This is a genomic window from Vibrio qingdaonensis (assembly GCF_026191675.1).
Taxonomy (GTDB): domain Bacteria; phylum Pseudomonadota; class Gammaproteobacteria; order Enterobacterales; family Vibrionaceae; genus Vibrio; species Vibrio qingdaonensis.
The window spans coordinates 173,015-230,685 of record NZ_JAKRRY010000003.1; the positions used below are offsets into that span (position 1 = coordinate 173,015).

The 57,671-nt window shown below is 45.2% G+C and carries 47 protein-coding genes and 2 tRNA genes (2 of these 49 running past the window's edge); 35 read left to right on the forward strand and 14 right to left on the reverse strand.

Going from position 1 to position 57,671, the window contains the following annotated elements:
- From ftsH to MD535_RS04435, 16 genes are all read left to right on the forward strand, one after another.
- Window positions 1-1,834: the 3' portion of an ATP-dependent zinc metalloprotease FtsH gene (gene ftsH / locus MD535_RS04360; RefSeq protein WP_265673711.1), read on the forward strand. It extends 167 nt beyond the left edge of the window; the window shows 1,834 of its 2,001 coding nt (coding positions 168-2,001); its start codon lies beyond the left edge, outside the window; the stop codon is at window positions 1,832-1,834.
- Between the two features lie 67 nt (window positions 1,835-1,901).
- A complete protein-coding gene (gene folP / locus MD535_RS04365; RefSeq protein WP_265673712.1) occupies window positions 1,902-2,732 on the forward strand; it encodes a dihydropteroate synthase in 831 nt (276 codons plus the stop codon).
- 20 nt (window positions 2,733-2,752) lie between these two features.
- Complete coding sequence (gene glmM, locus MD535_RS04370) at window positions 2,753-4,090, forward strand: phosphoglucosamine mutase (protein WP_265673713.1); 1,338 nt, start codon at window positions 2,753-2,755, stop codon at window positions 4,088-4,090.
- A 290-nt stretch (window positions 4,091-4,380) separates the two neighbouring features.
- Complete coding sequence (gene secG, locus MD535_RS04375) at window positions 4,381-4,719, forward strand: preprotein translocase subunit SecG (protein WP_250615707.1); 339 nt, start codon at window positions 4,381-4,383, stop codon at window positions 4,717-4,719.
- Window positions 4,720-4,732: 13 nt separating this feature from the next.
- A tRNA-Leu gene (locus tag MD535_RS04380) sits at window positions 4,733-4,817 on the forward strand.
- A gap of 55 nt (window positions 4,818-4,872) precedes the next feature.
- Window positions 4,873-4,949, forward strand: a tRNA-Met gene (locus MD535_RS04385).
- A gap of 245 nt (window positions 4,950-5,194) precedes the next feature.
- Complete coding sequence (gene rimP / locus MD535_RS04390) at window positions 5,195-5,650, forward strand: ribosome maturation factor RimP (protein ID WP_250615706.1); 456 nt, start codon at window positions 5,195-5,197, stop codon at window positions 5,648-5,650.
- A gap of 33 nt (window positions 5,651-5,683) precedes the next feature.
- Window positions 5,684-7,171, forward strand: a complete 1,488-nt coding sequence (gene nusA, locus MD535_RS04395) for a transcription termination factor NusA (RefSeq protein ID WP_265673714.1) — start codon at window positions 5,684-5,686, stop codon at window positions 7,169-7,171.
- A gap of 22 nt (window positions 7,172-7,193) precedes the next feature.
- Window positions 7,194-9,911, forward strand: a complete 2,718-nt coding sequence (gene infB, locus MD535_RS04400) for a translation initiation factor IF-2 (protein WP_265673715.1) — start codon at window positions 7,194-7,196, stop codon at window positions 9,909-9,911.
- Between the two features lie 99 nt (window positions 9,912-10,010).
- A complete protein-coding gene (gene rbfA, locus MD535_RS04405; RefSeq protein ID WP_265673716.1) occupies window positions 10,011-10,406 on the forward strand; it encodes a 30S ribosome-binding factor RbfA in 396 nt (131 codons plus the stop codon).
- Entirely contained in the window at window positions 10,406-11,353 is a 948-nt protein-coding gene (gene truB, locus MD535_RS04410; RefSeq protein WP_265673717.1) for a tRNA pseudouridine(55) synthase TruB, read from the forward strand. Before rbfA ends, truB begins: the two co-directional genes overlap by 1 nt.
- A 271-nt stretch (window positions 11,354-11,624) precedes the next feature.
- Complete coding sequence (gene rpsO / locus MD535_RS04415) at window positions 11,625-11,894, forward strand: 30S ribosomal protein S15 (protein WP_005598021.1); 270 nt, start codon at window positions 11,625-11,627, stop codon at window positions 11,892-11,894.
- 328 nt (window positions 11,895-12,222) lie between these two features.
- Window positions 12,223-14,355 carry a polyribonucleotide nucleotidyltransferase gene (pnp, locus tag MD535_RS04420; protein ID WP_265673718.1) on the forward strand — a complete coding sequence of 711 codons (2,133 nt, stop codon included), beginning with the start codon at window positions 12,223-12,225 and terminating at the stop codon, window positions 14,353-14,355.
- A gap of 154 nt (window positions 14,356-14,509) precedes the next feature.
- Entirely contained in the window at window positions 14,510-15,448 is a 939-nt protein-coding gene (nlpI, locus tag MD535_RS04425) for a lipoprotein NlpI (RefSeq protein ID WP_265673719.1), read from the forward strand.
- 109 nt (window positions 15,449-15,557) lie between these two features.
- Window positions 15,558-15,968: a MarR family winged helix-turn-helix transcriptional regulator gene (locus MD535_RS04430; RefSeq protein WP_265673720.1), complete on the forward strand. Its 411-nt coding sequence runs from the start codon at window positions 15,558-15,560 to the stop codon at window positions 15,966-15,968.
- Between the two features lie 47 nt (window positions 15,969-16,015).
- Window positions 16,016-17,353 (forward strand): MATE family efflux transporter, encoded by a 1,338-nt coding sequence (locus MD535_RS04435; protein ID WP_265673721.1) that lies wholly within the window; start codon window positions 16,016-16,018, stop codon window positions 17,351-17,353.
- 83 nt (window positions 17,354-17,436) lie between these two features.
- On the opposite strand, the gene MD535_RS04440 is transcribed toward MD535_RS04435, so the two are convergent.
- From MD535_RS04440 to MD535_RS04450, 3 genes are all read right to left on the reverse strand, one after another.
- A complete protein-coding gene (locus MD535_RS04440; RefSeq protein ID WP_265673722.1) occupies window positions 17,437-18,309 on the reverse strand; it encodes a U32 family peptidase in 873 nt (290 codons plus the stop codon).
- Window positions 18,310-18,323: 14 nt separating this feature from the next.
- A complete protein-coding gene (gene ubiU, locus MD535_RS04445) occupies window positions 18,324-19,337 on the reverse strand; it encodes a ubiquinone anaerobic biosynthesis protein UbiU (protein WP_265673723.1) in 1,014 nt (337 codons plus the stop codon).
- Window positions 19,338-19,601: 264 nt separating this feature from the next.
- On the reverse strand, window positions 19,602-21,641 hold the full coding sequence (locus tag MD535_RS04450) for a sensor domain-containing protein (protein WP_265673724.1): 2,040 nt from the start codon (window positions 21,639-21,641) through the stop codon (window positions 19,602-19,604).
- A gap of 179 nt (window positions 21,642-21,820) precedes the next feature.
- Between MD535_RS04450 and ubiT the strand changes: the two genes are divergently transcribed.
- The 7 genes from ubiT to MD535_RS04485 all read left to right on the forward strand — a co-directional run bounded on the left by ubiT (window position 21,821) and on the right by MD535_RS04485 (window position 26,415).
- The gene (gene ubiT, locus MD535_RS04455; protein WP_265673725.1) at window positions 21,821-22,348 is read left to right on the forward strand and encodes a ubiquinone anaerobic biosynthesis accessory factor UbiT; all 528 of its coding nucleotides are present in this window, start codon (window positions 21,821-21,823) and stop codon (window positions 22,346-22,348) included.
- On the forward strand, window positions 22,332-22,847 hold the full coding sequence (locus MD535_RS04460) for a GNAT family N-acetyltransferase (RefSeq protein WP_265673726.1): 516 nt from the start codon (window positions 22,332-22,334) through the stop codon (window positions 22,845-22,847). Before ubiT ends, MD535_RS04460 begins: the two co-directional genes overlap by 17 nt.
- 223 nt (window positions 22,848-23,070) lie before the next feature.
- Window positions 23,071-23,499, forward strand: a complete 429-nt coding sequence (locus MD535_RS04465; RefSeq protein ID WP_265673727.1) for a DNA polymerase III subunit psi — start codon at window positions 23,071-23,073, stop codon at window positions 23,497-23,499.
- Window positions 23,492-23,950, forward strand: coding sequence for a ribosomal protein S18-alanine N-acetyltransferase (gene rimI / locus MD535_RS04470; protein ID WP_265673728.1), 459 nt, complete (start codon window positions 23,492-23,494; stop codon window positions 23,948-23,950). The genes MD535_RS04465 and rimI overlap by 8 nt, the downstream gene beginning before the upstream one ends.
- 210 nt (window positions 23,951-24,160) lie before the next feature.
- Window positions 24,161-24,961: a hypothetical protein gene (locus MD535_RS04475; RefSeq protein ID WP_265673729.1), complete on the forward strand. Its 801-nt coding sequence runs from the start codon at window positions 24,161-24,163 to the stop codon at window positions 24,959-24,961.
- Between the two features lie 233 nt (window positions 24,962-25,194).
- The gene (locus MD535_RS04480) at window positions 25,195-25,962 is read left to right on the forward strand and encodes an SDR family NAD(P)-dependent oxidoreductase (RefSeq protein WP_265673730.1); all 768 of its coding nucleotides are present in this window, start codon (window positions 25,195-25,197) and stop codon (window positions 25,960-25,962) included.
- Between the two features lie 15 nt (window positions 25,963-25,977).
- Window positions 25,978-26,415: a hypothetical protein gene (locus MD535_RS04485; protein WP_265673731.1), complete on the forward strand. Its 438-nt coding sequence runs from the start codon at window positions 25,978-25,980 to the stop codon at window positions 26,413-26,415.
- A gap of 139 nt (window positions 26,416-26,554) precedes the next feature.
- Here MD535_RS04485 and MD535_RS04490 read toward each other — a convergent pair whose 3' ends face one another.
- The gene (locus tag MD535_RS04490; RefSeq protein ID WP_265673732.1) at window positions 26,555-28,168 is read right to left on the reverse strand and encodes a transmembrane adenylate cyclase; all 1,614 of its coding nucleotides are present in this window, start codon (window positions 28,166-28,168) and stop codon (window positions 26,555-26,557) included.
- A gap of 494 nt (window positions 28,169-28,662) precedes the next feature.
- On the opposite strand from MD535_RS04490, the gene MD535_RS04495 reads away from it, so the two are divergent.
- Window positions 28,663-29,787: a BamA/TamA family outer membrane protein gene (locus tag MD535_RS04495; protein WP_265673733.1), complete on the forward strand. Its 1,125-nt coding sequence runs from the start codon at window positions 28,663-28,665 to the stop codon at window positions 29,785-29,787.
- Between the two features lie 263 nt (window positions 29,788-30,050).
- A complete protein-coding gene (prfC, locus tag MD535_RS04500; RefSeq protein ID WP_265673734.1) occupies window positions 30,051-31,637 on the forward strand; it encodes a peptide chain release factor 3 in 1,587 nt (528 codons plus the stop codon).
- Between the two features lie 98 nt (window positions 31,638-31,735).
- On the opposite strand, the gene MD535_RS04505 is transcribed toward prfC, so the two are convergent.
- The 4 genes from MD535_RS04505 to MD535_RS04520 form a co-directional block, all read right to left on the reverse strand.
- Window positions 31,736-32,701, reverse strand: coding sequence for an ABC transporter permease (locus tag MD535_RS04505; protein ID WP_265673735.1), 966 nt, complete (start codon window positions 32,699-32,701; stop codon window positions 31,736-31,738).
- A 2-nt stretch (window positions 32,702-32,703) separates the two neighbouring features.
- Window positions 32,704-33,828 carry an ABC transporter permease gene (locus tag MD535_RS04510; protein WP_250615683.1) on the reverse strand — a complete coding sequence of 375 codons (1,125 nt, stop codon included), beginning with the start codon at window positions 33,826-33,828 and terminating at the stop codon, window positions 32,704-32,706.
- On the reverse strand, window positions 33,825-35,411 hold the full coding sequence (locus tag MD535_RS04515; protein WP_265673736.1) for an ABC transporter ATP-binding protein: 1,587 nt from the start codon (window positions 35,409-35,411) through the stop codon (window positions 33,825-33,827). Before MD535_RS04515 ends, MD535_RS04510 begins: the two co-directional genes overlap by 4 nt.
- Before the next feature lie 267 nt (window positions 35,412-35,678).
- Window positions 35,679-36,674, reverse strand: a complete 996-nt coding sequence (locus tag MD535_RS04520) for a BMP family lipoprotein (protein WP_265673737.1) — start codon at window positions 36,672-36,674, stop codon at window positions 35,679-35,681.
- Between the two features lie 389 nt (window positions 36,675-37,063).
- On the opposite strand from MD535_RS04520, the gene MD535_RS04525 reads away from it, so the two are divergent.
- The 6 genes from MD535_RS04525 to deoD all read left to right on the forward strand — a co-directional run bounded on the left by MD535_RS04525 (window position 37,064) and on the right by deoD (window position 44,187).
- Window positions 37,064-37,939, forward strand: a complete 876-nt coding sequence (locus MD535_RS04525; RefSeq protein ID WP_390902885.1) for a TatD family hydrolase — start codon at window positions 37,064-37,066, stop codon at window positions 37,937-37,939.
- 205 nt (window positions 37,940-38,144) lie between these two features.
- On the forward strand, window positions 38,145-39,410 hold the full coding sequence (locus MD535_RS04530) for a NupC/NupG family nucleoside CNT transporter (RefSeq protein ID WP_265673739.1): 1,266 nt from the start codon (window positions 38,145-38,147) through the stop codon (window positions 39,408-39,410).
- 430 nt (window positions 39,411-39,840) lie between these two features.
- Window positions 39,841-40,617, forward strand: coding sequence for a deoxyribose-phosphate aldolase (gene deoC / locus MD535_RS04535; protein ID WP_265673740.1), 777 nt, complete (start codon window positions 39,841-39,843; stop codon window positions 40,615-40,617).
- 85 nt (window positions 40,618-40,702) lie between these two features.
- Window positions 40,703-42,037: a thymidine phosphorylase gene (gene deoA, locus MD535_RS04540; protein WP_265673741.1), complete on the forward strand. Its 1,335-nt coding sequence runs from the start codon at window positions 40,703-40,705 to the stop codon at window positions 42,035-42,037.
- Between the two features lie 15 nt (window positions 42,038-42,052).
- Complete coding sequence (locus MD535_RS04545) at window positions 42,053-43,273, forward strand: phosphopentomutase (protein WP_265673742.1); 1,221 nt, start codon at window positions 42,053-42,055, stop codon at window positions 43,271-43,273.
- A 194-nt stretch (window positions 43,274-43,467) separates the two neighbouring features.
- Window positions 43,468-44,187, forward strand: coding sequence for a purine-nucleoside phosphorylase (gene deoD / locus MD535_RS04550; protein WP_265673743.1), 720 nt, complete (start codon window positions 43,468-43,470; stop codon window positions 44,185-44,187).
- A gap of 55 nt (window positions 44,188-44,242) precedes the next feature.
- On the opposite strand, the gene MD535_RS04555 is transcribed toward deoD, so the two are convergent.
- The gene (locus tag MD535_RS04555) at window positions 44,243-44,845 is read right to left on the reverse strand and encodes a YtjB family periplasmic protein (RefSeq protein WP_265673744.1); all 603 of its coding nucleotides are present in this window, start codon (window positions 44,843-44,845) and stop codon (window positions 44,243-44,245) included.
- 106 nt (window positions 44,846-44,951) lie between these two features.
- On the opposite strand from MD535_RS04555, the gene serB reads away from it, so the two are divergent.
- Window positions 44,952-45,920, forward strand: coding sequence for a phosphoserine phosphatase (serB, locus tag MD535_RS04560; protein ID WP_265673745.1), 969 nt, complete (start codon window positions 44,952-44,954; stop codon window positions 45,918-45,920).
- Between the two features lie 140 nt (window positions 45,921-46,060).
- On the opposite strand, the gene MD535_RS04565 is transcribed toward serB, so the two are convergent.
- Window positions 46,061-48,406, reverse strand: coding sequence for a PilZ domain-containing protein (locus tag MD535_RS04565; RefSeq protein WP_265673746.1), 2,346 nt, complete (start codon window positions 48,404-48,406; stop codon window positions 46,061-46,063).
- A gap of 283 nt (window positions 48,407-48,689) precedes the next feature.
- Between MD535_RS04565 and radA the strand changes: the two genes are divergently transcribed.
- Together radA and fusA are read left to right on the forward strand one after the other, a co-directional pair.
- Entirely contained in the window at window positions 48,690-50,069 is a 1,380-nt protein-coding gene (gene radA / locus MD535_RS04570) for a DNA repair protein RadA (protein WP_265673747.1), read from the forward strand.
- Between the two features lie 338 nt (window positions 50,070-50,407).
- The gene (gene fusA / locus MD535_RS04575) at window positions 50,408-52,495 is read left to right on the forward strand and encodes an elongation factor G (RefSeq protein ID WP_265673748.1); all 2,088 of its coding nucleotides are present in this window, start codon (window positions 50,408-50,410) and stop codon (window positions 52,493-52,495) included.
- Window positions 52,496-52,566: 71 nt separating this feature from the next.
- Here fusA and MD535_RS04580 read toward each other — a convergent pair whose 3' ends face one another.
- A complete protein-coding gene (locus tag MD535_RS04580; RefSeq protein WP_265673749.1) occupies window positions 52,567-53,517 on the reverse strand; it encodes a LysR substrate-binding domain-containing protein in 951 nt (316 codons plus the stop codon).
- A 91-nt stretch (window positions 53,518-53,608) separates the two neighbouring features.
- On the opposite strand from MD535_RS04580, the gene MD535_RS04585 reads away from it, so the two are divergent.
- The gene (locus MD535_RS04585) at window positions 53,609-53,827 is read left to right on the forward strand and encodes a DUF1127 domain-containing protein (protein ID WP_265673750.1); all 219 of its coding nucleotides are present in this window, start codon (window positions 53,609-53,611) and stop codon (window positions 53,825-53,827) included.
- Between the two features lie 69 nt (window positions 53,828-53,896).
- Here the strand turns inward: MD535_RS04585 and MD535_RS04590 are convergent, their stop codons facing one another.
- From MD535_RS04590 to chrA, 3 genes are all read right to left on the reverse strand, one after another.
- Window positions 53,897-55,582, reverse strand: a complete 1,686-nt coding sequence (locus MD535_RS04590; RefSeq protein ID WP_265673751.1) for an AMP-binding protein — start codon at window positions 55,580-55,582, stop codon at window positions 53,897-53,899.
- Window positions 55,583-55,781: 199 nt separating this feature from the next.
- Window positions 55,782-56,915: an HD-GYP domain-containing protein gene (locus MD535_RS04595; protein WP_265673752.1), complete on the reverse strand. Its 1,134-nt coding sequence runs from the start codon at window positions 56,913-56,915 to the stop codon at window positions 55,782-55,784.
- Window positions 56,916-57,165: 250 nt separating this feature from the next.
- Window positions 57,166-57,671 carry the 3' end of a chromate efflux transporter gene (gene chrA / locus MD535_RS04600; protein WP_265673753.1) on the reverse strand. It continues 742 nt past the right edge of the window, so the window shows 506 of its 1,248 coding nt (coding positions 743-1,248); the start codon falls outside the window, past its right edge; its stop codon occupies window positions 57,166-57,168.

Genomic DNA, 57,671 nt, shown 5'->3' on the forward strand with positions numbered 1-57,671 from the left:
AACCTTTACTCGCCGTGGCGGTAGTCGCTTTGTGACTTACATGCCGGTTTATGATCAAAAACTTCTTGATGACCTTATCAACCAAAACGTAAAAGTTTCAGGTACACCGCCAGAAGAGCAGAGCCTATTAGGCACTATCTTTATTTCGTGGTTCCCAATGATTCTTCTTATTGGTGTTTGGATTTTCTTCATGCGTCAAATGCAAGGCGGCGGTGGCAAAGGCGCCATGTCGTTTGGTAAGAGCAAAGCTCGAATGATGAGTGAAGAGCAAATCAAAACGATGTTTTCTGACGTTGCAGGCTGTGACGAAGCAAAAGAAGACGTGAAAGAGCTGGTGGATTACTTACGTGACCCAAGCCGATTCCAAAAACTCGGTGGTAAAATCCCAACGGGTATTCTTTTAGTCGGTCCTCCTGGTACGGGTAAAACCTTGCTTGCAAAAGCCATTGCGGGTGAGGCGAAAGTGCCGTTTTTCACAATTTCAGGTTCTGACTTTGTAGAAATGTTTGTGGGTGTTGGTGCATCTCGTGTGCGTGACATGTTCGAACAAGCGAAGAAAGCGGCACCATGTATCATCTTTATCGATGAAATCGATGCCGTTGGCCGTCAGCGTGGCGCCGGTGTAGGTGGTGGTCACGATGAGCGTGAGCAGACCCTTAACCAAATGCTAGTTGAAATGGATGGCTTTGAAGGTAACGAAGGTATTATCGTTATCGCAGCAACTAACCGTCCTGACGTACTTGATCCTGCACTACTTCGTCCTGGTCGTTTCGACCGTCAAGTTGTGGTTGGTCTACCTGATGTTCGTGGTCGTGAACAGATTTTGAAAGTTCACATGCGTAAAGTCCCTCTAGCATCAGACGTTGAGCCATCATTGATTGCACGTGGTACACCAGGTTTCTCTGGTGCCGACCTTGCTAACTTGGTTAACGAAGCTGCACTATTTGCTGCGCGTGGTAACAAGCGCAATGTATCTATGGTGGAGTTTGAACTTGCTAAAGATAAGATCATGATGGGTGCGGAGCGCCGCTCTATGGTGATGTCTGAAGAGACGAAGGCTTCAACTGCGTATCACGAAGCGGGTCACGCAATTGTAGGTCGTTTAGTACCAGAGCATGATCCAGTATACAAAGTGTCAATCATTCCACGGGGTCGAGCGCTCGGTGTAACTATGTACTTGCCAGAACAAGATCGCGTCAGTATGTCTCGTCAGCATCTAGAGTCTATGATTTCTAGTTTGTATGGTGGTCGACTAGCAGAAGAGCTTATTTACGGTAAAGACAATGTTTCCACTGGTGCATCAAACGATATCGAACGAGCAACAGATATCGCTCGTAAGATGGTGACGCAGTGGGGCTTCTCTGAAAAACTTGGTCCACTTCTTTATGCTGAAGAAGAAGGTGAAGTTTTCCTAGGTCGCGGCATGAGTCAAGCGAAGCATGTTTCTGACGAAACGACTCGATTAATCGATGAAGAAATTCGCGTATTAATTGACCGTAACTACGATCGAGCTAAGCAGATCCTTGAAGACAACATGGATTTGATGCATGCAATGAAAGATGCGCTCATGAAATATGAAACCATCGATGCGGGTCAAATTGATGACTTGATGGAACGCAAAGAGACCATTCGTGAACCAGCTGGTTGGGGTGACCAAGCCAACACTCAAGACGCTTCAAAATCAGAAGCTAAGAGTGAGCCTGCGAAAGCAGAGGCAACACCAGAGCCTGAAACTGCCGAAACTAAAGCAGCAGAGACTAACGCAGCAGAGACTAACGCTGAAGAGGTTGACGATAACAGTTCAACAGCATCCTCAAAAAAAGATTCTGAGTAGTCTTTAATTATTAAGCCCCGAGGATTTCTCGGGGCTTTTTTCGTTTATACAGCCACGATTTATTGCCATGTTATTAAATGCTAATAATAAAACCCTTCATTTAGATCGTCCGCAAATTATGGGCATCCTCAACGTGACGCCTGACTCTTTCTCCGATGGCGGTAAGTTCAACTCGATTGATAATGCGCTTGAGCAAGCAGCAGCAATGATCCAAGCTGGTGTGACTATTATTGATGTCGGTGGTGAATCCACACGGCCGGGCGCGCCTGACGTTACGCTAAGTGAAGAGTTGTCACGTGTTATTCCGGTTATCCAGGCTATTCGTCAACATCATGATGTTTGGATTTCAATTGATACCAGTAAAGCTGAAGTCATGAAGCAAGCTATTGAAGCTGGTGCTGATATCATCAATGACGTGCGGGCACTACAAGAGCCCGGAGCACTAGAGGTAGCAGCAGCGGCTAATGTGCCTATTTGTCTTATGCATATGCAAGGTCAACCGAGAACCATGCAACACGCACCGACGTATCATGATCTGCTTAAGGATATACAGGACTTTTTGGACGAAAGGATTAAAGCTTGTGAAAGTGTCGGCATTTCAAGAGAACAGCTGATTCTTGACCCTGGGTTCGGTTTTGGTAAAACTCTTGAGCACAATTACCACTTATTGGCCCATCTCGATAAATTCCATCAGTTTGGTTTACCTGTGCTGGCGGGGATGTCGCGAAAATCGATGATATTTAAATTACTCGATAAAAAACCGGCTGATTGCATGGTCGGAAGTGTCACCTGCGCAATACTTGCTGCACAAAAAGGGGCGCAAATTATTCGGGTGCACGATACAAAAGAAACCATCGAAGCAATGGCTATTGTTGAGATGATGCAGAACAATATATAAAAATAGAAAAAGGAAATTACATGTCACAACGACGTTATTTTGGTACTGATGGTGTACGCGGTAAGGTAGGACAATATCCAATCACCCCTGATTTTGTACTAAAGCTTGGCTGGGCTGCCGGTCGTGTTCTTGCAAAGCAAGGCACAAAAAAAGTCATTATTGGCAAAGACACCCGTATTTCTGGTTATATGCTGGAATCAGCATTAGAGGCTGGTTTATCGGCGGCGGGGCTAAAAGCAATTTTTACTGGCCCATTGCCGACTCCTGCCGTGGCGTATTTGACGCAAACGTTCCGTGCCGAGGCGGGGATTGTTATCTCTGCCTCTCACAACCCGTACTATGATAATGGCATTAAATTCTTTTCTTCCGAAGGGACAAAGCTTCCTGATGCGATTGAGCTTGCTATTGAAGCTGAACTCGACAAAGACATTGAATGTGTCGAATCTGCGCAATTAGGTAAAGCAAGTCGTTTGAATGACGCGGCAGGGCGTTATATTGAGTTTTGTAAAAGTACTTTTCCGCACGACTTAGATTTATCAGGCGTTAAAATTGTTATCGACTGTGCACACGGTGCCACATACAAAATTGCGCCAGCGGTCTTTAGTGAACTAGGTGCAGACTTGATTGTGATGGGCGCTGAACCGGATGGTACTAACATTAACGATAAAGTTGGTGCAACCGATGTCGCGGCATTGCAAGCTCGTGTATTAGAAGAGCAGGCGGTACTTGGTCTTGCGTTTGATGGTGATGGTGACCGTATTATCATGGTTGATCACTTAGGCAATAAAGTCGATGGCGACCAAATTGCGTATATCATCGCTCGAGATGCATTACGTCGCGGCGAGCTTAAAGGTGGTGTTGTTGGAACATTAATGACTAACCTTGGTATGGAAAACGGATTGAAGCAGCTAGGTATCCCATTTGTGCGTGCAGCTGTCGGTGATCGCTATGTTATGGAGCAATTGCTAGAAAAGGGCTGGAGAATTGGTGCAGAAAACTCAGGTCATGTCATTTTGCTTGATAAAGTGACCACAGGTGATGCGATTGTTGCTGGTTTACAAGTGTTAGCCTCGGTTGTTGGTTCGAAAATGACACTCAATGAACTAGCAAGTGGCATGACACTTTATCCTCAAGTACTTATCAACGTAAGATTTAGTGGTGATGCTAATCCACTCGAAGCTAATGCCGTTAAGCAAGCTGTGTTAAAAGTAGAAAGTGAATTAGGTGATAAAGGTCGAGTGCTTTTACGTAAATCAGGTACGGAGCCTTTGCTTCGTGTCATGGTGGAAGGCGAAGACGATGCTTTAGTGAATCAATCGGCGCAGTATATTGCCGATGCTGTTAAAGCGAGTTGCTAATCACAACCGATGGGTACGAGCACTAGGAATAATGGGATTGATTTCTGTTTATTATAGTCAATCGGTATCGTGAGTTTTTATTGAAATGAGCCTATTTGCCCCTTTTTTGAGCATTTAGGCTCTAAAGCTACGGTTTTTCTTATTTTTATCTTGTCAGTCAGTGCGGCATTCGTTAGTATTGCCACCGCCTTCTCTTAGGAGGTCATAGCCAGGTTTTCTAAATATGGTGAATACTTTACCATTATGAAGAAAGCAGCGCTGGCTCAACAATTAGGAACATAGGTGGACATATGATTCAAGTTCTACTTGTGATTTACCTGTTGGCGGCGCTTGGTGTTATTGGCCTAGTGTTGATTCAACAAGGTAAAGGCGCAGACATGGGAGCCTCATTCGGTGCTGGCGCGTCAAACACAGTGTTTGGTGCTAGCGGCTCAGGAAATTTTCTAACCCGAATGACTGCAATTTTTGCAATTGTATTCTTTGTTATTAGCTTAGTGTTGGGTAACATGTATACCCACAAAGGCGAGTCTCAATGGGTTGACCCTTCACAAGGTCAAGTTATTGAACAGCAAGCTGATAATACTGTGAGTGAAATTCCAGCTAAATCAAGCGACGAAATTCCTCAATAAGCGAACAGCTTAAGCCGAGATGGTGAAATTGGTAGACACGCTAGCATGAGGTGCTAGTGCCTTATGGTGTGAGGGTTCGAGTCCCTCTCTCGGCACCATTATTTATAAACTTGTAATACAGTTTGTTGAGCGTATAATGCACAGCAAGTCGGACGCGGGGTGGAGCAGTTTGGTAGCTCGTCGGGCTCATAACCCGAAGGTCGTCGGTTCAAATCCGGCCCCCGCAACCAATACTTTCTAAGTGTTGATGGATTGCAAGTTTAGCAGTGTGAAAAAATCACTGCACATTAAGGAAATAAATGAATAATTTTTTAAGTTTATCATTTATTGCTTATCCTTAATGCATCAGGGTCCAGCAACAAAAAACCCCGACTTTTTCGGGGTTTTTTGTTATCTGAGCTTTTTAAAGTTCAGGTATGTGTGCTTGGGATTTAAATTGGGCTTTAAGCCCTTTTTTTGTTTCTGGAGTGGTTAAATGACTGGTTTAGAAAGACAACTTACAGAATTACTTGAAGCTCCGGTTGAAGCTTTAGGTTACGAATTGGTTGGTTTAGAGTTCATCCGTGCTGGTGAGCATTCAACGCTTCGTATGTATATCGACCATGAAAATGGTATCACCGTTGATGATTGCGCAGAAGTGAGTCGTCAAACAAGTGCAGTGATGGACGTCGAAGATCCCATTACGGTGGCTTACAACCTAGAGGTGTCTTCACCAGGTCTTGAACGTCCACTGTTTAAAGCAGCACACTACGTACAATTCATTGGTCACGAGGTCAACATCGTTCTCAAAATGGCTGTGGGTAACCGTCGTAAGTGGAAAGGCACTATCCAATCTGTTGATGGCGAAAACATCACAATCCTTGCTGATGGTAACGAAGAAGAAATGGTGCTTAGCAACATTTCTAAAGCTAACCTGATTCCTAAATTTTAGGTCCCTAAAAAAGAAAGCTTAGAGGCTAGATAAATGAGTAAAGAAATTTTAGCGGTAGTTGAGGCGGTTTCTAACGAGAAAGCGGTACCTCGTGAGCGTATTTTCGAAGCGTTAGAAACAGCGCTAGCAACTTCAACGAAGAAGAAGCACGAACTAGAAATTGAAGTTCGCGTTGAAATTGATCGTAAAACAGGTGAGTTTGTGACTTACCGTCGTTGGATGGCCGTTGCTGAAGTAGAAACGCCAACCACCGAAATCTCAATTGAAGCAGCACAATTTGAAGACGAATCTGTTCAAATCGGCGACTACGTTGAAGATGAAATTGAATCGGTAACGTTTGACCGTATTACGACTCAAACTGCGAAACAAGTTATCGTACAAAAAGTTCGTGAAGCTGAGCGCGCTCAAATTGTTGAGCAATTCATTGATAACGAAGGTGACTTAGTTACTGGTGTTGTTAAGAAAGTGACTCGTGAAACGATCATTCTTGATCTAGGTAACAACGCTGAAGCCGTTATCCTGCGTGATGACCAACTGCCACGTGAAAACTTCCGTCCAGGTGACCGAGTTCGTGGTTTGCTTTACGCTGTTCGCCCTGAAGCGCGTGGTTTCCAACTATTCATTACTCGCTCTAAGCCTGAAATGCTAGCAGAACTATTCCGTGTTGAAGTGCCAGAAATCGCGGAAGAGCTAATCGAACTGAAAGCAGCCGCTCGCGATCCAGGCTCTCGTGCTAAGATCGCAGTGAAAACAAACGACCGTCGTATCGACCCTGTAGGTGCGTGTGTTGGTATGCGTGGTGCACGTGTACAAGCCGTTTCTGGTGAGCTTGGTGGTGAACGTATTGATATCGTGCTTTGGGATGATAACCCAGCACAATTCGTTATCAATGCAATGGCACCAGCAGATGTTGCTTCAATCATTGTTGATGAAGACGCTCATGCAATGGATATCGCGGTTGAAGCCGATAACCTAGCACAAGCGATTGGTCGTAACGGTCAAAACGTTCGCCTTGCTTCTCAACTGACTGGTTGGGAACTGAATGTAATGACAGTTGCTGATCTACAGAAGAAACACCAAGAAGAAGCGTCTGCTTCAATTGAAAACTTCATGAAATATCTTGATATTGAAGAAGATTTCGCACAGATGCTAGTAGAAGAAGGCTTCTCGACTCTAGAAGAAGTGGCGTACGTGCCAGTGAACGAGCTTCTAGACATCGATGGCCTGAACGAAGAAATCATTGAAGAACTTCGTGGCCGTGCTAAAGACGCACTAACAACAATGGCTCTTGCACAAGAAGAATCATTTGAAGGCGTTGAGCCAGCTGAAGACTTACTTGCATTGGAAGGTCTTGAGCGTGAAATGGCATTTAAACTGGCTGCTAAAGGTGTAGCCACTCTTGAAGATCTTGCTGACCAAGGTGTCGACGAGCTTGAGGGTATCGAAGGATTAACGGAAGAGCGTGCCGGTGAACTTATCATGGCTGCACGTAACATTTGTTGGTTCGGCGACGAAGAATAATAATCAGCAAGGAGGTAGTTGCATGACAAAACTTACGGTTAAAGCACTTAGCGAAGAAATTGGTACGCCAGTTGAACGCCTAATTGAACAACTTGCTGATGCTGGTCTTAAAAAATCAGAAAGTGATCAGGTCAATGATGATGAGAAGCAAACGCTTCTTACACACCTGAAAAAAGAACATGGTGATACATCTGGCGAATCAGAACCAACGCGACTAACGCTACAACGTAAAACACGTAGTACGCTATCTGTTGCGTCAGGTGGTGGTAAGAGCAAAGATGTACAAATCGAAGTACGTAAAAAGCGTACTTATGTAAAGCGCAGCGCTATTGACGAGCAAGAGAAACGTGAAGCTGAGGAAGCAGCAACACGCGAGGCGGAAGAACGTGCACAACGTGAAGCCGAAGAGCTAGCCAAACGTGACGCTGCAGAGAAAGCACAGCGCGAAGCTGAAGAGAAAGCAAAGCGAGAAGCTGAAGAAAAACGTGCAGCAGAGGAAACTGCTAACCGTAAAGCTGATGAAAAACGCAATGCAGATTCAACAGATCAAAAGCGCGACGAAGCGGAAAAGGCCAAGAAACAAATGAACGCAAAGAATGCTGAAGCGAAAAAAGAAGCTGACGAGTTGAAGCGCCGTCAAGAACAAGAGGCACAACGCAAGGCTGAAGCGGAAGCCGCTCGTCTCGCGGAAGAAGCGAAGAAGCTAGCTGAAGAGAATGCTGAGCGCTGGTCTGAGCAAGAGAAGAAGTCGAAAGAAAGCGAGAAAGGTGACTATCACGTAACGACTTCAACTTACGCTCGTGAAGCGGAAGATGCTCAAGATCGTAGCGAAGAGAAAACCCCTCGTCGTCGTAAAAAGAAATCAACGCAAGATCGTGATGATTCTCGCGGTGGCCGTGGTGGTCGTAACCAACGTGGTCGTAAAGGCAAGTTGGCGAAACCTAGCTCAATGCAACATGGCTTTGATAAGTCTGCAACCGTTGCTAAGCAAGATGTTGTTATTGGCGAAACGATTGTTGTTTCTGAACTGGCACAAAAGATGTCAGTAAAAGGCACCGAAGTCATCAAAGTAATGATGAAAATGGGTGCAATGGCGACAATCAACCAAGTAATTGACCAAGAAACAGCAGCGCTTGTTGCTGAAGAAATGGGTCACAAAGTGGTGCTTCGTAAAGAAAACGAACTTGAAGAAGCGGTACTATCTGATCGTGATGCAACGTCTGAAGCCGTATCTCGTGCTCCAGTTGTGACTATCATGGGTCACGTTGACCACGGTAAGACATCTACACTTGACTACATTCGTCGTACGCACGTAGCGTCAGGCGAAGCGGGTGGTATTACTCAGCACATCGGTGCATACCACGTAGAAACTGAAAACGGTATGATTACCTTCCTTGATACTCCTGGACACGCAGCATTTACTGCAATGCGTGCTCGTGGTGCTCAAGCGACAGATATCGTTGTTCTAGTTGTTGCTGCAGATGATGGCGTAATGCCACAGACTGTTGAAGCTATCCAACACGCGAAAGCGGCTGGCGTACCTTTGATTATCGCAGTAAACAAAATTGATAAAGAGGGTGCAAACCCAGATAACGTTAAGAATGAGCTTGCTCAATACGACGTTATTCCTGAAGAGTGGGGCGGTGAGAACATCTTCGTTCACATCTCTGCAAAACAGGGTACAAACATCGACGGTCTTCTAGAAGCCATTCTACTTCAATCTGAAGTTCTAGAGCTAACAGCGGTTGCTGATGGCATGGCTTCTGGTGTTGTTGTTGAATCCTTCCTTGATAAAGGTCGTGGTCCAGTTGCAACGGTACTAGTTCAGTCAGGTACACTTCGCAAAGGCGATATCGTTCTTTGTGGTCAAGAATACGGCCGTGTACGTGCGATGCGTGATGAGATTGGTAAAGAAGTCTTTGAAGCGGGTCCGTCTATCCCAGTTGAGATCTTAGGTCTTTCTGGCGTGCCGTCATCTGGTGATGAAGCAACGGTTGTTCGTGATGAGCGTAAAGCTCGTGAAGTAGCGAACTATCGTCAAGGTAAATTCCGTGACGTGAAACTTGCTCGTCAACAGAAAGCGAAACTAGAAAACATGTTCTCTAACATGACTGCTGGTGACGTTGCTGAGCTAAACGTAGTACTTAAAGCAGACGTTCAAGGTTCTGTTGAAGCTATCGCAGACTCACTATTGAAGCTTTCTACTGAAGAAGTAAAAGTGAACATCGTAGGTTCTGGTGTTGGTGGTATCACGGAAACTGACGCATCACTTGCTGCTGCTTCAAACGCGATTATCCTAGGCTTTAACGTACGTGCTGATGCTTCTGCTCGCCGTGCGATTGAGAATGAAAACCTAGATCTTCGCTACTACTCAATCATTTACCAATTGATTGACGAAGTGAAACAGGCAATGGGCGGTATGCTTGCTCCTGAATTCAAGCAAGAAATCATTGGTCTTGCAGAAGTACGTGACGTATTTAAGTCTCCTAAACTTGGCGCGATTGCTGGTTGTATGGTGACGGAAGGTACGATTAAGCGTAACAACCCAATCCGCGTTCTTCGCGATAACGTTGTAATCTACGAAGGTGAGCTAGAATCTCTACGCCGCTTCAAAGACGACGTTCAAGAAGTTAAGAACGGCTACGAGTGTGGTATCGGCGTTAAGAACTACAACGATGTTCGCGTCGGCGACCAAATCGAAGTATTCGAAATCGTTGAGATTAAACGTACTCTAGATTAATTGACAAAATCGCTGCTGACTTTTTAAATTAGTAGTAATGGTTGTTAAATACACCATGGGGGGCGCAAGCCCCCCATTTTTCCTATAGTGAGAAAAGAAATGTCAAAAGAATTTAGCCGCACGCAACGCGTGTCGCAGCAATTGCAAAAAGAATTGGCGCTGATCTTACAGCGTGAAGTTCGTGACTCTCGCATTGGCATGGTGACAATTTCTGATGTAGAAGTGTCACGTGACCTTGCTTATGCCAAAGTATTTGTCACTTTCCTTTGTGTCGGTGAGCAAACACCAGAATCATGCTTGGCGGCTCTTAAAGAGCATGAAGTGCCAGTTCGTATGGCGCTTGGTAAGCGTATTCGTCACCGTCTAACGCCTGAAGTTCGCTTTACATACGACAACACATTGGTTGAGGGTATGCGTATGTCTAACCTCGTGAGCGAAGTGTTGAGTGATGACAAGCGTAAACAAAAAGAAGCAGGTCGCGAGGACGAAGAGTAATGGCTCGTCGTCGTAAAGGTCGTCCTGTTCATGGGGTTATCTTGCTAGATAAGCCAACCGGGATTTCGTCAAACGATGCGTTGCAAAAAGTTAAGCGACTCTACTTTGCTCAAAAAGCTGGTCATACTGGTGCGCTTGATCCTTTAGCGACAGGTATGCTGCCAATTTGCTTAGGTGAAGCCACGAAGTTTTCTCAGTTCTTATTGGATTCAGACAAACGTTATGTTGTGAAAGCCAAGCTGGGTGAGCGTACTAATACGTCTGATTCTGACGGTGAAGTCGTTGAAACTCGTGAAGTGAACGTAACGCAAGAGCAGCTTGAACGATGTGTCGCTAGCTTTAAAGGCGAAACCGATCAGGTTCCTTCTATGTTCTCAGCATTGAAGTATCAAGGTCGCCCGCTCTATGAGTATGCCCGTGAAGGTGTTGAGGTTCCGCGTGAGTCTCGCAAAATCACGGTGTATTCCATCGAACTATTGCGTTTTGAAGGCGATGAGATTGAAATGGAAGTCCATTGTTCAAAAGGGACTTACATTCGAACCATTACCGATGATCTTGGCGAAATGCTAGGTTGTGGTGCGCACGTGACTTACTTGCGTCGCACAGGGGTTGCAAAGTACCCATACGAGAAGATGGTGACGCTGGAGCAGCTCAATGAGCTATTAGTACAAGCTGAGCGCGAAGAGATTGCTCCTAGAGAACTTCTTGATCCACTGCTTATGCCAATGGATACGGCGGTTGAAGACTTACCGGAAGTGAACATGAATGCGGAACTGACCGATCTTGTTCAGCACGGTATGCCAGTGCAAGTCTCTGGAGCACCATCTGAAGGCACAGTGCGTATGACGAGTGGTGACGAGAAGTTGTTCATTGGTGTCGCAACCATTGACAGTAATGGCAAAGTTGCACCAAAGCGTTTGGTCGTATTTTCTGAAGAAACAGAATAACGGCTTACTATAAGCGCTAGATAGTCTATTTGATCTAACTTACTGTAAACGTTAAGTAAGGTTTGGCTAGATTATGCAGACGTAAAATTAAAGGGCGAGTGGGATTGAACCTACTCGCCTTTATTATTTTAATCTACGTTAGCGAGAGTATTTTAACTGACGTTAGCTATTGCACCCTTCGATAAACTTCCCTATAATTCGCGCTTCGCGTAGCGGCTGAATCAGAGATTGGCTGCTACAACTATAAACCTACTCTTATTAGGAGAGCATTATGTCTCTGAATGCAGAAACTAAAGCAGCAATCGTTGCAGAATACGCACAATCTGAAGGCGACACTGGTTCACCAGAAGTACAAGTAGCACTACTTACTGCTTCTATCAACCACCTTCAAGGTCACTTTAAAGCTCACAAAGGCGATCACCATAGCCGTCGTGGTCTACTACGTATGGTTTCTAGCCGTCGTAAGCTTCTAGACTACCTTAAAGGTAAAAATCTAGCTCGCTACCAAGATCTAATCAAACGTCTAGGTCTACGTCGCTAATAAGCGTCTGCATAGAACAGTTTGTATAAAAGGGGCTATATGCCCCTTTTTTGATGCCTAAATTTCGCTGTTATTAGCACAATCCGTATTAAGTAGTTTATACTACGTCCCGTTAGAGCCGACTGACAGGTTCTAATGCTCCACTCATTGCATTGCAGTCCAATTAGTCGACCATTAGGTCGCGACTATTCCAAGTTAGCTTAAGTGCTACCGCTAGATGAAAAATGCTAGATATGGTTAATCTTAGGCGATTTGTACTAGTCGCGATATGTGATGCCTTGAGCCAATAAACACTCAATCTAGTTGGTTCTAGATAAAAGGAAATACAATGTTCGAAAAACCAGTTGTTAAGTCGTTTCAATACGGCAACCACACTGTAACGCTAGAAACAGGCGTTATCGCTCGTCAAGCAACTGCTGCTGTAATGGCAACAATGGATGACACATCAGTATTCGTATCAGTTGTCGCTAAAAAAGAAGCGGTAGCGGGTCAAGACTTCTTCCCACTGACAGTTAACTACCAAGAGCGTACGTACGCTGCAGGTAAAATCCCAGGTGGTTTCTTTAAGCGTGAAGGTCGTCCTTCTGAAGCGGAAACGCTAACGGCTCGTCTTATCGACCGTCCAATCCGTCCACTATTCCCAAGTGCGTTTAAAAACGAAGTCCAGGTTATCGCAACGGTTGTTTCTATCAACCCAGACGTAAACCCAGACATGATCACTATGATTGGTACTTCAGCAGCACTTGCTATTGCTGGCGTTCCTTTCAATGGTCCTATCGGTGCGGCACGTGTTGGCCACATTGATGGTGAACTGGTACTTAACCCTTCAAATGCTGAGCTTGAAAACTCTAAACTGGACCTCGTTGTGTCTGGTACAGAAGGCGCAGTATTAATGGTTGAATCTGAAGCAGATAACCTATCTGAAGAAGAAATGCTTTCTGCTGTAGTTTACGGTCACGATCAACAACAAGTTGTTATCAAAGCGATCAACGAATTTGCTGCTGAAGTTGCGACGCCTTCTTGGGACTGGACTGCACCAGAAGTTAACACTGAGCTAAAAGCGAAAGTGGCAGAGCTTGCTGAAACTCGTCTTTCAGATGCTTACCAAATCACAGAAAAAATGGCGCGTTACGAGCAAGTAGGCGCGATTAAGAATGACGTTGTTGCAGCGCTTCTTGCTGAAAACGAAGAACTTGATGAGCGCGAAATTCGCGGCATGCTAGGTTCTCTAGAGAAAAACGTTGTACGTAGCCGCATCATTGCAGGTAACCCACGTATTGATGGTCGTGAAAAAGACATGGTTCGTGCACTTGATGTACGTACTGGTGTACTTCCACGTACTCACGGTTCTTCTCTATTCACTCGTGGTGAGACTCAAGCACTTGTTACGGCAACGCTTGGTACACAACGTGATGCACAAATCATTGATAGCCTAATGGGTGAGAAGAAAGACAACTTCCTTCTACACTACAACTTCCCTCCATACTGTGTAGGTGAGACTGGCTTTGTTGGCTCTCCTAAGCGTCGTGAAATTGGTCACGGTAAATTGGCGAAGCGCGGTATTGCTGCAGTCATGCCTTCAGTAGAAGAATTCCCATACACAGTACGTGTTGTATCGGAAATCACAGAATCTAACGGTTCTTCTTCAATGGCTTCTGTATGTGGTACTTCTCTAGCGCTTATGGACGCTGGTGTACCAATTAAAGCGTCTGTTGCGGGTATCGCAATGGGTCTAGTGAAAGAAGGCGACGACTTTGTTGTTCTTTCTGACATTCTTGGCGACGAAGATCACCTAGGCGACATGGACTTTAAAGTAGCAGGTACTAACGACGGTATCACTGCACTTCAAATGGACATCAAGATCGAAGGTATCACTCAAGAAATCATGCAAATTGCACTTAACCAAGCGCAAGGTGCACGTAAGCACATCCTAACCGTTATGGATGAAGCGATTTCTGGTGCTCGTGAAGATATCTCTGAGTTTGCTCCTCGTATTCACACGATGAAAATCAGCTCTGAGAAGATCAAAGACGTTATCGGTAAAGGTGGCGCTGTTATCCGTGCTCTTACGGAAGAAACTGGCACTACAATCGAAATCGAAGACGACGGTACTATCAAGATTGCTGCAACTGAAGGTGCGGCAGCGAAAGAAGCGATTCGTCGTATCGAAGAAATTACTGCTGAAGTAGAAGTAGGTCGTATCTACGCTGGTAAAGTTGCACGTCTTGCTGATTTCGGTGCATTCGTGACAATCCTTCCTGGTAAAGATGGTCTAGTACACATCTCTCAAATCGCTAACGAGCGTGTAGAGAAAGTGACTGACTACCTAAAAGAAGGTCAAGAAGTTCAAGTTAAAGTACTTGAAATTGACCGCCAAGGCCGTGTACGTCTAAGCATGAAAGAAGCGCTAGAAACACCAGCAGCTCCTGAAGCTGGCAATGCGGCGCCAAGCGCAGAATAATTTGCGTAATTCGCACATTATGTGAGAAAGCGTGTTATAAAGAGGGGTCAGTGACCCCTCTTTTTTATGCGTGAAGGAAAATACCTGCTAAGACTTAATGATCAATAATTTAAATTGGTCGTCTTACTGCATCAGGTTCAAGGAGATATTTATAGTGAAGTGGTTTCGAATTTTAGGATTAGGTTTAGTTGTTGCCGTGACGGGCTGTGCCTCTAATTCATCGAAAGATGACTTACAGTGGTTAAACCCGCCAATGGCCGTTCCTTTACAAGCCAATGTTCAGTATGAAGTGCAAGTGGCCCGATTAACTCAGCTCCTACAACGCAGTGATCTCGAGAATGATGTACGTGCAAAAATGCACTTTGAGCGAGGCTCATACTACAATAGCTTGGGTTTACGCGATCTCGCTCAGCTCGATTTTAATCAATCCCTGCAGTTAAACCCAGCACAGTCAGTGGTGTTTAACCAAGTCGGTCAGTACTTTACTCAAATTGGTGATTTCGACTCCGCCTATGAAGCATTTGATTCAAGCTTAGAGTTAGATGCAGCAAACTCTTACGCATTACGTAACCGTTCTATCGCACTGTATTATGGCGACCGTTTTCCTTTGGCGATTGAAGGAATGACGTCCTATTATAATGAAGCGCCATCTGATCCTTATCGTGCGCTTTGGCTGTATATCATTTCCCGTGAAGTGGGACCGATGGATGCGGGCATTGCCTTAGAAAAGCGTTATCAGAGTGCCAATAACGAGTGGGGCTGGATCCTTGTCGCATTGATGTTAGATAAAGTGACGGAAGAGCAAGCCTTTAAAGCCGTGTTAGCAAGCAGCAGAGATAACAATGTGCTCGCGGAGCGGTTAACGGAAGTGTATTTCTATTTGGCGAAGCGTCATCAAATCGATGGAGATTACCCTGCGGCGGTATCCTTGTATAAATTGGCGATTGCTCAAAATGTTTACGATTACGCCGAGCACAAATATGCGTTTTTGGAGTTAACGAAAATATTTGAGATTGCGAGAGCGCAACAGGTTGAAAAAGAAAAACAAAAGTTAGCTGAAGAGGCAAAGCTTCAGTCTGACAGCGCCGAGTAGTTTTCTTTCTATACTAAAAACCAGCCTATATGGCTGGTTTTTTTGTCTCTTGAGATCTGATTTCAATTCATTTAAACTAGTTAGCCTGGCTAATTAATGGATTGTATGAATGTCTATTGAAGCAAGTATAGAGAAACTAGAGCGGTTAACATCACGAGTATGGCGAACCAATAGTAAAGAAGATCCATTAGGTCATCTAAGTTTCAATGAATATGACTACCTTAAAGCGATCCAGAGCTCGGCTGAGCCTATTCGCTTAACTGATTTAGCTACTGAACTTGAGGTGTCTAAGCCTTCCGCGACGAATATGGTAAAACGATTAGAGCGAAAGGGCTTAGTCGAACGGATTGCGTGTTTGGAAGATGCTCGTTCGAAGCGAGTACGACTGACGGAGAAATCAAGAGTGCCACTAAGTAGTGAAGCTCATATTTATGCCATTGTCGCGACGAAGCTAAGGGCAAAGTTAGATGAATCAGAGTCGGATCAACTCAATCAACTATTACGCAAAGCGCTATCCTAAAATTTATCTATTTAGTTAGCTTGAATAACTAAAGTGAGAGTAAAAAAATGCAACAATCAATTTATCGCCAGTTTTGGCGTTATGCTATCCCAACTATTGCTGCCATGCTGGTCAATGGCCTTTATCAGGTGGTCGATGGTATCTTTATCGGGCAGTACATGGGGAGTGAGGGATTAGCCGGAATTAATGTTGTATGGCCAGTGATCAGTGTGATCTTAGGTATTGGCATGATGATTGGTGTCGGTGCGGGGGCGCTGTCATCAATAAAACAAGGTGAAGGGAATATTGCGTCGGCTAAGAAAACATTGGCGACGGGCTTGATGTTATTGTTGGGCTTAGGACCTGTGGTTGCGGTGGTACTTTGGAATTTCTCTGATTATGCGTTGCAAATTCAAGGTGCGCAGGGACGTATGCTGGAGCTTGGCATCCAGTATTTGGATGTACTGATCATTGGTAGTGTCTTTTCGTTGGGATCGATTGCGGTTCCTTTCTTACTACGTAATGACGACAGCCCCAACATTGCCACGTTGCTCATGATTCTCGGTGCTGTGATTAATATTGCCCTAGACTATTTGTTTATTGCGGTTCTAGCATGGGAACTGACTGGTGCGGCATTAGCCACCGCGATTGCTCAGGCTGTAGTGACCATTCTTGGTGTGGCTTACTTTTTTTCTAGTCGCGCTAATATGCGTCTAACGCTGAAAGATTTTAAATTTCAATATAATGTGGTGCCGCCAATGCTCTCAATTGGTCTCGCCAGCTTTTTTATGTTCGCATACAGCTCATTTATGATAGCGATACATAATAAATTATTTGCTGACTATGGTTCGGTCGTCTTGATTGGCGCGTATGCGATTCTTGGTTACATCATTACTTTCTACTATTTAATTGTGGAAGGAATCGCCAATGCAATGCAACCATTGCTGAGCTATAACTTTGGCGCCGGTCGTAAAGACAATATGCGCAAACTCTTTAAAGTGGCGATGCTGAGCGCTGTCGCTGGTGGTGTGGCGTTTGTTACGCTGCTTAACCTGTATCCTTTGGAAGTGGTCTCTATTTTTAACTCAGGGGACGCAGAGTTAGTAGACAATACGGTTCTCGGCATTCGTTTGCATTTGTTCTCTATGTTTTTAGATGGGTTTTTAGTGGTCGCTGCCGCGTATTACCAAGCCATCAATAAGAGTAAAAAAGCGCTGTTTGTGACGTTAGGTAACATGTTAGTGCAACTGCCGTTTCTTTACGTACTGCCTAAGATTTGGGGTGTGACGGGCATATGGATCGCTTATCCAATTTCGAATGTGGCGCTCGCTATCGTCGTGGTATACATGATGTGGAAGGATGTCAGGTTACTACGTGAAGAGCATGCGGATCCAGTGATGGCGTAGGTATTCATGGCGCGTTAAGTGAGTAGAGATCAATGAAAGGTAATATGATGCGCTTGTGATTGAGTACAAGCGCATCAGATAGCTTATTGGACGTTAAGTCCGGCAATGTGGTGCCAGTAGCCATTACATTGACGATCTAAGCGGGGCGCAGGATTGTTGCCATTTTCATTTGCGCGGAAGCGCTCAACTTCAGAAAACGTATCCACCCCAATAGGACTCAAACGAACCACATCGACTAACCCCTGCATCGACTGAAGGTCGTTGATAAGGTTGTACTCGTAACCGGATTGGGTTTGAATACCATTCAGGTTAAAGACCGATTGACCTTCTTGGCTTTCGACTTGTAGCCCTGTTGGGTACTTAATACAGCAGGTTTCGCAGTCATCTTTGGCGCGATTTTCAGCTCTCGCCGTAAAACAGCGTGCAGAATAAGCCAAGGGAATATAACCATGGCTAAATACTTCGACTTCAAATTGATTACGAATACCCATTTCATCGGCCTGATTTAAGGTATTCACCAACCATTCACGAGACAGCTCAACTGGCATGCACCAGCGTGTCATCCCTTGTTTAGCAAATAGCTTAAGGGTACGGGCGTTATACGTATTCACCGCAGGACCGACGACAAACGGCACGTTACTTTCACTGGCAAGTTGAATGGCGGATACGTCATTAGCCTCAATTGCAAAGTCACCATTGTCGATGTATCTCTTCATAATGCTCACTTCACTAGGCGCTTCTAACAGTGCCATGGTGGAGATAACGACTTGTTTACCAGATTGAGACAGCGATTTAGCCACATCCAGCCAGTGCGTGGCTTTCATTTCTCTGCGTTTTGAACAAACCGTTTCCCCAAGGTAAATGATATCTGCGGAACTGGATTTTGCTTGCTCATAAAAGCTTTCTACATCTTGTTTTGGCCAGAAATAGAGGAGTGGCCCGAGTGCATATTTCATCAATTAACCTCTGATTATTGCCACTTGCGGTGGTACGCGCCGAGTGTGGTTTGCGTCCCTTCTGAGACATTGGCTAGCGCTTGATCCCAAGCTTGCTTTACTTGGTAATGCTGTGGGTCGCGTTGATAAAGATCGATCGCTTCGCGCCATGTGCGCGTCACTTGCTCTACATAGGCAGGGCTGCGTTGGCGCCCTTCAATTTTTACCGATGACACGTTAGCGGCAAAGAGCTCAGGAAGCATAGAGAGCGTGTTTAAACTGGTTGGTTCTTCAAGGGCGTGATAACGCTTTCTCTCACCATCGATATTGGCTTCAAATCGTCCCTTACACAAGGTTGGGTAGCCAGCGTTTTCACCCGCGGCATAGCGATCAATGAGAATATCGTTTAAACGAGACTCTAGCCCAGTCTCTGTTTCTTGCCAGCGTACATATTTGGCTGGAGAACATGCGCCTACGGTGTTTGGTGACTCACCTGTTAAGTAAGACGACAAATAGCAGCGACCTTCCGCCATGATACATAAGCTGCCAAATGCAAATACTTCAAGCTCGACCTCTGAAGTAATGTTTCGCGATAGCTGTTTCACTTGGTGGATAGATAGGACGCGCGGCAATACCACACGCTTAACATTGAAATTTTGATGATAAAAGTCGACTGCAGCCGTATTGGTTGCAGATGCTTGAACCGACAAGTGAAGCTCTAAATCAGGGTACTTGGTAGCGGCGTAATCGAGCACCGCAATATCCGCAACGATCAGGGCATCGACGCCAAGTTCAGCCGCTTGATCGACGGCATTAGTCCAACGCTCAAACCCATCTGGGTGGGCAAACGTGTTTAATGCGATGTGGATTTTTTTATTACGATCATGAACATATTGCACCGCGCGCTCGAGTTTTTTTCCGGTGAAGTTCAATCCAGCAAAGTGGCGAGCGTTCGTGTCATCTTTAAATCCAATGTACACAGCGTCTGCGCCGCAATCTATTGCCGTCTTAAGCGCAGGTAAGTTACCTGCTGGGCATAAGAGTTCCATAAGCTCAATACCAGTTTATCCTATATAGGCGGGCATTTTATGAAGAAAGATGAATGGCCAATTTGATGTGAGGCAGGTTTACATTAATAAACATGCAATTAACACCAAAGAGGTAAACTTACAGGGCGAATAACAATAGATAGAGTACAGCGGGGTATCGTGGGTGAATAAAAGTCGTTAAGTAAGGTAAGCAACGTGCTCGCCATTGCACTTGGGTTTGACAGTACTAGTGCTTACTGGGTTTGCACTAGTACTATTGATGGTTTAATTGCGATGACGTCGATTCTGAGCAAACAGGGCTTCGACTTCATGTTTAGGTTGCGGGCGATGAAAGTGAAATCCTTGAATCGAATGACAGTTGAGGTTGGAAAGCAATGTTGCTTGATGGCGAGTTTCCACCCCTTCGGCCACAACCGATAGGTTTAGTGACTTACCGAGGTTAATAATGTTCTCAATCACGGTAAGCTGTTTGGGCAGCGTATCAATATCCATAATGAACGCTCGGTCTATTTTAAGCTCATCAATAGGGAAGTGGGCAAGATAAGAAAGCGAAGAGTACCCAGTACCAAAGTCATCGATAGACAAGGCAAAGCCCAAACGTTTTATCGCATCAAGCATTTGCAAGGTATGTTCACTGTTACTCATTACGGCACTTTCTGTCAGCTCAAACGTAATGCAGCTTGGGTCAAGTCCAGTGGTATGCAGCAGTCTTTCCATGTAGTCAATAAGCTTAGGGTTACCAAATTGCTCTGGCGATAAGTTAATCGCCACCCGACCCGGTAAGATCCCCTGTAGTTTCCAGCGTTTGACCGTATTGAAAACATCGCGCATGACTACTCGACCAAGGTGTTCAATGAGACCTGCTTGTTCCGCTACTGGAATAAAAGAGGCAGGGCTAATATAACCTTCGACAGGGTGCTTCCAGCGAACCAGCGCCTCGGCACCATTGATACTGAAATCACGGGCATTCACTTTTGGTTGATACCAGACTTCTAGTCCATTTTGCGCTAGGGCTTTTTGCAATTCTATCTCTAACCAAAGTCGCATACGTGCTTCTTTGTTCATTTGGTCATTGAACTTGATCAGCCTATTGCGTCCACGGGCTTTCGCTTCATACATCGCTGTGTCGGCGTTCTGTAGCAAGATGCGTGGGTCATGCCCATCATTAGGGTATGTGACGCTGCCAATGGAGCAGGCTAGTCGTTTACTAAAGTGGTGTAAGTCAAAAGGTTGGTTGATCAGCTCAATGATTTTTTCTGCGAGCATATCCGCCGCGCTGCTGCCCTCGGGTTCCGGTAAAATTATCCCAAATTCATCGCCGCCGAGGTGCGCCAGAACGGTTTGCTGCGGTAGGTGGCGTTTTAGCCTTGTCGAGACTTCTTGAATCACTCGGTCACCGATGTGATGTCCTAATGAGTCGTTAATATTCTTAAAGTTGTCCAGATCAAGGTAGAGCATGATCAATGGCGTTTTTTTCTCGATAAAGTGGTCAAGGCAACGAGTGAAACCAAGCCGGTTGTAGAGCTTGGTAAGCGTATCGATATTGACATCTTCATGGCTATCTTTCGAAACCGGTTTTGGTTTTTCATCCATGTCTTGGATGAGGATCAGATGCGCACAGTTACCAAAGAGATTCGCGTCATCCACATGCAAGACCAAACGGCGTTGCGTACCACAGTAATCGCTCGTTCTGAAATGAAGGGGTTTGCTATCAATGGTCGAGCTCAGGTTTAAACTCACGGGCGCTTTGCTTTTCTCATCGATCAGAAGTCGACTCAGCGGCTCGCTTAATAAATCGGTTGGGGAAGAATAGCCAAATAAGCGCGCCGCCGCAGGGTTTGCGGATAGGATGCAATCATCTTCAACCAGCAACAGCCCATCGGGGATCAGTCGTGATAGTTTGAGAAATTTGCTTTCGGATTCTTCTAGTGAGCGTGTGAGTATTTGTTTTTCTGAGGTATCAATGGCGTGGAAGACGATATTTTCGATGACACCATCGACAGAAATAGGTGAAACGCTAAAATGTAGACTCGACTCTACATCAGATTCATCGAGGGTAACCTCGGCTTCGATGGACTCGCCAGATAGAGCGCGATCATAATAAGGCTTAAGTTGGCAATAAAACCGTTCCCCTAGAATTTGTTGATCGTTCATGCCGACCAGATCACTATGGGTCAGTCCTGCAACATCACAATACCGATCATTGACCATACAGTATTGGTGTTCGTCATCCAAAATAGCAAAAAAGAACGGGCTATTGGACGTGAGCTTGGCGAAGTATTCCTTTAACGATTTGGATGACATCAATGTACTACCAGTTCTCCGAAGAGCTTATATATCAGTAACCCCCACACTATAACCGTGATTAATCAGTTAGAAAAGGGGAGAGTCCAAAGCTAGAAATATTTGACACATAACAGGATTTTTTTTGCGCGAATATCGTATTATGAGGCAATTGAAGCATAAATTAACGGAAAAACCGCGTGTTAGACAAGATTCGAAGTCAACTAGTTAAAAACGCAGCACAAATTTTGCGATCTCCAGTCCATTTTTTGCCAACTAAATTTCAAAATATGGCATTGTCTGAAGCACTAAAAACCGTTTTTAAAGAATCACTTGAAGATGGTGACTTTGAATTTCTTGAAGGGAAGTGGTTAAAAGTTCATATTCGTGATCTAAACCTCAGTTGGTATATTTCCTACGAGGACGAAAAGTTACTGGTTGCCGAGCAACCTCAAACAGAGGATGTGAGTTTTAGTGGTAATTTAAACGACTTGGTTTTGATTGCTGGCAGAAAAGAAGACCCAGACACGTTATTTTTCCAACGTCGACTCAGTATCGAAGGGGATACGGAGTTAGGGCTTGAAGTGAAAAATTTGATGGATAGCGTCGATCTTGATGCATTGCCTAAAGCAATGTTAAGCGCATTGAACCATCTGGCCGATTTTGTTTATAAAGGCACACAATCACCCGCCAATCGTAGTGAGGCGTCCCATGCTTATTCGAACTGAAGCACCATCTGATATTTTGACGATTGATCGATTATTAAAATCTGTCTTTGAAAGCGAAGCGGAAGCGAATTTAGTGATGTCTCTAAGAGAGAACAGTAAGTTAACGCTTTCATTAGTGGCGTGTACCGATGACGGCGAAGTCGTCGGTCATGTCTTGTTTACGCCTGTCACGGTTGATGGTGAAGACTATGCTTGGCAAGGATTAGCACCATTAGCCGTGAGCAAGGGCTATCAAGGTCAAGGAATTGCAAGTGCATTGCTAAGTGAAGCTTTTGAAACGTTGCCTGAACTAGGCTACCCCGCTTGTGTGGTACTCGGCGATCCAAATTTCTATGGGAAGTTTGGTTTTCAATCTGCGGCTATGCACGGTTTAGAGTGTCAGTGGGAAGTTCCTGAAGGCGCCTTTCAAGCCCGTTCATTGACGGAAGAGCCGCTTAAGGCGCTTTATCGCGCAGGTAAAGGTCAGGTGGAATACTGCTCAGAGTTTAACGAGTTATAATTCGTCTTTGGTTAAGGCTGCTATCGTTATGTGGGCTTTAGTTAATCTAGACTAGTTGTGACGAGTGATGCTGTTGAATAAAATACGCGAGTCACCCAGTTAGGTGACTCGCGTATTTACGTTTGGTGATCGCGGGTAGCTTTGTTAAACTTCGTCTCTTCTTTTTCAGCGCCGATGACGGACGAACGTCTCTATACGGTAGCTCAGATAATGGTATTACATCATGGTAAGAGATAGCGTAAAGCTGCAGTTGATGGGGATTCAAACTTGGGCACTTGCTCACCCGGAAAGACTTGCGATTTTACCCGAGCAAACACTGAGTTTGCCAGACAGGTGTGAGTTGCTGTTTATTTCTCCCATTCAGCCTGAAAATGAAACGGCGCTGTTCTACCAGAAAATCCTTAAAGCGATGAAGCTTGAGATGGCGAACACGCAGCATATATATCCTGAGCAACTTATCCATTTAGACACGTCAGCGTTGCCTAAATGGTTGTGGTTTTCCGGTGCAGAATATGAAAATGAGCGTTATCAGCAATTATTAGCGCAACGTTCAATTCAATGTAATCAATTGGTCTCTCCTTTACTATCGAGTATTGATGGTAATGATGCAGAGAGACGAGCCCTTTGGAATCAGATCCGTTCTTATGCGTAATTTTGAATTTGCCCCGCTTGCTAAAGAGCATGTAGCGGCGGTACTCGCTATCGAGTTACAAGCGCACTCTCATCCATGGAAGGCATCCATGATTGAAGAAATCAATGGGCGAGGCGCGCAAAATAGCGTCATGTTGGTTGATGGGGAAGTGGTCGGCTATTTTTATGCCCAAAACATAGTCGGCGAAGTATCGTTACTGAATATCGCGATCGCGCCAAATCAGCAACGTAAAGGTTTTGGTCGTGCACTCTTAGGGCATTTTCTTGAACAGTGCCAGAGCTGCGAAGCGGAAAGTGCATGGCTTGAAGTTCGAGAAAGCAATCAGTCGGCGATGAAGCTGTATTTAGATGAAGGCTTTAATGAAGTCGATCGTCGAAAAGATTACTATCCAACAGATGGCGGTCGCGAAGACGGCATTATTATGAGCTATTACTTCATGTTTGGTATGTAGCGGTTTATCTGCCCTGCGAGGTTTCTCGCCTCGCTGGGCCGTCTTTTTTATTAACTTCTCCCTTATTAAAATCTCAGAAACCATTTTCATTTCGTATTGATGAAGTCTCGTCTTACCCGCAATTCTAATAGGTTACATTACCCTGAGTTACTTCGATTTTTTTACTTAGTCTTCATACTCCCCATTAATTATTGATAATCATGGGAATAAATGATGAAGCGATGTTCCGTTCTAACACTTAGCGTGCTTAGCGCCTTAACTTTTACTGCTCAAGCGGCAGAAGAGCAAACGAATGATCCTGCTGACGTGACTCGTCCACAAACTTATCTAAAAGTCGACTCTGGCGCAAAAGGTAAAGATGGGTTAACCCGTCTACAACTTAACATGGCGGGATCGTACACTGAAGAGATCGGCTACCTTGCTCAATTAGAAGGTGATTTTCAAACCAACGTTGATGCTGATAAAAAGAACGGTAAATCGTCAGACTTCGGTATGTCTCGTGTTCGTGCTCGTTACTTCCAAGTTCATGCAACAGGTTTTGAGTTATTACCAGAGGTTGGTTTTTCATTAGACTACATTGATTACGCTAACAACTGGGTAGCGAAAGATGCAGGCGCGAACAATACGGTTGCTGTCGGTGCCGTTGCTAAGGTTATTACTCCGTTCGAATCTTGGGTTTCTTACCCTAACGTAGCGGTTATGCGTAACTCATACGATAATGGTAAGTCAGGCAATGGTTGGCAAGCTAACTGGTTTAACTCTTTCTACCTAACAGAGAAAGGGTCATACATTACGGTTAACCCTCAGTACGCTAATTATGAAAACGCATTTGGTCAAAATGAACAATCATTGGAAATGATGATGGAAGGTGGCGTACCACTTTCATCAGATGGCAGTGTTTGGGGTAACGTAACGTATTCAGAGCATTTCTTTAAAGCCGGTGGTGAATCTCGTATGAAGCATCTTGATGGTAACCGCGAAGTTCGCATCGGTGCTACGTGGTTCTTCTAAAGGCTACTCGCCTATGACGATGTAACGATGAGTACTTTTCAATAAGTACGTTACTGGACCGTTAACCGTTCCAATAAGGCATGGAAGCCTTATGTTTTGTTTCTCTCCTCTTTGATTCCCTTCTTTTTTTTCTCCCTTGTTACTGGATCGATCCAAGTTTGTAACTGCGATTGATTGACTCAGTTAGGTAGTATCTAGCATGAACGATTATGCGTTAACGAGAGGAAGCACTTATGGCAATGCCATTTCACTTAGAAGATAAAATAATTGTCATCATTGGTGGTACGTCTGGCATTGGCGAGGCAACAGCTAAGCGACTACACGCCGCGGGAGGACGTTTAGTTATCGCAGGGCTGGATGCGGTAGCCTCTAACGTGGACTCTCTGGAGGCGTTATATATCGATGTTGATGTCACTGATGAGATTTCGCTAAGTGAATTAATGGCGATTACCTTTGAGCACTTTGGGCGCATCGATGTCTTGGTGAACTGCGCGGGTTCTACTAATGGCTATAGCACGATCATGGAGTCAAAAAAGGCGGAGTATGATGCGAACTATTCAGTGAATGCCCTAGGTACAGCACTTGCTATTAAACATGCGGTACCTTACATGCCATTAAATTCAAGCATCATTAATGTTGCTTCGGTCGCAGGGACATCCGGAGTTCCTTATTTAGGTGCGCTGGCTAGTTCTAAGTGGGCGGTATTGGGAATTACCAAAACGGCGGCGCTGGAACTAGGCAGTAAACAAATACGTGTCAATGCGGTCTGTCCGACCTCGGTTGATACGCCAAGAGCGCACGCCGCAGGCGGCGAGCCCCAGTTGCGAATGGAGCAACGAGCCGTGCCGCTTGGTCGTATCGGTCAGCCAGAAGAGGTGGCTGCCGTTATTCACTTTCTTGCGTCACAAGATAGTAGCTTTGTAAATGGTCAAGCTGTCGGCGTAGATGGTGGCTTTAGTGCTGGAATGAGTATTGAAGCCTATAACCAGCTCGCCCAATAATAGGAATAAGATGTAATGAAAGAAAAAATGAATGTTACTTTGCTGTGTGCATTATTGGTCTCGCTGCTCAGCGCACCAAGTTTTGCGTATTACTGCGATCAAACCGCTGAGGGGGCGATAGTGGGTGCCGTTGATGGTGCGATAACTGGCGCGGTTGTTGGCGGTATTGTTGACGGTTCTCAAGGGGCGAAAGCCGGTGCTATCATAGGTGGTGGAGCAGGAGCGGTAGGTGGCGCGGTTGATGGCGCTTACTATGAGGGTGCTTGCGAAGTGGCGACTGATGTTATTGTTGAAGATGAGATTATAGCGGAAGAATATATTGCTGAAGAGTATGTTGAAGAAGCGTACCTAGAAGAAGAGATTATCGAAGAAGAGATCATTGAGGAAGAATATCTCGAAGAAGAGTATTTGGATGACGAGTACGATGACTATGATGATGCACTCTACGATTAAATAATGACTATTCTTGCGGTGACTGCGTTAAGGGCAAACGTGAGTGCTAGGTGAGTTGGATAAAAGAATAAAAAAAAGAGAGCGAATGCTCTCTTTTTTTATTTAATTCACAGTCAGTATACCGTGTTATTTGATGGCGCTACAGTCGAGCTAGCGACGTTAATAGCTTATGCTTGATCTCTGGACTAGCAATAAAGGCACCTAAGTAACGAGCCTCGTTTCCTTCAAAGTCAGGTCGAAGTTGCAACATTTCTTTATAGCTAGCTTGAGCCTGTTTGAACTCGCCTTTTTGAACTTGAATAATCGCTTTAAGCATCGGCACCCAAAATAAACGTCTAAGCGAAAGATTGCTCACTGACTTTTCTGCATCATCATAATTATCTTGCATGATTTGATGAACCACGGTCGCGATGGAAAACCACGGTGGTCTAAACGGGTTGAGTGCCTTTGAATCGTCAATGAGCTTAAGCCCGCGCTCAAACTCGCCAGCCATACATAATGCCCAGCCACACAAACCAATTTGATAAGCGGCGTTAGGGTTAATGGCTAAGACTTTGTCAACAGTATCAATGATGCCGTTAATATCTTCTCTAACCTGATGAGCCATCAGCATAGCAATCTGTGACTCTTGATTGGTAGGCTCGAGTTCTACCGCACGTTTGGCGTAGCTAAGTCCGGTTTCCTCGGCATTGTCAGCATTGCCCATTCCTAGCATATCCGCATCAAAATAGAGTACGGCGAGCATGGCATGTAACAAGGCAATATAGGGCTCGCGCTCAACGGCGCTTAGTAAGGCTTGTGTTGCCAGTTGGTGAGTATCTTCAGACAGCGTCATTAAGTAGTGACGGTAGCGAAGCGTTGCTTCGTAGGTTGATAGGTGCTCGATCTTTTTTTGGTTGCAGCTTTGATAAATCTCGCGGTGGATGATCCCGAAACTGGATGCGAGCTCGGCAACAACCTCGGCAATGATTTCATCTTGGACAGCAAACAAGTCGTCAGTGTTGAGATCGCAAGTGTACTTTTCTGCCCACACTTGCTCACCGCTATCGGTGCGGTAGAGCTTGGCGTAGATGCGAATTTTGTTACCTAGCGCCTGCATTGTCCCTGAAGTAATGAAAGATACGCCCAGCTCTTCGCCTAAACCTTTTACATCGGCAGAGGTCCTTGGGTCGATACTGGTATCGCCAAGTGCGTGCATTGAGACGACCTTAAGCATGTCAAAACGTGCCAGTTCGGTGGCGAGTTCTTCCCCAAAGCCTTCAGCAAAAAAACGTTTTTCAGCGTCATCAGACAGGGATAAAAACGGCAGTACTGTAATGGTTGGGCTTAGTGCTCGCTGGTTGTCTCGCGCCATTTGGGCCAACGTTGCCGTTTGTCTCACAGCTTGGGGTGTTTGTGGTGTAAATACTGGGCTGTAGCGACCTTTAGGGATCGCTAGAAACAGAGGGTCATTCACCCCTTCTGTGAGGTAATAGGTTTCTAGTGTGCGTCTTACACGACCAGCTTGTATACGCACAATAGGGTCGGCCTGATGATCAAACTCCGCATCACGATCGAACACTTCAGTCGCAATAGTAAATTGTTTTAAGCGATCGCCATTGCCCGCCAAAGTCTGCTCCACGACAAAAGTCAGCAGTTCTTTCATTTTTGGGCTTTGATCAAACGCCTTACTTGAAAGAATTCGATTAAGCTGATCTTTCACTCGGGTTTGATTTTCTTCAATGCGAATATCTAGTGGAGCTTGTTCTGACACAGTATCGACTCTCTTCTTTTGTGAGTTGCCTATTTTGCCACTATAAGACCGCTAAAAATAGTAATGAGTTCACTGTTTTGCTAGGTAAAGCACTCTTTAATGTAACTGAAATCCTAATGGATGGAGTAAGACTGAACTCAAATGAATCTATTTCTAATGTTAGCAGTTATCGAGAAAACTTCCTTAATTAGCTTAAGCCTGACTCTGGTCGATACTTGGCAAAAAGAAACGATATTTATATGTAAAAATCGAATGGTTTGGTGTTTCGTCTTGATTTTTTCGTTAATAAAAGAGAGAGATGACGAGTAATTCATTGTCAATATTGACATTTTTAAGTAACAATTAGCAAACAATGTGCGGCTGTCGGGGGGCGTGACATTTGGCTATAGTTAGGTAATCAACAGACTTTACTGGATGTTAGTGAGTTATTTACGCGCAGCTTATACGCCTTACTATTATTATGAGTTCATATCGGCATTCACACGGAGGTGTCTGTGAAAATACGAGCATTAACGGCGATCAGCTGTGCTTTCATGAGTTCTTCATTATTGGCTTTTGATCAGTTTATTGATCCTAAGGATGGCATGTTTGACGCCAGTGCTTGGGTACTAGATAACGCGGTGGGGTTTATGCCTGTCCCAATTATCATTACCGACCCTGCAGTTGGAACTGGGGGAGGGGCTGCATTAATGTTCTTCCATGAATCAGAAGAGCGCGAACGACAAAGAAAAGAAAACCCAGATGAAGTCGTAGGTTTGCCACCGAGTGTGACGGCGGTCGCTGCGGCTGGTACTTCGAATGGCTCATGGTTAACTGGGGCATTTCACTTTGGGTCTTGGCAAGAAGATACTTGGCGATATCAAGGCGGATTATTTTATGGTTCTTTTAACTTAAAATACTATGTACTAGATGCTCCCTTGGATTTCAATATTGATGGCTTGTATTTTATGCAAGATATCGACTATCGCCTTGCCGGGAGTGATTGGTTTATTGGTGCAAAATATTCCCTCCTTTCTTCCAAGAGTACGTTCGATTTAGGCAATGATCTGATTCAACTGCCGCCGATAAATTTTGACCTCAAAGATGCTGCGGTTGAACTTAAGGTGACCTACGATAGTCGAGATTCTATCTTTACTCCTAATGATGGCCTCAAAGCGAAACTCAGTACTGACTTTCACGATCAAGCATTTGGTGGCGATGTGTCGTATCGTAAATCCAGACTGCAGGCCAACTATTTTGCGCCGATCCTAAATGATGTCGTGATTGGCTTGCGTGGTGATTATCAAACGGTCACTGATGACGCCCCTTATTACGCAAGACCGTTTATTAATATGCGAGGTATCCCAGCAATGCGCTATCAAGGTGATGATATGGCGCTAATGGAACTCGAAGCACGTTATGACATTACACCAAGATGGTCGTTAATTGGCTTTACAGGGACAGGAAAAGCCATCGATGATGGGCAAGACTTTTCAGACGCTGATTATCAATCTGTTGTGGGCGGTGGCTTTCGTTACTTAGTCGCTCGACAGCTCAATATGCGTGCTGGTGTGGATGTGGCAAAAGGGCCAGAAGAGTGGGCGTATTACATAACCGTTGGCCACGCTTGGGCACTGTAATTAATAGTGATAGTGGACAAGGATAGTTGGGTTGTATAGCTGAGAGCTCTTGATTCGTCACCTTATCGTGCGAGAAGATAGTGCGATAGCATGCCTAAGAGGGTGATTTGTTTATAAAGGGCGGCTTTGAGAAAGTATTCATTGAGAAACCCTGCCAGATCGGTGAAAATAGCGCCCATTATTTTATCGACGCCTTCGAATAGCCTCGCACGGTTTACCGTGCCTGCAGTTAGCTGTTCTACAAATCAAGAAGATCGAGATACATGTCAAATCAATTTCAGCAAGAAGTGTCTAAACGTAGAACGTTTGCAATCATTTCTCACCCGGATGCGGGTAAAACCACGATTACCGAAAAAGTACTTTTGTTCGGAAACGCAATTCAAAAAGCGGGTACTGTAAAAGGTCGCGGCTCTAACCAGCACGCTAAGTCTGACTGGATGGAAATGGAAAAAGAACGTGGCATCTCGGTCACGACATCGGTGATGCAGTTTCCATATAACGACTGCCTGGTTAACCTTCTAGATACCCCTGGACACGAAGATTTCTCGGAAGATACCTACCGTACATTAACCGCTGTCGATTCTTGCTTGATGGTGATTGATGCCGCTAAGGGTGTCGAAGACCGTACGCGTAAATTGATGGAAGTGACGCGTCTACGTGACACTCCTATCGTGACCTTTATGAACAAACTTGACCGTGATGTTCGTGATCCAATGGAAGTGTTAGATGAAGTGGAAAGCGAGCTTGGTATGGCTTGTGCGCCAATCTCATGGCCAATTGGTTGTGGTAAAGAATTTAAAGGCGTGTATCACATTCACCGTGACGAAACCATCTTATACGAATCTGGCCATGGTCATGAGATTCAAGAAGTTCGTATCATTAAGGGGCTTGATAACCCTGAACTTGACGTTGCAGTTGGTGAAGATCTAGCGGAAAGCGTGCGTGAAGAACTAGAGCTTGTTATTGGTGCGTGTCCTGAGTTTGATTTAGACCTATTCCTTGCCGGTGAATTAACGCCAGTTTACTTTGGTACAGCACTGGGTAACTTTGGTGTTGACCATATGCTAGATGGCCTAACTGAATGGGCTCCAGGGCCGCAAACTCGTCAAGCTAATGAGCGTGATGTGGAAGCAACGGAAGAGAAGTTTTCTGGCTTCGTCTTTAAGATCCAAGCCAACATGGATCCGAAACACCGCGACCGTATCGCCTTCATGCGTATTGTGTCTGGTACTTACAATCAAGGTATGAAGATGAACCATGTTCGTACTGGCAAAAATGTGAGTATTTCGGATGCGGTAACCTTTATGGCGGGTGATCGTTCTCGCGCAGAGAAAGCGTACGCTGGCGATATTATTGGCCTGCATAACCACGGTACGATTCAAATTGGTGATACCTTTACACAAGGTGAGAATTTGAAGTTCTCTGGTATTCCAAACTTTGCACCAGAATTATTCCGTCGTATTCGTCTACGCGATCCTCTAAAGCAAAAACAGTTGCTGAAAGGTTTAGTTCAGCTTTCTGAAGAAGGCGCGGTACAAGTTTTCCGTCCACTGCAAAACAACGATTTGATCGTTGGTGCGGTAGGTGTGCTCCAGTTTGATGTTGTTGTTGCACGCTTGAAGGCTGAGTACAACGTAGAAGCCATCTATGAGAGTGTCAACGTGGCAACGGCACGTTGGGTTGAGTGTGATGATGCGAAGAAACTGGAAGAGTTTAAGCGTAAGAGTCAGCAAAACTTGGCATTGGATGGCGGTGATAACCTCAGTTATGTCGCCCCAACGATGGTCAATCTAAACTTAGCGCAAGAGCGCTTCCCTGATGTGACGTTCCGCGCGACACGTGAACACTAAACATCTAGTTAAAAAAAACCGCTCATTGAGCGGTTTTTTTATGCCTGTTTTTTTATGCTTATAAGCTAGCGCGCTCTTACTCGCGCGCTTTTGTCATCTTATTCGCGTTCTTTGGTATAAGGCACGCCAATTGCTTTTGGTGCGACGGCCTTGCCAATGAACCCTGCTAACAGGAACACGGTGAGTATGTAAGGTATTGCTTCGATGGCTTGAACCGGAATAGGGAAGTCACCGATTTTGACGCCCTGCATGCGAATGGCTAATGCGTCTAAGAAACCAAATAACAAACAAGCCCCCATTGCTGTAAACGGACGCCATTTACCAAAAATGAGCGCTGCCAATGCCATGTACCCTTTTCCGGCACTCATGTTTGGAATGAACTGAGCCGTTTGAGCAACCGAGAGATACACTCCCCCAATACCCACCAGAACGCCACAAATTGCGACGGCGGCATAGCGTGTACGCACCACGGAAATACCTGCAGTATCGACAGCTGAGGGGGATTCACCGACCGCGCGTAGACGAAGCCCAAAGCGCGTCCTAAACAGAAGGTACCAACAAGCAGGAACGATAAAGACCACCATGTAGACTAAGATCGAATGGCCACTAATCAATTCCGAATAAAGGTGACCCAATACAGGAATATCCGCGACGGCATCGGCACCTGGAAAGGTAATGGGGGCAAAACGAGCATCACCAGATAGTGCTGGTGTTTGACCGCCTTGCTGGAACCAGTGACGCCCCAAAGTAATGGTTAACCCTGCAGCGAGAATGTTGATCGCCATGCCACTGACCACTTGATCGCCGCGATGGGTAATACACGCAAAGCCGTGAAGAAGGGCTAACAAAACCGATACGCCGATCCCAGCGAATAGCCCAAGCCAAGCAGAACCTGTGACATGAGCGGTGGCCGCTCCCGCGAACGCAGCTGCCAGTAGTTTACCTTCTAAAGCAATGTTGACGATCCCTGAACGTTCACAGAACATTCCGGCCAGTGATGCAAGGATCAGCGGTGTTGCCACGCGTAATGTGGCGTCTAGCATGAGAATAATCGTTTCAAACATAATTAAGCGACTCCCTTCTCAGCGTCAATATTGGGTTTAGAAAAGAGTTTGAGGTAGGTCCTTTCCAGTGAGGGTCTAAACATGTGCTCGAGCGCACCAGAGAATAAAATCACTAAGCCTTGCAGCACCACGACGATGTTACGGTCCACGCCATATTCAAAACTCAGCTCAGCACCACCTTGATAGAGAAAGCCAAAGAGCAAGCTGGCCAGTAAAACACCAATAGGATGATTTCTTCCCATAAGCGCAACGGCAATGCCAGTAAAGCCAAAGCCTTCGACAAAGTTAAGTTTTATTTGGTGCAGTTCGCCTTGTAGTACGTTAAGGCCAAAAAATCCGGCAAGCATACCAGAGATCAGCATGGTAATAATGATAGTCTTGCTGTACTTAATACCAGCATAGCCTGCTGCTGAAGGGTTAGCGCCGACTGAGCGAACTTCATAGCCCCAGCGAGAGTGCCACATAAATAGCCACACAAAGACGCAACAAAGTAGGGCAAAAATAAAGCTCAAATTCATTGGGCTCGGTGCCATTTCGATTCCGAACACCGCCAATATCTCATGCATTTTGGGAAGCCAGCTGCTCACCGCAAATACCCGGCTCTCTGTTGCCATGGTATTGTCTGGCTTGAGCACCTCTACCAATAAATACGCCATGAATGAGGCCGCGATAAAGTTAAACATGATAGTTGTGATAACAATGTGTGAGCCGCGTTTCGCTTGTAAATAGGCAGGAATAAACGCCCAAGCTGCACCAAACAGACCGCCCGCTAAAATGGCCACAGGGAAGGTAATATACCAAGGCGCGTATTCACCCAACGTTAAGCACACCAGCCCCACACCGAGCCCGCCAATATAGGCTTGTCCTTCCCCCCCAATATTAAAAAGCCCGGCGTGGAAGGCAACGGCGACCGCAAGCCCTGTGAAAATAAAGCCCGTCGCGTAGTACATGGTGTAGCCAAACCCTTCGGCATAACCAAATGCGCCAGTCCACATGACTTTTGCCGCATCAATTGGGCTGATGTCGATATAGATAAATAACAGCGCAGACACGAGAAACGCGACCATGACATTGATGGCGGGCAATAGTGCCATGGTTACCCAAGCGGGTACTTTGGCTTGGCTCATGACGTCTCTCCTTGTTGTCCTTGGCCGGAAGCCACTGCTTTTTGCTGTAAGTGTTCCGGCATAATATTGGCCATCATTAACCCTAGTGTTTGTTCATCGGCATCATCAATGGAGACTTCGCCGACAATCGCGCCATCAAAGACCACCAAAATTCGATCGGCGAGGCTAAGGATTTCATCCAGTTCAACCGAGACTAAAAGTACGGCTTTATCTTCATCTCGAGCCGCGATAATTTGCTGGTGGATGTATTCGATTGCGCCAATATCGACCCCACGTGTAGGCTGCCCAACGAGCAGAACATCTGGATTTTGTTCCATCTCACGAGCAATCACGAGTTTTTGTTGGTTACCACCAGAGAAGTTGGCGGTTTTCAGTGTCGTGTCGTTTGGGCGAACGTCCCATTTGTCCATACTGGTTTGACAGTGTGCTTTAATCGCTTGCTTATCCTGCAGCAATCCTTTGTTGTATTGGGGAAGGTGGTGATAGCCGAGGATATAAGCCTCTTGGGCTTCAAATTTGTTGATGAGCCCTTGCTTGTGACGATCTTCAGGAATATGCCCGACGCCAATCGCCCGTACTTCCTGAGGGTTGAGTGGGTTCAGCTTATCAATGGTGCTGTTGTTAATGTGTATGGACCCCGAATGAGGTTGCAAAATACCAGATAAGAGAGCAAGAATTTCAGACTGACCATTTCCAGACACCCCAGCAATACCGACTACTTCACCTTGCCTAACGCCAAAGCTGACGCGTTTCACCCGCTCTACACCGGCGTCATCAAAATATTGCAGGTTATCGACAGTAATCAGCTGTTTTTTCGGGTTTGAGGAGTGTTTGTCGACTTTGAGGCGAACTTTACGACCGACCATAAATTCGGCTAATTGTTCTTTATTGGTATTTGCCGTGGTGACGTGCTCCACCATCGTACCTTGTCGCATCACTGAGATGTTATCGGTAATTGCGAGCACTTCACGCAGTTTATGCGTGATGATCATGATGGTTGTACCTTGTGCTCTCAGTTTGTCTAGAATGCGAAATAGATGATCCGCTTCTTGCGGCGTTAATACCCCAGTGGGTTCATCAAGGATGAGTATTTTAGCGCCACGATATAGGGCTTTGAGAATTTCGACTCGTTGCTGAAGACCGACAGGCAATTCGCCAACGATAGCATCAATTGGGACATCAAGACCGTAGTCTTTCGCCAGTGCTTTGAGTTTTTTACGGGCCTTTCCTAGGCTTTCTTCTAGCTTCCAACCATCTTCTGCGCCGAGCACAATATTCTCGAGAACAGAGAAGGTCTCGACCAACATAAAGTGTTGATGCACCATACCAATCCCTGATTGGATCGCTTCTTGTGAATTGGCGGGCTTATATGGCTGGCCATTAACCCACATCGCACCTTCATCGGCATGATAAAAGCCGTAAATAATGCTCATTAACGTCGATTTGCCGGCGCCGTTTTCACCGATAATACCGTGAATAGTGCCCTTGGGAACTCGAAGATCAATGTCACGATTGGCATGAACGGCGCCAAAACGTTTATTGATGTCTTTGAGTTCTATGGCAATAGGTTGTCCTTGTGTCACGAGATACTGCCTTATATTGAATTAGCGATGTGAATTGCTCGCTAATGATTCCCTGCTAATTACTTAAATGTCGTTTTTATTTTATTGGTTGCTTCTAAGTTTATAGGTTGCTTCTAAGTTTATAGATTACTTCTAAGTTTATAGATTGTCGTTATTGAAGATGATCATGGGGTGTTGGGTGTGTGATACGCCACTGTGTTTTAGGCAGTGGCGTAGAGCTTGAGCTAGGCTGAAAGCCTAGCCGTAAATGCAGCTTGTTGGCGGTACTTAGTAATTACAGGTATTGTCTGACATGTAGTCGTGGACTTTGATATCACCGGCAATAATTTGCGCTTGTAGCTCATCGAGATACGCTTTCATTTCCGCAGTAATGAGATCTTTGTTGTTATCATCGTATGCCCATTCAACCGCCCCGTCTTTAAGACCGAGTACCTTGATGCCCGCTTCCCATGATCCTTTCTCAGCTTCATCCCATGAGTTATAGGCGGCAACGCCCACCTTTTTCACCATCGACGTTAACATGGTGCCAGGTTGTAAGTGGTTTTGGTTTGAGTCCACACCGATAGCAAATTTACCGCCATCTTTTGCCGCCTGATACACCCCCATCCCAGTTCCGCCTGCAGCGGCGTAGATAACATCAACCCCTTTAGAGAACTGAGATTTAGCAAGCTCGGAGCCTTTAGCTGGATCAGCAAACGCAGCCGGTGTTGAACCTGTCATATTCTGGAAAGTTTCGATTTTAGGGTTAGCGTATTGTGCGCCTTGGCGATAACCACATTCAAACTTACGAATCAGTGGAATGTCCATTCCGCCTACAAAACCAACTTTGGCCGTTTTAGAGGCCTTAGCAGCCAGTGCACCCACGAGGAAAGAACCCTCATGCTCTTTGAACACGATAGATTGAACGTTTGGCTTGTCGACGACCATATCGATGATAGTAAACTGAATGTCAGGAAACTCTGTTGCGACTTTCTCTACAGCAGAAGCCATATTAAAACCTACTGCAACGATGGGAGTGAACCCGCGGCTGGCAAGACGGCGTAGACCTTGTTCGCGTTGTGCTTCATTTTGAGGTTCGAATTCACGTACTTTAATGCCTTTGTCGGCATTGAAAGGTTTAACACCATTTTGAAAAACGGCTTCATTAAACGATTTGTCGAATTTACCTGCTGTATCATAAACAACGGCTGGTTTTGCTGCGAATACGCTGAAAGACGAGACCGCCACTGCAAGTGCGGAGAGTTTTAGAATAGTTTTTTTCACGTTCAGTTCCCTTGTGGTGTCAGATAATGGGGGTACCATTGATGAATCAATAGACCCGGCTAACGCTGTGGTTAGAGGCTGGAAATTAAACGTTTGTAAATAACGCAGCCTCATGCTTTGTTTAATTTACAAACAGTACGAAACATTTTATCGTTTGCTTGATTGAAAAAAAACCGCTTCTATCACAGCAATGAGTGTTGAATCACAACTTAGTGATAAAACTCTAACTATTGGCTATCCTTTGCGTAACAAGGGGTCTGGTAGATTAACTTGCAATCGATTACATTTGCTCGTTGGTATGTTTATCGCTTTTTTACTGTGTGTTTATTCCGTTATAGAGAGAGTTTTATTTATGTGTAAATGGCTGCGTGTTTGGTTAAAAAAATACGATGACTGGTGCCAGTCTATGGGGCTTATACCGGAAAACAAACGTCGCTGCACACCGTATAGAAAAGATCCCGCGAACGATGATTGATACTCACTGTCACTTAGACCTCATCGCGGCGAAAACCGATCTTGCTGATGTACTAGAGGGCGCGAGAGCCGCAGGGGTAGAGGGCATAATCGTCCCAGGAATCAATGAAGAAAACTGGACTGACATCGCGCAGCTAGCACAGCAACATTCCGATATTTACTATGCCCTTGGCTTCCATCCTTTATTTTTATCAGGCGTGTCTTCTGCCAGTATTGAACGATTAAAACAGGTGTTCGTCCAAGCGCGAGGCTTGCCTAATAAATGTGTTGCAATCGGCGAGTGCGGATTAGATTTTTATCATTTAGGTCAAGACTGTGATGTTGAACTCGTGAAACAGCAGCAAAAGCAGATCTTACGTGAGCATATATTACTGGCGAATAAAGCCAAGCTCCCAGTTATTTTGCATTGTCGAAAAGCGCACCAAGACATGATGGCGTTACTAAGAAAAACGGCTCCCATATATGGTGGAGTGATCCATGGTTTTAGTGGCAGCTACCAGCAAGCGATGGAATATATAAAATTAGGCATCTATATAGGGGTTGGTGGCGTCATTTCTTATGAACGCGCTAAGAAGACTCGTGACACCATCTCGAAGCTTCCACTTGAATACTTATTAATCGAAACTGACGCACCTGATATGCCATTAAGTGGTTATCAGGGCGCTATCAATAAGCCGGAAATGCTGAAGTTGACCCTATCAACTCTTATCATGCTGCGAAGTGAAAGTGCGCAAACGGTTACGTCACAACTCCAAAATAATAGCAAATCGCTGTTTTTTATTTGTGACTAAAGTTACCTGTAATTGTTAAATTAAGTTTTGTTACAGAGTTGACTTGTGATCTGTGTCGCAAAATGACATGTACGTCTTATGTGTTGAGGACGAAAGTGTGAAGGGGGTACTACTTTCTTTTCTGAGGGTTTGTATAATCGCCCCCGCTTTTGAGCTTCAATTTTTATTACACGCCAAATAATTAAATATAAGGAAGTCATAAACCATGAGCCTGTTTATGAGCCTGGTTGGAATGGTAGTACTGATCGGTATCGCAGTATTATTATCAGATAACCGCAAAGCTATTAATATCAGAACGGTGGGTGGCGCTTTTGCTATCCAATTTTTACTCGGTGCATTCGTTCTTTACGTTCCATGGGGACAAGAAGTACTTCGCGGTGTATCAGACGCTATCTCTAACGTCATCAATTACGGTAATGATGGTTCTTCATTCCTATTCGGTGGTCTTGTGTCAGGCAAGATGTTTGAGGTCTTCGGTGGCGGTGGCTTCATCTTCGCATTCCGTGTATTACCAACACTTATCTTCTTCTCTGCGTTAGTTTCTGTATTGTATTACCTAGGTATTATGCAATGGGTAATCAAGATTCTTGGTGGTGGCTTACAAAAAGCACTAGGCACATCTCGTGCGGAATCGATGTCTGCAGCAGCAAACATTTTCGTTGGTCAAACTGAAGCCCCTCTTGTTGTTCGTCCTTTTGTACCAAAGATGACTCAATCAGAACTATTCGCAGTAATGTGTGGTGGTCTAGCGTCTATCGCTGGTGGTGTTCTTGCGGGTTACGCTTCTATGGGCGTGCCAATTGAGTACTTGGTAGCAGCGTCATTCATGGCAGCACCTGGTGGTCTATTGTTTGCTAAAATCATGAAACCTGAAACTGACGAGCCAATCGATCAGCTTCATGACATGGAAGCAGAAGGCGATGACAAACCAGCTAACGTTATCGATGCAGCAGCAGGCGGCGCGTCAGCGGGTCTTCAGCTAGCACTTAACGTTGGTGCAATGCTAATCGCATTCATCGGCCTTATCGCACTTGTGAACGGTATGCTTGGTGGCGTTGGTGGTTGGTTCGGTATGCCTGAACTGCGCCTTGAATTGCTACTTGGTTGGGTATTTGCTCCTCTTGCATTCCTTATTGGTGTGCCATGGGAAGAAGCGGTTGTTGCTGGTGAGTTCATCGGTATGAAAACCGTTGCTAACGAATTTGTAGCGTTTGCAAACTTTGCACCTTACCTAACTGAAGCTGCGCCTGTCGTTCTTTCTGACAAGACCAAAGCAATCATCTCATTTGCACTTTGTGGTTTCGCGAACCTTTCTTCTATCGCGATTCTACTAGGTGGTCTAGGCAGCTTGGCGCCTAAGCGTCGCGGTGATATCGCTCGCATGGGTGTGAAAGCGGTTATCGCTGGTACGCTATCTAACTTGATGGCAGCAACGATTGCTGGCTTCTGTCTTAGCCTTGCGGCAATGTAACTGTTAGCCGAAGGTTATTTAGTATATAGACGCCACAATAAATCGCCCCGTAGCAAGAGATTGCTGCGGGGCTTTTTTGTTTTTTGGGGGGCAAGAAACCCCCAAATCCCTACCATGTAAGGCATGAAGGGAAAAGAGACGGATTTTTTTGAGATACAAACCGTTTGCGTATTATTCGTGACTACCGTTTTGAGGAAGAGTTCTATACTGTATAGGCTACTCAGTAGATAACCATGTTTGATGGTTATCTACTTAGCCCAGAACTGGTTCTCCACCTTAAATCAATCGGTTGGACTAATACGAACTGGTACTGTGCGGCGACAAGGAAAGCGATTGGCGCGAAGCGCCGAGTCTTCAAGGAACCAAGTCCGTTCATTTATTGCTGACCGCGTGTCAGATAATTAATTGAATATATTGACCGGAGATAGAAATGAGCGATTTAAAAGCAGCAGCTTTACGTGCACTTAAACTGATGGATCTAACCACACTTAACGAAGATGACACGGATGCAAAAGTGATCTCGTTGTGTCATGACGCGAAAACGTCAGTGGGGAATACAGCAGCAGTTTGTATTTATCCACGTTTTGTACCAATTGCGAAGAAAACGCTTCGTGAACAAGGTACGCCGGATGTTCGTATTGCTACTGTGACTAACTTCCCACACGGTAATGATGATATTGCTATCGCTGTTGCTGAAACAAAAGCGGCGGTTGCTTACGGTGCAGACGAAGTGGACGTCGTTTTCCCTTACCGAGCACTGATGACTGGCAACGAAGAAGTAGGCTTCGAGTTGGTTAAGCAATGTAAGGAAGCGTGTGGTGACATCCTTCTTAAAGTGATCATCGAAACCGGTGAGCTGAAAGAAGAAGCACTCATCAAGAAAGCGTCAGAAATCTGTATCAAGGCAGGTGCTGACTTCATCAAAACCTCAACGGGTAAAGTACCGGTTAACGCAACGCCAGAATATGCGCGCATGATGCTAGAAGTGATTCGTGATATGGGCGTAGCAAAAACGGTTGGCTTTAAGCCTGCTGGTGGTGTTCGCACAGCAGAAGATGCAGCAGCATACCTTGCAATGGCCGACGATATCCTAGGCGCGGATTGGGCAGATAACATGCACTACCGTTTTGGTGCATCAAGCCTGCTAACCAACCTCCTTAATACATTAGAAGTAACAGACGAAACTGCAGATCCATCTGCATACTAATCTAACGCTTTTAGGTGGTGACGAACCCTTGTCACCACCATTTCCTCTATACCCTATAACCCAAGCTTAGACTGGGGAGGCACTAATGTATTTACCACAAGAAATTATTCGTAAAAAACGCGATGGCCAAGTACTGAGCGCGGAAGAAATTAACTTCTTCATTCAAGGTGTTGCGAATGACACTGTATCAGAAGGCCAAATTGCAGCTTTCGCCATGACGATCTTTTTTAATGAAATGACTATGCCAGAACGTATTGCGCTGACGTGTGCAATGCGTGACTCTGGCATGGTTATCGATTGGGGCCATATGAACTTTGGTGGCCCAATTGTTGATAAACACTCGACCGGCGGTGTCGGCGATGTCACTTCTTTAATGCTTGGCCCTATGATTGCGGCTTGCGGTGGCTTCGTTCCGATGATCTCTGGACGTGGTTTAGGTCATACAGGGGGGACACTTGATAAACTTGAGTCTATTCCTGGCTATGATATTACACCGACAAACGACGTCTTTGGTCAAGTGACTAAGGACGCGGGCGTTGCGATTATCGGGCAAACGGGTGATTTAGCACCTGCTGATAAGCGTGTCTATGCCACGCGTGATATCACCGCAACCGTTGACAATATTTCTTTGATTACCGCGTCTATTCTATCTAAGAAATTGGCGGCTGGTCTTGAGTCGCTGGTTATGGATGTCAAAGTAGGTTCTGGGGCGTTTATGCCCACTTATGAGGCGTCTGAAGAGTTAGCGAATTCAATCGTTGCGGTTGCAAACGGCGCAGGTACAAAGACAACTGCTATTCTTACTGATATGAACCAAGTACTGGCATCATCTGCTGGTAATGCCGTAGAAGTACGTGAAGCGGTACAGTTCTTAACGGGCGAATACCGTAATCCACGACTGTACGAAGTGACGATGGCGCTTTGTAGTGAAATGCTCGTGTTGGCGAAACTTGCAGGCGATACAGAGCAAGCAGACACGATGCTAAATGAAGTATTGAACAACGGAAAAGCGGCCCAGTGTTTTGGCACAATGGTGTCAGGTTTAGGTGGCCCAGTAGATTTCGTGGAAAACTACGATAAGTACCTAGATAAGGCCGACATTATTAAGCCAGTTTATGCCGATATTGAAGGCACAGTATCGGCGATGGATACTCGAGCTATTGGTATGGCAGTTGTTGGAATGGGCGGTGGTCGTCGTGTTGCGACTGACAAGATTGATTACGCGGTCGGTTTTGACCAATTTATTAGACTTGGTGAGACGGCGAGCCTAGAAAAGCCGCTAGCAGTTATCCATGCGCGTAATGAAGCGCAATGGCATGAGGCGGCAAGCGCGCTAAAAGCGGCGGTAACGGTCGGTGAACAACCCTATACAGAAACCCCATGTGTGTACCGTCATATTCGTGCGGAAGACTTGGCATAGGGTGGGAGAGAAATTATGAAACGAGCATTTATTTTAGTATTAGATTCATTTGGTATTGGTGCTGCGGGCGACGCTGAAAAGTTTGGTGACGTTGGCTCTGATACCATGGGGCATATCGCTGAACATTGTGCGAAAGGTCTTGCTGATAATGACCAGCGTAGCGGTGAATTAACACTACCAAATCTTTCCAAGCTAGGCTTAGCCATGGCGCATAAAGAGTCAACAGGTGCACTCGCTCAGGGTATGCATGATGACGTAGAAATCATTGGTGCTTATGGACACGCTGCAGAGCTTTCATCAGGTAAAGACACGCCGTCGGGTCACTGGGAAATTGCCGGTGTGCCTGTATTGTTTGAGTGGGGCTATTTCACTGATAAAGAGAACGCCTTCCCGAAAGCGCTGACCGATCGCATTCTTAAGCGTGCAGGTCTGGATAGTTTCTTAGGTAACTGCCACGCATCAGGGACTCAAGTTCTTGATGATCTTGGTGAAGAGCACATGAAAACGGGACAGCCTATCTTTTACACATCGGCTGACTCGGTATTCCAGATCGCTTGTCATGAAGAAACATTTGGACTAGATCGCTTGCTAGAGCTTTGCCAGATCGCTCGTGAAGAACTAGAAGATTACAACATTGGCCGTGTTATCGCTCGTCCATTTATTGGTCCTGGTAAAGGTCAGTTTGAGCGTACAGGTAACCGCCGAGATCTATCGGTCGAACCACCAGCGCCAACGGTACTGACTAAGTTAGTGGAAGAGAAACAGGGTCAGGTCGTGTCTATTGGTAAGATTGCCGATATTTACGCCAACTGTGGCATCACCAAAAAAGTGAAAGCGACGGGCATCCCTGCGTTGTTTGAAGCAACCAAAGAGCAAATTAAAGAAGCTGGCGATAACACGATTGTTTTCACTAACTTTGTCGATTTTGACTCGGCGTATGGTCACCGTCGTGACGTAGCCGGTTATGCGGCGGCGTTAGAGTATTTTGATTCTCGTATCCATGAAGTGATTGAGTTAATGGAAGAAGACGATGTATTGATTCTAACTGCGGACCACGGTTGTGATCCTACATGGCCAGGCACTGATCACACGCGTGAGCACATCCCTGTCATTGTTTATGGACACAATATACCAGCCGGCTCTTTAGGGCTTCGTGACAGCTTTGCTGATATTGGTCAGAGTCTTGCTAGCTACTTTGGTACGTCTCCAATGGATTACGGAAAGAGCTTTTTGTAGAACAGCTTTTAGGGGCTAGGATTTAGTTCCTAGTTCCTAGTTCCTAGTTCCTAGTTCCTAGTTCCTAGTTCCTAGAATATAAACGTCGAAGCGTTTTAATTATTTAATAAATTTAACGGTGTTAGGTTGTAAATTAACCGAGATTCCTCAAACCCTTGAGGTTAGAACCGTTCTTTACCGAAAAGGAAAACATAATGGCCACTCCTCACATTAATGCGGAAATGGGTGATTTTGCTGACGTTGTATTAATGCCGGGTGACCCTCTCCGCGCAAAGTACATCGCAGACACGTTTTTGGATGACGCGGTACAGGTGTGTGACGTACGCAGTATGTACGGTTACACAGGGACTTACAAAGGTCGCCGCATCTCTGTAATGGGACATGGTATGGGTATCCCATCATGCTCTATTTATGTAACGGAACTGATTAAAGACTTCGGTGTTAAGAAGATTATTCGTGTAGGCAGTTGTGGTGCTGTAAACGAAGACATTAAAGTTCGTGATGTCGTGATTGGCATGGGCGCATGTACGGATTCGAAAGTGAACCGCATTCGTTTTAAAAACCATGATTTTGCGGCGATTGCGGACTACAAAATGGTGAGAAATGCAGAAGAAGCGGCCAAAGCACGTGGCATCAACGTGAAAGTAGGCAACTTATTTTCTGCTGAACTGTTTTATACCCCCGATCCAGACATGTTTGATGTAATGGATAAGTACGGTATTGTTGGTGTTGAAATGGAAGCGGCGGGTATTTACGGCGTTGCGGCAGAGTATGGCGCTAAAGCATTGGCGATCTGTACGGTTTCGGATCATATCAAAACCGGTGAACAAACCACATCAGATGAACGCGCGACAACGTTCAATGAAATGATGGAGATTGCGTTGGACTCAGTGCTACTGGGCGACGAAGAGTAATCGGTACTTGTCATAAAAAAACCTCGCTTTGGCGAGGTTTTTTTATGGCGTTTATTTAAGGTTGTTTTAACAGTAAGTTCTCACCCTTATTCTTTCCTGGGCGACGCAGAATGACAAGGAGTAGCACACCGGAAATAAAGCTCATCAGTATCATCATGTACATGTAACGATCACTTTTTCGGTAGTGGTGATCCGAGATCGCGGTGACTTTTCCGGTCTCAAACGTAATACGTACGAAGCCGATAATGCTATTGTCATTTATGATCGGCTCTATCAGTTGCTGACGCCCTATACTGGCCGTCGCGAGTGGTGTATCGAGTCCAAGCACCTCTCTGGCTGATTTGGCATCGGTACTGGCGGCTACTTTCACCCCTTCAGCGTTGTACACTGTTGCGTCCAGCACCAGTCTTTCAGTTGCTAACTGGTTGGTCAACGCCCCTAGGCGCTCTTGGTCTTGATCGATCAGCATCTGTCGAGCAGATAGGGAGGCTTGGGAGATTAATATTTTACTTAGCACTTCTAGCTGATTACTTTGAATTCTTTCGTTACCTTTACTGATAACAAAGCTATTCGTAGCGATAAAAAATACCATCGCACCAATGAGTCCTAGAGCGACAATGCGTAAAAAGTTGCGAAATGAAAACAGTGAACCGTCCATAATCTTACAAAAGGTCTAAGAAATTACTGATTGGTTTATATTGAGACTTGCACAAGTAAATTGCAATAGGTTACCGTCGTAGTAATTTTCTTATGAAGGACAAGACATGGACGCGGTAAAGCCTTTAGTGATTTCAAAGCGTATTCCCTTAAAGGAGCGCTTTCCGGAAACCCTACTTTCACATCAGCTAGAAAAGAGCAAAGCCTCTTGGATAGTGTATGCTCCTTACCTTTCTGTCAGTATGTTTAATGACATGGATTTTTATGTCGGGCAATCGAGTCGTATTCTTGAGGCTTGGCAAGTGGGTCCGTATGAAGTGGCGTTAATGGCCGGAACGTTAACGTCTGAGCATCAGAAAATATTGGCAGAATTGCAGGTCGATTGTTCGGCCTTGTGTGACGTGCCAGACCTCAATAAACCGGGCGTAATCGTCCTTGATATGGACTCAACCGCGATTCAGATTGAATGCATTGATGAGATCGCTAAGTTAGCCGGTGTTGGCAAGCAAGTGGCGGAAGTGACAGAACGTGCGATGCAAGGCGAGCTGGATTTTGAACAAAGTTTACGTCAACGAGTAGGGACGCTGAAAGGTGCCGATGAGTCAATACTCAGCGCCGTTCGTGCCGAGTTACCCATGATGCCAGAGCTAAGAGAGATGATTAAAACACTGCAATCTCGTGGCTGGAAAACAGCGATTGCATCCGGTGGTTTTACCTACTTCTCGGACTACTTAAAACAAGAATTGTCTCTCGATTATGCTCAATCTAATACCCTAGAAATTGTTGATGGTAAACTGACTGGCGCCGTAATTGGTGAAGTAGTTGATGCAGAAAAGAAAGCGGATATATTGCAATCTCTGGCCGAAGAGTATGATATTGAACCGCACAACACGATTGCTGTGGGTGATGGTGCTAATGATTTAGTGATGATGCACGCGGCTGGTTTGGGCATTGCCTATCATGCAAAACCAAAAGTCGAAGAAAAAGCGCAGGTGGCAATTAAGTTTGCCGGACTCGGTGGCGTGGTATGTATATTATCAGGGCTACTTGCTAAGCAAAAAAGAGTGAATTGGTAATACTCATTAGGTAATTTGATTTATTAATAGAGCTTGCAGGTGTGACGTATAAGGTGTTAATACCTTTGAAAAAAAGGGGGGTTGCTAGTTTGCAATCCCCCTTTTTTGTGTCGAGCAAGATCGGAGGCAAGGTGGCTTGATCAGCTATTGAGCTCCAAGCGAATGAGCACTTCTTCAGTAATGTCAATGACCTCACAGTAGCCACAGATTGCCGTCATTTCATTTTCCAAATTTCTCGCATGACTCAGGCTAAGGGTTAATAGTTCGTTGATGTCTTTTTTCATCAGGGTAGTCAGTGCATCGAATACAGGGCCTGAAGATACTCTCAGTATGTACAGTTCACCCATTGTTAAGGCGTCTTTAATGAACCTTATCCGCTTTTGTGTTGAGTCAAAGTCTTCACGAAGTCGTGTGTGTATCGATTGAATTCGGTCACCGAGTTTCAGCACACCAATATACAATTCATGGTAAACGATTTTAGAACCCGGTCTGCGTTTCATTGGCTCGGCAATCATACTATTGCTGCGTCCTTTAAAAATTGGCTCTAGTGCTAATTTTTGCTGATGACCAATGCGCTCGAAAAATTGCAGGTAACCAGGTAGTGGGAAATTGACACCGACAACTCGACTCTTAACCGAGGTGCCTCGTTTGTCGATGTAGATTGGCGTACTGACCATTTTTCCAAGTAGTACATTATGTAACGACTCAAGCAGGTCCGGGCTTGGTAGAATTTCAGTTTTGATAAGAAGCTTGTCGCGATTATTTTCAATCATACCATTGAAAAATGCGATGATCTTGATGGTTTTACCAGACTCAGCAATGGCAAGAAATGCCGTTTTTTTATCCTCAGACATGCGTACAACATGGTAGGGAACATGATTAAGAGGGAGGTTTTTGTTGTACAGCTGTAATTCTTTAAATGCGACGGAAACCCTCATTCCTGAGCTAAGTGCAGCAGCACTACGAAGCTGAATACTGGCGCCACGTTTTGAAATGTCGAGAGTGACGCCTTCAACGATTTCGTTATTTTCGTTCATAATAGCGACGGGCGTACGAAACTCGTATCGTGGTTCTTTTCGTCTTGACTCAGCATCAAAATAAAGACCACGCGGTTGACCGATGATTTTTCGTGGGTGTCTGAAGCGGTTCAAACCGCTCGCCGCAATGCGCGGCTTTTCAGTAAATAAATAATCACTTGCCGACGTTTGGTCGCTGATTTCCTGCAAAATGCCGAAATGGGTGAGTTTCTCTGGTTTAGCAACCAAAGCACTGTAGTGTTTAGATATGGACGTGACATCGGTTTCTGATAACTCAAAAACAGAGAGACGGAATGCTTTCCAGCTCGCTCGCTTGGCACCGACATGCCAGAAAAGTTGCCGTTCTTCTCGATTTGCTTCAGGCATCATCATGGAATAAAACAACGTCATACCATTGTGATCATGGGTAAAGGTATAGAGAACGTTGCTACAGCCTTTGATCCCTGTTTTGATCAGAAGCTCCATTCGCTCAGGTGAGAACAACGAGCCTAGAGCTTGCTGGTGGCGCTCATCGTGCCAATAATTCCATATATCCTTGTTATTCTCGGTAAGCAGAGAGACTTTTAGCTCATTACCGCTGAAAAATAGCGGCAGATTACAAGCATGTTTTAGGTAAGTGTGCTCGTAGCCTCGCGTGCGGGCACGAGTAATTCGGTCTTGATTATCATGACGAATTTTTTTGGATTCGGTATTTAACGTTTTTTCCACGACCTGCTCAACGGCATTGGTACGTGTTAGCCTTAAAGTGCGCAGGTACTTCACTGGAGAGACGCCGTGAATGCCATCAACACCAAGAACACGGTATTCAATTGGTAAGTCGATGTCTTTGACATTGCTTCCTTTGGCTAGCTCCTCAAAGCGGACCTTTATTATTTGCCCAAGATCATAATCAAAAGTACCCGGTACTTTAAATTTGGCGCCCGAGTTTGATAGATCAACGCTTAGGCCATGTACCTGTTCACCATTTTCGAGCTCAATAGAGACTTGAGACTCAAGTCTAAGGCGGTTCTCTTTGCGTTTCAGATCGTACCCTAAATTAATCGCTTCGGCCGCGTAAGGGCTGTCTGGATCGGTCAGCTCACCTTCGTGCTTTAATTTTTGTTCGCTGCCAATAGTACTAATGGTTTGCTTGTTAACGAGGGCTTCCCATACACCTTCAGTGTAACCACCAAACTTACGAGTCAGTTTATGGTACAGATTAAACGCTCTGTCATCGAGCCAGTGAGTGAGCCCATCAAATTGATATTCATGGCAATGTGAAGAGACGCGCCCACGAAGGTCAATACGCTTATGGCAAGGCGCCATGAGTCTATTGAGCTCCATTTTAACGAGCAGTTTCGCTGATGGCGTCTCGCCTTCAGTGATTTGTTTGAGAACAAAGTCAAAATCTTCGGCGTGATAAACCGGTATTAGGCGTTCTGCGAGAGAAAGTATTTCTGATTGCTGCATGAGTTTTGTTAAAGTGTCCCTGTTTGATGGCGATGCCATCATCGATATAACAGCGCAATAAATTTTATCGGCTAGTGTACCGCAATCCTTAGCGATATCTGCTGATGATTTTACAGCATTTTAATTGAATATTTTTCGTGGATTCTCTCGTCTTGGCAATAATTATTGCTTGTCGGAACGAAAATAATAACGGAAAGAACAAAAAAACAACGCCCTTGCGGGGCGGTAAGTGCAAGCGATTGCATTATTATTGTTTTTTCTGTCAATGAGGTAGTGAATAAGTATGGCAAAAGCGAAAAGAGCTTACGTGTGTAATGATTGCGGCGCAGACTTTCCTCGTTGGCAAGGGCAATGTAATGCATGTGGAGCGTGGAATACCATTTCTGAAGTTCGCCTAGCTGCATCGCCTCAAGTGGCACGTAACGAGCGCCTAGCAGGTTACGCAGGTGGAACGGCGGAAGCCAGTGTTCAGACCTTATCTGAAATTGACCTGCAAGAAGTACCACGATTTTCGAGTAGTTTTAAAGAGCTCGACCGCGTGCTTGGTGGCGGTGTTGTGCCAGGTGCGGCCATTCTTATTGGTGGTAACCCTGGGGCGGGTAAGTCGACGTTACTATTACAAGCAATGTGTCGCCTATCATCGCAAATGCCAACGCTGTACGTTACCGGCGAAGAATCGCTACAACAAGTGGCCATGCGTGCCTCCAGACTTGGCTTGCCAAAAGATCATCTAAAGATGCTTTCTGAAACCAATGTTGACCGTATTTGCCAAGTCGCAGAAAAAGAACAGCCGAAGTTGATGGTGATTGACTCGATTCAAGTCATGCACGTATCAGATGTTCAGTCTTCACCGGGTAGTGTGGCGCAGGTTCGTGAATCAGCCACCGCGTTAACGCGTTATGCCAAGCAAAATAATGTCGCGATCTTTATGGTGGGTCACGTTACTAAAGACGGTATTTTAGCCGGTCCTAAGGTTCTTGAACATATTATCGATTGCTCGGTTTTACTGGATGGCGGAACGGATAGTCGCTTTAGGACCTTACGTAGTCATAAAAACCGTTTTGGCGCAGTAAATGAGCTGGGTGTGTTTGCCATGACAGAGCAAGGGCTAAAAGAAGTCAGTAATCCATCGGCGATTTTCTTATCACGTGGGGAAGAAGAAACGTCTGGCAGTTCAGTCATGGTGGTATGGGAAGGTACGCGCCCGTTACTGGTTGAAATTCAAGCCTTGGTGGATTACAGCCAGCTTGCTAACCCAAGACGAGTTTCCGTTGGTTTGGATCAAAATAGACTCTCGTTATTGTTGGCGGTACTACATAAACACGGCGGTTTACAAATGGCAGACCAAGATGTCTTTGTTAATGTTGTGGGTGGCGTTAAGGTCACAGAAACCAGCGCCGATTTAGCTCTAGTCATGGCGCTGTTGTCCAGCTTTAAAGACAGACCGCTGCCAAAAGACGTGGTGGTGTTTGGTGAGGTAGGGCTCGCGGGAGAAATTCGCCCGGTTCCAAGTGGTCAAGAACGTTTGATGGAGGCGTTTAAACACGGCTTTAAACGCGCGATTGTTCCAGCAGCCAATATGCCAAAAGGTGGCATAGAAGGGATGCAAATACATGGCGTTAAAAAGTTGTCAGAAGCTCTATCGGCCTTTGATGAACTTTAGCTTTGTATGAAATAAACGACGAGTGGTGCGTTAAATGCACTTTTAATAGTGGCTTTTCTGAAATTTTAGGTAGAATAGCGCCCACAAAGTCTGTGATTTTTAGAAACGACATCGAAAAATCACAAAGAGCAGCTAAAATTAACTGCGAACTTACGTAAGGTACTCTGTAGTAATAGGCTTACTGGGGCAGGCTTTCATCTTAATTTAGATGGAGTTGCGTCATAGTCGATGCTTAAGGGTATAACTTTTTTTTAATGCAAGTGCACGCAATGGTATCCGTCTTGACAGATTGTGATATACTCTGCGCGCATTTTATATCCTATTAACAGAGTAAAACGATGACTGATTTATCAAAATACAGAAATATTGGTATTTTCGCGCACGTTGATGCGGGTAAAACCACTACAACTGAGCGTATTCTTAAACTGACTGGCCAAATCCATAAGACTGGTGAAGTTCATGATGGTGAATCAACTACCGACTTCATGGAACAGGAAGCTGAGCGCGGAATTACTATCCAGTCAGCGGCAGTTAGCTGTTTTTGGAACGATCACCGTTTGAACGTTATCGATACTCCTGGACACGTTGACTTTACAGTTGAAGTATATCGTTCACTTAAAGTACTTGATGGCGGTATCGGTGTATTCTGTGGTTCTGGTGGTGTTGAGCCTCAATCAGAAACTAACTGGCGTTACGCGAACGAATCAGAAGTATCTCGTCTGATCTTCGTTAACAAACTAGACCGTATGGGTGCTGACTTCTTTAACGTTGTTGACCAAGTTAAAAACGTTCTAGGTGCTAACCCACTAGTTATGGTTCTACCTATCGGCCGCGAAGATGACTTCGTTGGTGTTGTAGACCTTCTAAGCCGTAAAGCATACGTTTGGGATGACACAGGTCTTCCAGAAAACTACGAAATCCTAGATGTTCCTGCGGACATGGTTGATGACGTTGAAGCGTACCGTGAAGAGTTGATCGAGACTGCTGTAGAGCAAGACGACGACCTAATGGAAGCGTACATGGAAGGTGAAGAGCCTTCAATCGAAGACATCAAGCGTTGTATCCGTAAAGGTACTCGTGACCTAGCGTTCTTCCCAACATTCTGTGGTTCTGCATTTAAGAACAAGGGTGTTCAGATCGTTCTTGATGCTGTAGTTGATTACCTACCTGCTCCAACAGAAGTAGATCCTCAACCACTAACAGACAAAGAAACTGGCGAACCAACTGGTGAAGTTGCGACAGTATCTGCTGATGAGCCACTACGTGCGCTAGCGTTCAAAATCATGGACGACCGTTTCGGTGCTCTAACGTTTATCCGTATTTACTCAGGTAAACTGAACAAGGGTGACACTATCCTTAACGCTGCAACTGGTAAAACAGAGCGTATCGGCCGTATGGTTGAGATGCAAGCAGATGAGCGTAACGAACTTACTTCAGCTCAAGCGGGTGACATTATCGCTGTAGTTGGTATGAAGAACGTTCAAACTGGTCACACTCTATGTGATCCTAAGCACGAGTGTACGCTTGAGCCAATGATCTTCCCAACACCAGTAATCTCAATCGCTGTATCTCCAAAAGATAAAGGCGGTTCTGAGAAAATGGGTATCGCGATCGGTAAAATGGTTGCAGAAGATCCATCTTTCCAAGTTGAAACTGACGAAGAAACTGGCGAAACCATCCTTAAAGGTATGGGTGAGCTTCACCTAGACATTAAAGTTGACATCCTTAAGCGTACTTACGGTGTTGACCTAACTGTTGGTGCTCCTCAAGTTGCTTACCGTGAAACTATCACTCAAGCAATTGAAGATAGCTACACGCACAAGAAACAGTCTGGTGGTTCTGGTCAATTCGGTAAGATCGATTACCGTATCAAGCCTGGCGAAGCTGGTTCTGGTTTCACGTTCAAATCAACAGTTGTTGGTGGTAACGTTCCTAAAGAATTCTGGCCTGCAGTTGAAAAAGGCTTTGCTGGAATGATGGACAACGGTGTTCTTGCTGGCTTCCCAACGCTAGACGTTGAAGTTGAGCTATTCGACGGTGGCTTCCACGCAGTTGACTCATCTGCAATCGCATTTGAAATCGCAGCGAAAGGCGCATTCCGTCAGTCTATGCCTAAAGCAGGCGCACAACTTCTTGAGCCTATCATGAACGTTGACGTGTTCACTCCAGACGATCACGTAGGTGACGTTATCGGTGACCTTAACCGTCGTCGTGGTATGATCAAAGACCAACAAGCTGGCGCTACTGGTGTTCGTATTAAAGCTGACGTACCTCTTTCTGAGATGTTCGGCTACATCGGTCACCTACGTACAATCACTTCTGGTCGTGGCCAATTCTCTATGGAATTCGCTCACTATGCACCGTGTCCAATGAACGTTGCAGAAGAAGTTATTGCTAAAGTTAAAGAAGAGAAAGCAAACAAGTAATTGTTTGATTAATCTTTAAAAAACCCGCCTTATGGCGGGTTTTTTGTTATTGATTCACAAGAAACTTCCCTTCACTTTATTTGGTTCCATATAAGGGTATAGTCGGTTTCTATTATCTCTAGATCGTCATTAGAGTGAGATTGAAACTCACGCACTTGTTCGCGAATCCAGTCACTAAACAGGGCGATTTTTTTACGGTTAAAGTAACTGTCTGGTGCACATAAGTAATAAGAGAATTTCGGTCTGAGCGCTCGATCACCTATGCGAACTAAGGTGCCTTCCTGAATATATCGATACGCTAAGCTGTGTTTAATTAGCGCGACACCTTGTACCGCTAATGCCCCTTCTAAGACAAAATGAGAGCCGTTATATTGTAACGTTGGTTTTCCTAACTTTCCGCCAATCCGATTTAACCACAGATTCCAATCCATATCCGGCCATGTATCCTCGATGAGGTTTGCGTGAGATAAGTCATCGACGGTGTAGATACCGTGCTTTTCTTGGTAGATAGGGTGACAAACCGGATAAATAATATCGTCCATTAAATGCTCACTGCGAATGTTGGGGTAGCTCCCTTCTCCATAGCGAATACTGATATCAACGGATGAATCTTCAAATTTAACCAGTTGATTAGTAGGCTCTAACAAGATCGCCATGTTGGGATGCACTTCCCGAAAGCCTTGTAACCTAGGTACGAGCCAATGCTGGGCGAAAGAGGGCAGTGTTGAGATGGATAACCGATTAGGATTGGGATCTTGATTAATCAGTCGAACACCTTGCTGAAGATGCATCATCCCTTTCTGCGTATGGCTAAATAACAACTCGCCTTCCAGTGTTAATCGGACCTTCCTATGTTCGCGATGAAACAACGGTGTCCCTAGGATTTGTTCCAGTAGACGGATTTGTTGACTGACTGCGGCCGCTGAAACGAATAGCGCTTTAGCCGCATCTTTAAAGCTGCCTTTCTCTACTGCCATATAAAAGTAGTACAGCCCTTGTAAGGGAGGAAGTCGCTCTTTCACTTAAGTTTTCCTTAACTCAATGGAAGTTATCATCGTTTGTCACTGGTTAATATTTGCACGAATATTAACCAAAAGCGAGAGGGAATATGCGATGAAAAACCTAAATGCACTAGAAGGTATACAAATTGATGATGGTATGCACAGTCAACTGGCGATGTTGAGTAAGAAATTCTTACTCATACTGACAGTGTGGCATCGAAACTACGTCACAAGACGTTCTCTTCACGGAATGTCGGATCATATGTTAAGGGATATTGGCCTAACTCAGAATGAGGCTGAAGTAGAATCTCGAAGATTATTTTGGCAATGATAAGCTGGATGGCGAAAAAGAGGCGCGGTGAGCGCCTCTTTTCAAGGGGAAGATGTGAAGAGTAAACCTTTACTCTTCCCAGACGACCAATTGGTCTTTCGGCCAGTTATGACCCGTCTCGTGGTACTTCTGCTCAAGTAGGTGGCGCTTAATCTTTAAGGTTGGCGTCAAAATACCGTTTTCGATACTCCACGGGTCTTTGATCATCAACACGCCTTTTATCTGTTCGTGTGACTCGAGTTCTTTGTTCATTCGCTTAACAACGCGCTCAGCAGTACGTGCATAGCGTTTTTTGTCGAAGTTAGGGAAATCATGTGGCACCACTAATAAAATGGGACCGGGTAGCCCTAAGCCAATCAAGCACATCATTTCTACGCGGCTATATTCGAAAAGCTTTTTCTCTATGGGGACAGGAGCAACAAACTTGCCTTTGGCTGTTTTGAAGTTATCCTTTTTACGTCCTTGGATGCTGAGGTAGCCTTCGGTATCAATGGCTCCTACGTCGCCAGTATGTAGCCATCCTTCGCTATCAAAACACTCTTGTGTTGCAATGTCATTTTTGTAGTACCCAGAGAATAAGCCCTTACTTCGAACCATAATTTCATCATCGGCCGCGATTTTTAGCTCTATTCCCGGACCTGCATTGCCAACGGTTCCGATCTTATCCGCTTTAAACGGGTGGTTGATCGTACTGTAGGCAAAGGTTTCAGTCATGCCCCATGCTTCGGTAATATTAAGTCCGACTTTGTGATACCACTCCAATAGCGCAGGAGAAACCGGTGCAGAACCACAGCCTAGAACTCTGGCTTGATCCAGTCCTAGTCCGTCGATTAATTTTTTCTTAATTAGCGAGTTTACAAACGGTATTTTCAGTAAGAAATTTAACTTCTTCTGCGGCAGTTTATCTTGGATACGCTGTTGGAATAGGGTCCATAAACGAGGAACAGAAATAAACAACGTAGGCCGCTGCATTTTGACGTCTTCAATGAAGGTATCGAGCGATTCTGGGAATGCTGTCATTACGCCGCCTTGGATAGATGATCCAAAAATATACACACGCTCAGTGATGTGTGCCAACGGCAGGTAAGAAAACAAGCGGTCATTCGCCTCTATGCCAATATGGTCAATGAGCATTTGCACCGACCAACTAAAAGCACCAAAAGTGAGCATGGCGCCTTTTGGTAATCCTGAAGTCCCCGAGGTATAGACGAGAGACATGAGCTTATCGTCATGATGGACGGGGCGCTCAGTACTTGGCTCGTGCTTAGCGATAAGGTCGGTAAACGTGTACTGGCACGCAGGCGCACTGTCGTAAGGTAGAGCGATACTGACAACATCAGGTAATTGAGCGATAACCTGAGCAGTAGCGGCGTCGTCGTCTAGTTTACCGGCGATCAACGCTTTACTTTCACTGTGCGTGATACAGTATTCAATCGTATCTGCCCCGGCAGTCGGAAAAACAGGGACGCTGACATAGTCTCCAAGCATGAGTGCAAGATCGCAGATAAACCACTCTGCACAGTTCTTAGAGATGAGTGCCACTTTGTCGCCCGGCTGAATGCCGAGTGCACGAAGCGACGAGACAAGTCGTAGTGCTTTATCCGCCACTTCTGCGTAGGTAAATTCAACAAATTCACGATTAATGATTTGCTTAAGGTAGACCTCATTCGGTCGTTCTTGTGCCCATTTTAGGATCATTTCATTGGGCGGTGGTAGTGTACAGCTGGAGTGTGCGCTTTCGTTAGGCAGTATCATTCTTGAACTCCGTTTTCGTGTAGAACGATAATTTATAGTTATTTTATTGTTAAGTTAATGTTAACAAATACAATGTTAGCCTCATGGTGCGACTACTGCAAGTGTCGAGTTGTGATAATTCGTGTCCCTGAGCACAGAATTGGAGTAAATACTCAGCTTTTGTGTGAGCTCACCCGATAAAGAGTGAGCGGTTTATGTCTTAGCTAGCAAAGTGAGCATTGGTCAGCATAATGTTTTTAACTTTGTTCTGATGACAGCGCAACGGGTGAACACAATTACCATCGAGCTGTCCTTGTGCCACCATTTTTTCCAGCTCTAGCAGTGCGTGAGTCAATGACCACGATTCACTGTAATGGCGATGGCTCGTTAACGCATCGAAAATATTGGCGACAGTCACAATGCGCGCAGCAATCGGGATCTGTGCGTGTTTAAGACCAAACGGATAACCGGTCCCATTTAAGTATTCATGGTGGTAACGAATGATATCGCCGAGTAAATGTGTGCAAGCATATTGTCGTTCACTCACTTGACGCGCGAGTTGATTGATCAAGTTGACGCCTTGCTGCACTCTACCTGCGATTAAGGTGGCGTTATCCCAATCCTGTAACCAAAGTGAGCACTGTTTGGAGCTTAACGTTGAATACTTGCCAATATCGTGTAGGCAGGCAAATCGGACAATATGATCGATGGTTTCATCGTCAAGTTGATAGAGAGGCGCGATATGATCCGCGATGATGTGTGCATATTGCCCAACGCGATAGGCATGCTCAATATTGTCACGCTCTCCAACGAGCGATGTAGTGCGAACCGAGTGCGCCATTTCTTCAGCGGCTTGTATTAAGGTACTTTGCTCATTGACTAAAGCTGTGATTTCTTGCGTTCGTAGGGTGAGTTCATCGACGGTTAAAGCGTCAAAAAATTGCGGTTTGTTGACGTCGAAGAACAGTAAACCAGTAAATTGATTTTGGTCCAAGATGGGCAGTGTGAGTGATGCGGCATAGCCTTGTTCAAGTAGCCATGTGGAATGGGGGGAGTTTCCGGTAATGTTAGAAGCAATGTCATTCTCCACCCGACTCTTTTGCTGACAAACTAATCTACCCAATGAAGTTGACGGTGAAATAGGAGCGCGATAACGCACTAATGGTGAGCCTTCTATTGTGCTATGCACGAACGTTCTCAACTCCGAATAAGCAGGGTCAAAGAGCGCGATGGATACTCTAGCGAGCTCTGGTATCTCTTGACGCAATGCTTGATGGGTAGTTTTTAGCTCTTGACCGATAGAGTAGCTACGCGAATGGGAGCGCCTATCATTGTCCAAATATTCCTTTCTCATACTAGCCTCCTATGCGTGAGCAACGTTAATGGCTGTTTCGCTAGCGTCGGTGTCTGGGATGGACTTTGGGTATATCAACGCTAATGTATTTTCGCGAGCGAAGTAAAGTGAACCAGTTAAGTTGAAGGGATAGATTTGAAGAGAGTGTGGAAAGGCATGAGCATTCGGCAAACCTAACCCCTTAAAAGAGTGTAAGGCTTGCCGATAAGTGTGACGAGTAAAATTGATTAAAACTGCATCAATTATTGATTTATATTAAGTTTTGGACAAAAGGGGTAATAAGCCCAGCAATAGCGAAAAAAGCCACCATCCATACGATAGGCAGTTTGAACTGCTTTAGAAGTAAGCCTCCCGCCAACACCCAAGCAAAATCAATAGGTTCGATGACAGCACTGATAAATACCGGTTGATACAGGGCGGCAATCAGTAAGCCGACAACCGCGGCATTGACACCGTTGAGCGCACCTGAAATGGCAGGGACTTTTGCTAATTGCTGCCAGTGCTTTAATACGCCAACTAATAGTAAGAAACCCGGTATAAATACGCCTAGAGTCGCGATAATCGCGCCCCATATAGGTGCATTTGGCAATAAGGCATAGCCGATGTAAGTAGCAAAGGTAAACATAGGACCTGGAACGGCTTGCGCTGCCGCATAACCAGTAAGAAACACATCTTGAGTAATTTGGTCGCCGACAATATTTTGTAGCAACGGTAAGACGACATGCCCCCCACCAAACACTAAACTGCCTGCTTGGA

Bases quoted from the DNA above. Each gene is read 5' to 3' on its own strand.
- radA (WP_265673747.1), top strand. From the start codon at position 48,690: ATGGCAAAAGCGAAAAGAGCTTACGTGTGTAATGATTGCGGCGCAGAC.
- truB (WP_265673717.1), top strand. From the start codon at position 10,406: ATGGCTCGTCGTCGTAAAGGTCGTCCTGTTCATGGGGTTATCTTGCTA.
- MD535_RS04475 (WP_265673729.1), top strand. From the start codon at position 24,161: ATGATGAAGCGATGTTCCGTTCTAACACTTAGCGTGCTTAGCGCCTTA.
- infB (WP_265673715.1), top strand. From the start codon at position 7,194: ATGACAAAACTTACGGTTAAAGCACTTAGCGAAGAAATTGGTACGCCA.
- glmM (WP_265673713.1), top strand. From the start codon at position 2,753: ATGTCACAACGACGTTATTTTGGTACTGATGGTGTACGCGGTAAGGTA.
- serB (WP_265673745.1), top strand. From the start codon at position 44,952: ATGGACGCGGTAAAGCCTTTAGTGATTTCAAAGCGTATTCCCTTAAAG.
- MD535_RS04460 (WP_265673726.1), top strand. From the start codon at position 22,332: ATGCTTATTCGAACTGAAGCACCATCTGATATTTTGACGATTGATCGA.
- rimI (WP_265673728.1), top strand. From the start codon at position 23,492: ATGCGTAATTTTGAATTTGCCCCGCTTGCTAAAGAGCATGTAGCGGCG.
- MD535_RS04525 (WP_390902885.1), top strand. From the start codon at position 37,064: ATGACTGGTGCCAGTCTATGGGGCTTATACCGGAAAACAAACGTCGCT.
- MD535_RS04485 (WP_265673731.1), top strand. From the start codon at position 25,978: ATGAAAGAAAAAATGAATGTTACTTTGCTGTGTGCATTATTGGTCTCG.
- MD535_RS04555 (WP_265673744.1), bottom strand. From the start codon at position 44,845: ATGGACGGTTCACTGTTTTCATTTCGCAACTTTTTACGCATTGTCGCT.
- MD535_RS04595 (WP_265673752.1), bottom strand. From the start codon at position 56,915: ATGAGAAAGGAATATTTGGACAATGATAGGCGCTCCCATTCGCGTAGC.
- pnp (WP_265673718.1), top strand. From the start codon at position 12,223: ATGTTCGAAAAACCAGTTGTTAAGTCGTTTCAATACGGCAACCACACT.
- MD535_RS04430 (WP_265673720.1), top strand. From the start codon at position 15,558: ATGTCTATTGAAGCAAGTATAGAGAAACTAGAGCGGTTAACATCACGA.
- MD535_RS04505 (WP_265673735.1), bottom strand. From the start codon at position 32,701: ATGTTTGAAACGATTATTCTCATGCTAGACGCCACATTACGCGTGGCA.
- secG (WP_250615707.1), top strand. From the start codon at position 4,381: ATGATTCAAGTTCTACTTGTGATTTACCTGTTGGCGGCGCTTGGTGTT.
- MD535_RS04435 (WP_265673721.1), top strand. From the start codon at position 16,016: ATGCAACAATCAATTTATCGCCAGTTTTGGCGTTATGCTATCCCAACT.
- deoA (WP_265673741.1), top strand. From the start codon at position 40,703: ATGTATTTACCACAAGAAATTATTCGTAAAAAACGCGATGGCCAAGTA.
- rbfA (WP_265673716.1), top strand. From the start codon at position 10,011: ATGTCAAAAGAATTTAGCCGCACGCAACGCGTGTCGCAGCAATTGCAA.
- MD535_RS04590 (WP_265673751.1), bottom strand. From the start codon at position 55,582: ATGATACTGCCTAACGAAAGCGCACACTCCAGCTGTACACTACCACCG.
- MD535_RS04530 (WP_265673739.1), top strand. From the start codon at position 38,145: ATGAGCCTGTTTATGAGCCTGGTTGGAATGGTAGTACTGATCGGTATC.
- MD535_RS04450 (WP_265673724.1), bottom strand. From the start codon at position 21,641: ATGTCATCCAAATCGTTAAAGGAATACTTCGCCAAGCTCACGTCCAAT.
- MD535_RS04545 (WP_265673742.1), top strand. From the start codon at position 42,053: ATGAAACGAGCATTTATTTTAGTATTAGATTCATTTGGTATTGGTGCT.
- MD535_RS04510 (WP_250615683.1), bottom strand. From the start codon at position 33,828: ATGAGCCAAGCCAAAGTACCCGCTTGGGTAACCATGGCACTATTGCCC.
- MD535_RS04480 (WP_265673730.1), top strand. From the start codon at position 25,195: ATGGCAATGCCATTTCACTTAGAAGATAAAATAATTGTCATCATTGGT.
- MD535_RS04565 (WP_265673746.1), bottom strand. From the start codon at position 48,406: ATGCAGCAATCAGAAATACTTTCTCTCGCAGAACGCCTAATACCGGTT.
- nusA (WP_265673714.1), top strand. From the start codon at position 5,684: ATGAGTAAAGAAATTTTAGCGGTAGTTGAGGCGGTTTCTAACGAGAAA.
- deoD (WP_265673743.1), top strand. From the start codon at position 43,468: ATGGCCACTCCTCACATTAATGCGGAAATGGGTGATTTTGCTGACGTT.
- fusA (WP_265673748.1), top strand. From the start codon at position 50,408: ATGACTGATTTATCAAAATACAGAAATATTGGTATTTTCGCGCACGTT.
- MD535_RS04465 (WP_265673727.1), top strand. From the start codon at position 23,071: ATGGTAAGAGATAGCGTAAAGCTGCAGTTGATGGGGATTCAAACTTGG.
- ubiU (WP_265673723.1), bottom strand. From the start codon at position 19,337: ATGGAACTCTTATGCCCAGCAGGTAACTTACCTGCGCTTAAGACGGCA.
- rpsO (WP_005598021.1), top strand. From the start codon at position 11,625: ATGTCTCTGAATGCAGAAACTAAAGCAGCAATCGTTGCAGAATACGCA.
- prfC (WP_265673734.1), top strand. From the start codon at position 30,051: ATGTCAAATCAATTTCAGCAAGAAGTGTCTAAACGTAGAACGTTTGCA.
- MD535_RS04585 (WP_265673750.1), top strand. From the start codon at position 53,609: ATGAAAAACCTAAATGCACTAGAAGGTATACAAATTGATGATGGTATG.
- deoC (WP_265673740.1), top strand. From the start codon at position 39,841: ATGAGCGATTTAAAAGCAGCAGCTTTACGTGCACTTAAACTGATGGAT.
- folP (WP_265673712.1), top strand. From the start codon at position 1,902: ATGTTATTAAATGCTAATAATAAAACCCTTCATTTAGATCGTCCGCAA.
- MD535_RS04440 (WP_265673722.1), bottom strand. From the start codon at position 18,309: ATGAAATATGCACTCGGGCCACTCCTCTATTTCTGGCCAAAACAAGAT.
- rimP (WP_250615706.1), top strand. From the start codon at position 5,195: ATGACTGGTTTAGAAAGACAACTTACAGAATTACTTGAAGCTCCGGTT.